General features: G+C 31.3%; 59 protein-coding genes (2 of these 59 cut by a window edge). 27 read left to right on the top strand and 32 right to left on the bottom strand.

Annotated elements, in window-relative coordinates; translation table 11 throughout:
- The 4 genes from ACTT90_RS00520 to ACTT90_RS00535 form a co-directional block, all read right to left on the bottom strand.
- On the bottom strand, positions 1-397 hold the beginning of the coding sequence (locus ACTT90_RS00520; protein WP_440936952.1) for a quaternary amine ABC transporter ATP-binding protein. 626 nt of this gene lie to the left of the window's left edge; the window shows 397 of its 1,023 coding nt (coding positions 1-397); its start codon is at positions 395-397; its stop codon lies off the left edge, out of view.
- A 67-nt stretch (positions 398-464) separates the two neighbouring features.
- Entirely contained in the window at positions 465-998 is a 534-nt protein-coding gene (locus tag ACTT90_RS00525; protein ID WP_440936953.1) for a hypothetical protein, read from the bottom strand.
- 3 nt (positions 999-1,001) lie between these two features.
- On the bottom strand, positions 1,002-1,379 hold the full coding sequence (locus tag ACTT90_RS00530; protein WP_440936954.1) for a hypothetical protein: 378 nt from the start codon (positions 1,377-1,379) through the stop codon (positions 1,002-1,004).
- An 84-nt stretch (positions 1,380-1,463) separates the two neighbouring features.
- Positions 1,464-2,408, bottom strand: coding sequence for an ABC transporter substrate-binding protein (locus tag ACTT90_RS00535; protein WP_440936955.1), 945 nt, complete (start codon positions 2,406-2,408; stop codon positions 1,464-1,466).
- Positions 2,409-2,538: 130 nt separating this feature from the next.
- On the opposite strand from ACTT90_RS00535, the gene ACTT90_RS00540 reads away from it, so the two are divergent.
- From ACTT90_RS00540 to ACTT90_RS00620, 17 genes are all read left to right on the top strand, one after another.
- Positions 2,539-4,875: a DUF1989 domain-containing protein gene (locus tag ACTT90_RS00540; RefSeq protein WP_440936956.1), complete on the top strand. Its 2,337-nt coding sequence runs from the start codon at positions 2,539-2,541 to the stop codon at positions 4,873-4,875.
- A 5-nt stretch (positions 4,876-4,880) separates the two neighbouring features.
- Positions 4,881-5,231: a hypothetical protein gene (locus ACTT90_RS00545; RefSeq protein ID WP_440936957.1), complete on the top strand. Its 351-nt coding sequence runs from the start codon at positions 4,881-4,883 to the stop codon at positions 5,229-5,231.
- A gap of 98 nt (positions 5,232-5,329) precedes the next feature.
- Complete coding sequence (locus ACTT90_RS00550; RefSeq protein ID WP_440936958.1) at positions 5,330-6,655, top strand: NAD(P)/FAD-dependent oxidoreductase; 1,326 nt, start codon at positions 5,330-5,332, stop codon at positions 6,653-6,655.
- A gap of 67 nt (positions 6,656-6,722) precedes the next feature.
- Positions 6,723-8,192: a glutamine synthetase family protein gene (locus ACTT90_RS00555; RefSeq protein ID WP_440929929.1), complete on the top strand. Its 1,470-nt coding sequence runs from the start codon at positions 6,723-6,725 to the stop codon at positions 8,190-8,192.
- A 47-nt stretch (positions 8,193-8,239) separates the two neighbouring features.
- The gene (locus ACTT90_RS00560; RefSeq protein ID WP_440936959.1) at positions 8,240-9,184 is read left to right on the top strand and encodes a glutamine amidotransferase; all 945 of its coding nucleotides are present in this window, start codon (positions 8,240-8,242) and stop codon (positions 9,182-9,184) included.
- Complete coding sequence (locus ACTT90_RS00565) at positions 9,172-10,020, top strand: GXGXG motif-containing protein (protein ID WP_440936960.1); 849 nt, start codon at positions 9,172-9,174, stop codon at positions 10,018-10,020. The genes ACTT90_RS00560 and ACTT90_RS00565 overlap by 13 nt, the downstream gene beginning before the upstream one ends.
- On the top strand, positions 10,020-11,441 hold the full coding sequence (locus ACTT90_RS00570) for an FMN-binding glutamate synthase family protein (RefSeq protein WP_440936961.1): 1,422 nt from the start codon (positions 10,020-10,022) through the stop codon (positions 11,439-11,441). The genes ACTT90_RS00565 and ACTT90_RS00570 overlap by 1 nt, the downstream gene beginning before the upstream one ends.
- Positions 11,442-11,449: 8 nt before the next feature.
- Entirely contained in the window at positions 11,450-11,860 is a 411-nt protein-coding gene (locus ACTT90_RS00575; protein WP_014953532.1) for a hypothetical protein, read from the top strand.
- A gap of 116 nt (positions 11,861-11,976) precedes the next feature.
- Positions 11,977-13,377: an ammonium transporter gene (locus tag ACTT90_RS00580; RefSeq protein ID WP_014953533.1), complete on the top strand. Its 1,401-nt coding sequence runs from the start codon at positions 11,977-11,979 to the stop codon at positions 13,375-13,377.
- Positions 13,378-13,386: 9 nt separating this feature from the next.
- Positions 13,387-13,617, top strand: coding sequence for a hypothetical protein (locus ACTT90_RS00585; RefSeq protein WP_440936962.1), 231 nt, complete (start codon positions 13,387-13,389; stop codon positions 13,615-13,617).
- Positions 13,618-13,681: 64 nt separating this feature from the next.
- On the top strand, positions 13,682-13,831 hold the full coding sequence (locus ACTT90_RS00590; RefSeq protein ID WP_440936963.1) for a hypothetical protein: 150 nt from the start codon (positions 13,682-13,684) through the stop codon (positions 13,829-13,831).
- A 3-nt stretch (positions 13,832-13,834) separates the two neighbouring features.
- Positions 13,835-14,713: a class II glutamine amidotransferase gene (locus tag ACTT90_RS00595; RefSeq protein WP_440936964.1), complete on the top strand. Its 879-nt coding sequence runs from the start codon at positions 13,835-13,837 to the stop codon at positions 14,711-14,713.
- Positions 14,714-14,716: 3 nt separating this feature from the next.
- Positions 14,717-15,397, top strand: a complete 681-nt coding sequence (locus ACTT90_RS00600; protein WP_014953537.1) for a protein glxC — start codon at positions 14,717-14,719, stop codon at positions 15,395-15,397.
- Positions 15,397-16,713, top strand: coding sequence for an FMN-binding glutamate synthase family protein (locus ACTT90_RS00605; protein WP_440929933.1), 1,317 nt, complete (start codon positions 15,397-15,399; stop codon positions 16,711-16,713). Before ACTT90_RS00600 ends, ACTT90_RS00605 begins: the two co-directional genes overlap by 1 nt.
- 32 nt (positions 16,714-16,745) lie before the next feature.
- Positions 16,746-18,071 (top strand): type III glutamate--ammonia ligase, encoded by a 1,326-nt coding sequence (glnT, locus tag ACTT90_RS00610; protein ID WP_440936965.1) that lies wholly within the window; start codon positions 16,746-16,748, stop codon positions 18,069-18,071.
- A gap of 3 nt (positions 18,072-18,074) precedes the next feature.
- Positions 18,075-19,226, top strand: coding sequence for a diaminopropionate ammonia-lyase (locus tag ACTT90_RS00615; protein WP_440936966.1), 1,152 nt, complete (start codon positions 18,075-18,077; stop codon positions 19,224-19,226).
- Positions 19,219-20,643 (top strand): cryptochrome/photolyase family protein, encoded by a 1,425-nt coding sequence (locus tag ACTT90_RS00620; protein WP_440936967.1) that lies wholly within the window; start codon positions 19,219-19,221, stop codon positions 20,641-20,643. Before ACTT90_RS00615 ends, ACTT90_RS00620 begins: the two co-directional genes overlap by 8 nt.
- Here the strand turns inward: ACTT90_RS00620 and ACTT90_RS00625 are convergent.
- The 8 genes from ACTT90_RS00625 to ACTT90_RS00660 are packed head-to-tail and all read right to left on the bottom strand — an operon-like array spanning position 20,640 to position 28,068.
- Positions 20,640-21,056 carry a secondary thiamine-phosphate synthase enzyme YjbQ gene (locus ACTT90_RS00625; RefSeq protein WP_440936968.1) on the bottom strand — a complete coding sequence of 139 codons (417 nt, stop codon included), beginning with the start codon at positions 21,054-21,056 and terminating at the stop codon, positions 20,640-20,642. The two genes, ACTT90_RS00620 and ACTT90_RS00625, sit on opposite strands and share 4 nt — an antisense overlap.
- A 2-nt stretch (positions 21,057-21,058) precedes the next feature.
- Entirely contained in the window at positions 21,059-22,102 is a 1,044-nt protein-coding gene (gene zapE / locus ACTT90_RS00630; protein ID WP_440936969.1) for a cell division protein ZapE, read from the bottom strand.
- Positions 22,095-22,520 (bottom strand): hypothetical protein, encoded by a 426-nt coding sequence (locus ACTT90_RS00635; RefSeq protein WP_440936970.1) that lies wholly within the window; start codon positions 22,518-22,520, stop codon positions 22,095-22,097. The genes zapE and ACTT90_RS00635 overlap by 8 nt, the downstream gene beginning before the upstream one ends.
- On the bottom strand, positions 22,520-23,821 hold the full coding sequence (locus ACTT90_RS00640; RefSeq protein WP_440936971.1) for a PQQ-binding-like beta-propeller repeat protein: 1,302 nt from the start codon (positions 23,819-23,821) through the stop codon (positions 22,520-22,522). The genes ACTT90_RS00635 and ACTT90_RS00640 overlap by 1 nt, the downstream gene beginning before the upstream one ends.
- Complete coding sequence (locus ACTT90_RS00645) at positions 23,811-24,458, bottom strand: hypothetical protein (protein WP_440936972.1); 648 nt, start codon at positions 24,456-24,458, stop codon at positions 23,811-23,813. The genes ACTT90_RS00640 and ACTT90_RS00645 overlap by 11 nt, the downstream gene beginning before the upstream one ends.
- Positions 24,459-24,460: 2 nt before the next feature.
- Positions 24,461-27,130, bottom strand: a complete 2,670-nt coding sequence (acnA, locus tag ACTT90_RS00650; RefSeq protein ID WP_440936973.1) for an aconitate hydratase AcnA — start codon at positions 27,128-27,130, stop codon at positions 24,461-24,463.
- 4 nt (positions 27,131-27,134) lie between these two features.
- The gene (locus tag ACTT90_RS00655; protein WP_440929943.1) at positions 27,135-27,725 is read right to left on the bottom strand and encodes a LysE family translocator; all 591 of its coding nucleotides are present in this window, start codon (positions 27,723-27,725) and stop codon (positions 27,135-27,137) included.
- A 1-nt stretch (position 27,726) separates the two neighbouring features.
- A complete protein-coding gene (locus ACTT90_RS00660) occupies positions 27,727-28,068 on the bottom strand; it encodes a tRNA-binding protein (protein ID WP_440936974.1) in 342 nt (113 codons plus the stop codon).
- A gap of 27 nt (positions 28,069-28,095) precedes the next feature.
- Here ACTT90_RS00660 and argE point away from each other — a divergent pair, with 27 nt between their 5' ends.
- Positions 28,096-29,274 (top strand): acetylornithine deacetylase, encoded by a 1,179-nt coding sequence (argE, locus tag ACTT90_RS00665; protein ID WP_440936975.1) that lies wholly within the window; start codon positions 28,096-28,098, stop codon positions 29,272-29,274.
- Here argE and ACTT90_RS00670 read toward each other — a convergent pair.
- Positions 29,271-30,704: an aldehyde dehydrogenase family protein gene (locus tag ACTT90_RS00670; RefSeq protein WP_440936976.1), complete on the bottom strand. Its 1,434-nt coding sequence runs from the start codon at positions 30,702-30,704 to the stop codon at positions 29,271-29,273. The genes argE and ACTT90_RS00670 overlap by 4 nt on opposite strands.
- Positions 30,705-30,724: 20 nt before the next feature.
- A complete protein-coding gene (gene speB / locus ACTT90_RS00675; protein WP_440936977.1) occupies positions 30,725-31,684 on the bottom strand; it encodes an agmatinase in 960 nt (319 codons plus the stop codon).
- A gap of 53 nt (positions 31,685-31,737) precedes the next feature.
- Between speB and ACTT90_RS00680 the strand changes: the two genes are divergently transcribed.
- Together ACTT90_RS00680 and ACTT90_RS00685 are read left to right on the top strand one after the other, a co-directional pair.
- Positions 31,738-32,460, top strand: a complete 723-nt coding sequence (locus tag ACTT90_RS00680) for a putative zinc-binding metallopeptidase (RefSeq protein WP_440936978.1) — start codon at positions 31,738-31,740, stop codon at positions 32,458-32,460.
- Positions 32,457-33,104, top strand: coding sequence for a peptidylprolyl isomerase (locus ACTT90_RS00685; protein WP_440936979.1), 648 nt, complete (start codon positions 32,457-32,459; stop codon positions 33,102-33,104). The genes ACTT90_RS00680 and ACTT90_RS00685 overlap by 4 nt, the downstream gene beginning before the upstream one ends.
- Here the strand turns inward: ACTT90_RS00685 and ACTT90_RS00690 are convergent.
- From ACTT90_RS00690 to ACTT90_RS00720, 7 genes are all read right to left on the bottom strand, one after another.
- Complete coding sequence (locus ACTT90_RS00690) at positions 33,093-35,315, bottom strand: 3-hydroxyacyl-CoA dehydrogenase NAD-binding domain-containing protein (RefSeq protein ID WP_440936980.1); 2,223 nt, start codon at positions 35,313-35,315, stop codon at positions 33,093-33,095. The two genes, ACTT90_RS00685 and ACTT90_RS00690, sit on opposite strands and share 12 nt — an antisense overlap.
- Positions 35,316-35,330: 15 nt before the next feature.
- Positions 35,331-36,185, bottom strand: coding sequence for an ABC transporter permease (locus ACTT90_RS00695; RefSeq protein WP_440936981.1), 855 nt, complete (start codon positions 36,183-36,185; stop codon positions 35,331-35,333).
- 5 nt (positions 36,186-36,190) lie between these two features.
- Entirely contained in the window at positions 36,191-37,444 is a 1,254-nt protein-coding gene (locus ACTT90_RS00700) for an ABC transporter permease (protein ID WP_440936982.1), read from the bottom strand.
- A gap of 68 nt (positions 37,445-37,512) precedes the next feature.
- Positions 37,513-38,640 carry an extracellular solute-binding protein gene (locus tag ACTT90_RS00705; RefSeq protein ID WP_440936983.1) on the bottom strand — a complete coding sequence of 376 codons (1,128 nt, stop codon included), beginning with the start codon at positions 38,638-38,640 and terminating at the stop codon, positions 37,513-37,515.
- A gap of 98 nt (positions 38,641-38,738) precedes the next feature.
- Positions 38,739-39,824: an ABC transporter ATP-binding protein gene (locus ACTT90_RS00710; protein ID WP_440936984.1), complete on the bottom strand. Its 1,086-nt coding sequence runs from the start codon at positions 39,822-39,824 to the stop codon at positions 38,739-38,741.
- Positions 39,825-39,874: 50 nt separating this feature from the next.
- On the bottom strand, positions 39,875-41,044 hold the full coding sequence (locus ACTT90_RS00715) for a M24 family metallopeptidase (protein ID WP_440936985.1): 1,170 nt from the start codon (positions 41,042-41,044) through the stop codon (positions 39,875-39,877).
- Positions 41,045-41,046: 2 nt separating this feature from the next.
- Positions 41,047-41,790, bottom strand: coding sequence for a maleate cis-trans isomerase family protein (locus tag ACTT90_RS00720; RefSeq protein ID WP_440936986.1), 744 nt, complete (start codon positions 41,788-41,790; stop codon positions 41,047-41,049).
- 53 nt (positions 41,791-41,843) lie between these two features.
- On the opposite strand from ACTT90_RS00720, the gene ACTT90_RS00725 reads away from it, so the two are divergent.
- On the top strand, positions 41,844-42,578 hold the full coding sequence (locus ACTT90_RS00725; RefSeq protein WP_440936987.1) for a haloacid dehalogenase type II: 735 nt from the start codon (positions 41,844-41,846) through the stop codon (positions 42,576-42,578).
- On the opposite strand, the gene ACTT90_RS00730 is transcribed toward ACTT90_RS00725, so the two are convergent.
- On the bottom strand, positions 42,567-43,592 hold the full coding sequence (locus ACTT90_RS00730) for a D-2-hydroxyacid dehydrogenase (RefSeq protein ID WP_440936988.1): 1,026 nt from the start codon (positions 43,590-43,592) through the stop codon (positions 42,567-42,569). The two genes, ACTT90_RS00725 and ACTT90_RS00730, sit on opposite strands and share 12 nt — an antisense overlap.
- 143 nt (positions 43,593-43,735) lie before the next feature.
- On the opposite strand from ACTT90_RS00730, the gene ACTT90_RS00735 reads away from it, so the two are divergent.
- The 6 genes from ACTT90_RS00735 to ACTT90_RS00760 all read left to right on the top strand — a co-directional run bounded on the left by ACTT90_RS00735 (position 43,736) and on the right by ACTT90_RS00760 (position 49,880).
- Positions 43,736-44,902: an LLM class flavin-dependent oxidoreductase gene (locus tag ACTT90_RS00735; RefSeq protein ID WP_440936989.1), complete on the top strand. Its 1,167-nt coding sequence runs from the start codon at positions 43,736-43,738 to the stop codon at positions 44,900-44,902.
- The gene (locus ACTT90_RS00740) at positions 44,902-45,489 is read left to right on the top strand and encodes an amino acid synthesis family protein (protein WP_440929958.1); all 588 of its coding nucleotides are present in this window, start codon (positions 44,902-44,904) and stop codon (positions 45,487-45,489) included. Before ACTT90_RS00735 ends, ACTT90_RS00740 begins: the two co-directional genes overlap by 1 nt.
- A gap of 2 nt (positions 45,490-45,491) precedes the next feature.
- Entirely contained in the window at positions 45,492-46,277 is a 786-nt protein-coding gene (locus ACTT90_RS00745) for an alpha/beta fold hydrolase (protein WP_440936990.1), read from the top strand.
- The gene (locus tag ACTT90_RS00750; RefSeq protein ID WP_440936991.1) at positions 46,278-47,759 is read left to right on the top strand and encodes an aldehyde dehydrogenase; all 1,482 of its coding nucleotides are present in this window, start codon (positions 46,278-46,280) and stop codon (positions 47,757-47,759) included.
- 4 nt (positions 47,760-47,763) lie between these two features.
- Positions 47,764-48,621 carry a DMT family transporter gene (locus ACTT90_RS00755; protein WP_440936992.1) on the top strand — a complete coding sequence of 286 codons (858 nt, stop codon included), beginning with the start codon at positions 47,764-47,766 and terminating at the stop codon, positions 48,619-48,621.
- 77 nt (positions 48,622-48,698) lie between these two features.
- Positions 48,699-49,880, top strand: coding sequence for an ABC transporter substrate-binding protein (locus ACTT90_RS00760; protein ID WP_014953572.1), 1,182 nt, complete (start codon positions 48,699-48,701; stop codon positions 49,878-49,880).
- Positions 49,881-50,004: 124 nt separating this feature from the next.
- On the opposite strand, the gene ACTT90_RS00765 is transcribed toward ACTT90_RS00760, so the two are convergent.
- The 10 genes in view from ACTT90_RS00765 to ACTT90_RS00810 are tightly spaced (at most 38 nt apart) and all read right to left on the bottom strand, a layout consistent with a single transcriptional unit that may run on beyond the window.
- Positions 50,005-51,336, bottom strand: a complete 1,332-nt coding sequence (locus ACTT90_RS00765) for a branched-chain amino acid ABC transporter permease (RefSeq protein ID WP_440929968.1) — start codon at positions 51,334-51,336, stop codon at positions 50,005-50,007.
- Between the two features lie 38 nt (positions 51,337-51,374).
- A complete protein-coding gene (locus ACTT90_RS00770) occupies positions 51,375-52,385 on the bottom strand; it encodes a branched-chain amino acid ABC transporter permease (RefSeq protein ID WP_440936993.1) in 1,011 nt (336 codons plus the stop codon).
- 1 nt (position 52,386) lies between these two features.
- The gene (locus ACTT90_RS00775; protein ID WP_440929963.1) at positions 52,387-53,094 is read right to left on the bottom strand and encodes an ABC transporter ATP-binding protein; all 708 of its coding nucleotides are present in this window, start codon (positions 53,092-53,094) and stop codon (positions 52,387-52,389) included.
- Positions 53,094-53,456: a DUF2306 domain-containing protein gene (locus ACTT90_RS00780; protein WP_440936994.1), complete on the bottom strand. Its 363-nt coding sequence runs from the start codon at positions 53,454-53,456 to the stop codon at positions 53,094-53,096. The genes ACTT90_RS00775 and ACTT90_RS00780 overlap by 1 nt, the downstream gene beginning before the upstream one ends.
- A gap of 1 nt (position 53,457) precedes the next feature.
- On the bottom strand, positions 53,458-54,240 hold the full coding sequence (locus tag ACTT90_RS00785) for an ABC transporter ATP-binding protein (protein ID WP_440929965.1): 783 nt from the start codon (positions 54,238-54,240) through the stop codon (positions 53,458-53,460).
- Between the two features lie 3 nt (positions 54,241-54,243).
- On the bottom strand, positions 54,244-55,011 hold the full coding sequence (locus tag ACTT90_RS00790; protein ID WP_440936995.1) for a pyrroline-5-carboxylate reductase: 768 nt from the start codon (positions 55,009-55,011) through the stop codon (positions 54,244-54,246).
- A gap of 29 nt (positions 55,012-55,040) precedes the next feature.
- Positions 55,041-55,952, bottom strand: a complete 912-nt coding sequence (gene glaH, locus ACTT90_RS00795; RefSeq protein WP_440936996.1) for a glutarate dioxygenase GlaH — start codon at positions 55,950-55,952, stop codon at positions 55,041-55,043.
- An 8-nt stretch (positions 55,953-55,960) separates the two neighbouring features.
- Positions 55,961-56,290, bottom strand: a complete 330-nt coding sequence (locus ACTT90_RS00800) for an AzlD domain-containing protein (RefSeq protein WP_440936997.1) — start codon at positions 56,288-56,290, stop codon at positions 55,961-55,963.
- Positions 56,277-56,984 carry an AzlC family ABC transporter permease gene (locus ACTT90_RS00805; protein WP_440936998.1) on the bottom strand — a complete coding sequence of 236 codons (708 nt, stop codon included), beginning with the start codon at positions 56,982-56,984 and terminating at the stop codon, positions 56,277-56,279. The genes ACTT90_RS00800 and ACTT90_RS00805 overlap by 14 nt, the downstream gene beginning before the upstream one ends.
- Positions 56,984-57,671: the 3' portion of an ABC transporter ATP-binding protein gene (locus ACTT90_RS00810; RefSeq protein WP_440936999.1), read on the bottom strand. It continues 98 nt past the right edge of the window; only the last 688 of its 786 coding nucleotides appear in the window; its start codon lies beyond the right edge, outside the window — the gene reads right to left on this strand; its stop codon occupies positions 56,984-56,986. The genes ACTT90_RS00805 and ACTT90_RS00810 overlap by 1 nt, the downstream gene beginning before the upstream one ends.

A 57,671-nucleotide genomic window follows, 5' to 3' on the forward strand; every position in this document is an offset into this window, starting at 1 on the left:
TTTGAAGTGGAAAAGCTATGTTCTCAATAACTGTTTTGTGGGGCAATAACGCAAAGCTTTGAAAAACCATTCCCATTTTATTTCTTCTAAGATCAATTAATTCTTTTTCTTTTAAAGACAGTAAATCTTGACCTTCTATAAAAATTTTTCCAGAAGTGGCATCTGTTAATCTTGAAATACATCTTAGTAAAGTAGACTTTCCAGATCCTGAAAGACCCATAACAACCAACATCTCTCCTTTTACTACTTCAAAAGAAGCGTTATTAACTCCTACTATACATCCATTTTCTTGAAAGGTTTTTGCATCAACATTACCATTGGCTTGTTCAAGCATTTGTTTGGCATTATTTCCAAAAATTTTGTAAACACCTTCACATTTGATAACTGACTCAGTCATGATTGTTTAAATAGCTTATACAAAAAATGGTATAAAATAAACTGTATAAACTTTCACTACTCCTCTCTTAAAAATTTTTAATATAATAAACTCTTGTATCAATTCCTGTGCTTAAAAAACTTAATGCTTCTCCACTTACCGTAATTGTTTCAATTGTTCCATCATCTAAAGGACCCTCAAGAGTAAAACCTGCAAAACATTTGTTATCTTCCCATTTTACAAATGTTTCTTTGATTAAATTTCCATTGTTCGTATATATCTGAAAAGCTTTATGATTTATTAAATTCGCACCCATTACAGCACGTTGTGGAATAAGCTTTGTTATTTTACAGACTGACTCATAAATTTCATCGGTTAATCTATGTTTATCTGTTCCATCAAATGCAACTAAAACTCCTGATGGAAGTTTTGAGATAACTTCATTTAATTTTCTCTCTTGGGCAATTCTTTCCTCTTCCGCTTTCATTTTTGCAATTAGTTCATCACCGCCACCAAAAATATTATTTAAAATTGTAAAAAATAAAATTACTGCAACTGTTACTGTCACGAGACCAATAAATTGTTTTATTTGGTCAGAGAGAATTTTAAATTTTTCAATCATAATTTATTTTTGTAATTCTCCATTTTTCCAAACTCCAACTGTCTCTGTGCCATCAGGTAAAGTAAATTTACCTTCTCCGTTCATAAATCCATTTTCCCAATTACCTTCATATTTTGATCCATCAGGAAACGTTAAAATACCTAGGCCACTCCAAACGCTATTTTTAAATTCACCTTTATAGATATAACCATTCGGCCATGTCTCTGTTCCTTGGCCATGTTTTTTTGTTGCTACCCACTCACCTTCATAAGTAGTCTTATCTGTATAAATCCATTTACCATAACCATTTTCACAATTTCCTTCTTTACAGCCGGTGCTTCTTGCCAAAACCGACGTTGAAATTAATAAAGTAAAAATTAAAGTTAAAAATAAATTTTTCATTTCATTATCTTACATAAAAATAATTAAAAAAAAATCTCCCCCAACTAAGTTGGGAGAGATTTAAAAGTTTATTTTGATTTACCTTTATTTGGTAAATGGCTTCCAAACACTCTCATTATCAGCTAACCATTTTTTAGCAGCATCTTCATGTGAAAGTTTGTCGATATCAACTAACGATGCCATTGCACCAATGTGACTTGTTGAGAAAGACATTTTCTTAAATGCTGCAGCTGCTGCTGGATGAGTTTTTGGGAAATCTGCGTTAACAGCTTTCTTCAAGTAACCATCAGGAGAACCACATTTTCCATCACCACCATCTTCTGGTCTGCAACCAGCTGTGTATGGAGGGAAGTCGATAAATGTAAAACCAGCACCATCAGTAAAGTTTGGTGTCCAGTTAAAGATTATAGTTCCTCTACCTTCTTTTTCTGCTGCTGCTAATTCTGCCCATAATGCATCTGCACCACCAGCAAATTTAACAGTCCATAAATCACCTAATCCAAGAGCTTCAACTCTTTGAGGGATTAAGTCACCGTGCCAAGATTGTGGACCTTCTAACATTCTGCCTTTACCACCAGAGTCAGGTGTTACAAAGTTTTTTGCACAGTCAGGATTTTTTAAAGCAGTCCAGTCTGGAAGACCTGGGCATAGACCTTTCTCTGCAACCCAGTTTGGATAACCCATATCTTCAAGAGTTCTTGCTTCATGATCACCCCAGTCAAGGATACCACCTTTGTCTAAAGCTGTTGTGAATGATTTACCAAAAGCTGACTCCCATACCTCATGTGAGATTGTTACATCGCCAATTCTAATTGACTCGTAAACAGCTTGAGAATCTGCTGGTACATATTTTACGTTGTTTCCCATAGACTCAAAAATACCACCGATCACATAAGCCATTACTACTTGTGAAGACCAGTTGTGAGTTGGGATAACTATAGGTTTTTTACTATCTGCTGCGTTAGAAACCCCAGTAAAACTTACTAGAGAAATAACTAATGCCGATAGAATAGACATTAACTTTTTCATTTTTTTCCCTTTCCTTATTCCTTAATAAATTAATTTAACTATAAATTTATTAGGGGCTCAACATTAATAATTTTTTATATATATAAAAAATATAGATAAGTTATTATATTTATTAAAATATAAGCTTTTTATGAAAACCACTCTAGATATTAAAGAACCAGGTCTAAATGTCCTGCAACCTGGAGTTGAAAGACATGTTGTAAACGGAGGTGGTTTAACTGCTTTTCAATTATTTCCTGATGACGAAATAGAAATTATTAATGATGAAGGAAATCAAATTTGTGAAATAATTTGTTTTAATAAAGACGGTAAGTCAGAAGTAGGTATTCTTAATCTTAAAGAAAATTCAGATAAAAATTTCATAAGAGATATTTTAAATGGAAAAGATGAAACTATTCTTGCAACAAATTATCAATTAAAAAAAAGAAATCTAAACATCACTCAATCAAAATCATCTATGGTTTTTGATAAAGATACTCCACCAGGTGAAAAAATTAAATTAAAGTCAAAAGATAAATGTTATGCAATTTTCTCTGCTCCAAGTGAACATATGTTGGTTACAAACCAAAATCCTCCAAGTGAATTAACTATTTTTATCAAAAGAGCAAAAATTATAAATGATAAAGAACTGAATATAATTCCAGATCCAATTTTTGAACCTTTGTATGAACAAAATATAGATAAAGAAACTTCAATTGCTTATGAGGTTAAAGAAGGTGATTATATTCAGGTAATTAGTCCAACGGGAAGACAATGTTCTGACTTTGTAGCTTTTGATACAAGAAAATTAAATAAAGGAATTGAAAAAGGTTTAGATTGGCAAACAACAAGAACCTTTATGGGAAACACATTTCCAGGCCCAGGATTATTTTCGAAATTTTATGATACAGATCATGAACCATTAGTAGAGGTTATAAGAGATACTGTTGGAAAACATGATACTTTCAACTTAGCATGTACTTCAAAATATTATGAAGATGCAGGTTACTTTGGACATCCTAATTGTTCAGATAATTTAACAGAGTCCATGTCAAAATATGGTGTTCAAAAACAAAAAGGATGGCATGCAATAAATTTATTTTTTAATACATCGGCTGCTGGATTAAATTCTGTTGTATCAGATGAGTCTTATTCAAGGCCTGGTGATTATGTGATGTTTAGAGCCTTAAAAGATTTAACAATTGGTACTACGGCATGTCCAAGTGATATCGATGCATGTAATTCATGGAATCCTACAGATATTTTTGTTAGAACTTACGATAAAAAAAAAGAATTTAGTAAATCTTTTGCATTTAGAATGAAAACAGACTCTGAAAAAAAACTTACAAAAAATTCTGGCTTCTATGAAAGAACATCAAAACTAACAAGAAACTTTGTTGATGCTAGAGGTTTTTGGTTACCTAATGATTATACAAAACATGGTCTAGTTAACGAATATAATGCTTGTAGAGAAAAAGCTGTGTTAATTGATTTATCATCTTTAAGAAAATTTGAAATCATAGGACCTGATGCCGAAGAATTATGCAACTACACACTAACTAGAAATATTAAAAAATTATCTGTTGGACAAATTGTTTATTCTGCAATGTGCTACGAAAATGGAATGATGTTTGATGATGGAACATTATTAAGATTAAGTGAAACTGGTTTTAGATGGATTTGTGGAGATGAGTATGCAGGTGAATGGTTAAAAGAAGTGGCCAAAAAGAAAAACTACAAAGTTATAATTAAAAATTCTACAGATCAGATTAGTAATGTTTCTGTGCAAGGACCAATGAGTAGAGAAATTTTAAAAAAAATAATTTTTACTCCACCTACTCAACCATCTATAGATGAGCTTGGTTGGTTTAGATTTACAATATGTAGAATTGAAGAATTACAAGGAATTCCTTTAATAGTTTCAAGAACTGGTTACACAGGTGAACTAGGTTATGAAGTATGGTGTCATCCAAAACATGCTCCTGAAGTTTGGGATAAACTGATGGAGGCTGGAAAAGAACATGGAATTATTCCTGCAGGCTTTGCTGCTTTAGATAAACTTAGAATTGAAGCAGGATTAATTTTATTTGGTGCTGAATTTGATGGTCAACAAGATCCATTTGAAGCCGGTATAGGATTTGCTGTTCCATTAAAAACAAAAGAAGATGATTTTATTGGAAAAGAGGAATTAAAGAAAAGAAAAGAAAACCCTCAAAAAAAACTTGTTGGTTTAGAATTAATTGGAAAAGAACCTGCTGGACATGGTGATTGTGTTCACATTGGCAGATCACAAGTGGGAATTGTTACTAGCGGATGTCTATCAACCATTTTAAATAAAAATGTAGCTTTGTGTAGAATCGATGCCCAGTACTCAGAAATTGGAACTGAAGTAGAAATAGGAAAAATTGATGGTCATCAAAAAAGAATTTCAGCTAAAGTGGTTAGGTTTCCTTTTTATGATCCAGACAAAACAAGAGTAAGAGCGTAAAATAAATGCCAAAGACATCAAAAGATCTTCTGGAGTTTTGGGAAGAACAAATGAAACTTTCACATACATCTAGCAATTATTTTTTCAGAAAATCACCTTCTCATTATCATATGATGTTAATTGTAATGCATTCATATAAGAAGAGAGAGAATCTCTCAGTTGAAGAACTTAAAACAAGACTTTTTAAAACTTCTAGGCCTAAATCGGCTCTGATGATTAAAGAAGCTTGTGAGAAGAATTTCTTTAATTTAGAAAAAAAAGGGAAAGATCATCGAAAGAAATATGTGATACCTACCCAAGGATTTATTGAGGAATTCAATAGTTATTTAACAACTCTAAAGAGTCTTAGCTTTTAATAAAAACAACAATTATTAGTTGCAGATCCAAAACTTCTAAAAATTATATATAAAAAATAATATATTCTTTTGTTTTACAAAAAAATAAGGTTTAAATTATGTCTATACCTTCAAAAGCAAAAGTTGTTATCATTGGTGGTGGTATTCATGGTTTGAGTACTGCTTGGAAATTATCAGAAACTTATAAAAACCCTGGCGATATAGTTGTTCTAGAAAAAAAAGATACAGCCGCAGGTGCTAGCGGAATTGCATGTGGAGTTGTTAGAAATAACTATTTCCAACCTGCAATGAGAGAATTAATGGCTCACTCAGTAGAAGTTTGGGAGAGTGACCCTAAAGCATTTAAATACAATGCTGTTGGTTATTTACAAATATCACCAGAAGTAATGCATGCGGATGTTGCAACAATTTATGAACAACAAAAAGCTATTGGATATGAATCTGAATTTATTGAAGGTGAAAAAGATTGCATGAAATATATGAAAGGCATGTTCGATGATTGGCAAGCACAAGGAATTACATCTGTGCTTCATGAGAAAAAAGGTGGATACGCATTTAACAAAGACTCAATTAAAGCTTTAGAAAACAAATCAACTTCTAACGGCGTACAAGTTATTAAAGGTGTTACAGTTAATGGTTTCAAAAGAGGTAGTAATAGTAAAGCTGTTACAGGGGTAGAAACTGATAAAGGAGTTATTGATTGTGAGCAAGTAGTTATTGGTGCTGGCCCATGGGCAAGAGATTTTTGGAATATGCTAGAGCTTCCAAAAACAGCAAACATTAAAGGTAAAGATGGTAAAATGCACACAACAGATATGTGGACATATTGGATGTTACAAGAAGGTGTTATAGGTGTGGAGCCAGATTTTTTAAAGATGAATAATGGTGAACAGCCTCCGGTAATACACGTAGATTCTACTGCACCTTTATATTCAGATAAAACAAAAAAATTAATAACAGATAAAATTTGGGGAATTTATTATAAACCAGATATTGAAGGTCTAGGAGTTCAAGGTGGAACTTCTCCATACATAGTTGATAAACATTTTGATCAAGTGAATGTAGATCCTTATGGAATAGAGTCTCCAGAATACCAAACTACTGAAGCATTTAATGATATGTGGTGCTCTGCATTAGCTCATTGCCAAAAAAGATTTGAAGGTAAGTCTGATCTATACAGAAAAGGACCTTCAGGAGGACTAGGATGTATGACGCCAGACTCTTTTCCAATTTTTGATAGATTTTTAGAAAATGTATATTTAATTGCTGATGCTAACCACGGATATAAAATGTTAGGAGTTGGTGAGCTAGTTGCAAAAGAAATTTTAGGACAAGAAAGTGAATTGTTAAAACCGTTTAGATTCAACCGGTACGAGAAGGGTGAACTTCATCCTACTTCTAACAGTCCGTTCCCTTGGAGCTAATTATCCAAGTAGACAGACTTTTTAATTTCAGCTAACTTTTTGTTCTGAAAATTAAAGAGGGGAAAAAATGACTGATCTAGAAAAACATGTAAATCAACCAGGTAGAGATAAGCTTGTAAAAAAAGTTAGAGAAAAAATTAACGAATTAGGAATAACATATATTTATTTCCAATTTATTTCAGTAACAGGAAGAATTGTAGGTAAAGGTATACCAGCAGACCACTGGGAAAGAACTGCAGAAAAAGGTTTCCAACTTGTTTATGGTGCAACAGCAAACTTATTTTTAGATCGTCACAACAACTACATTGGATATGGTCCAGAAGCCAAAGAGTTAGTTGGTATCCCTGATCCAGAAACTTTTGTTCAATTACCTTGGGATAAAAAAGTAGCGAGAGTTTATTGTACGTGTTTTAGAAATAGAGAAGAAAGAGAAAATCCAGGCGGACATTTAACTTCTGACTGTAGAGGAAATTTAAGAATTATAGCTGAAGAATTCAAAAAGAAGCATGGCTACCAAATGAGAGTTGGAACAGAACCAGAGATGATGTGGTTAACTAAAAATGAAGATGGAACTCCCACTGGAAAAGGTTTTTCGAAGCCTTTTTGTTATCACATAGATCAATTTGAGTCTTTAAGACCTGTATTCATGAAAGTTATTGAGTATGCAAATGCAATGGGTCTAGATATGATTCAGGGAGATCACGAAGATGCTCCTGGTCAGCTAGAACTTAATTGGATGTATGATGATGTACTAAGAAATGCTGACAGACTTTCTACCTACAGACAAATCTGCGCACAAGTAGCAAGAGAACATGGTTTAATTGCATGTTTTATGACTAAACCATTTATGGGTGTATCAGCAAGTGGTTGTCATACAAATATGTCTTTATGGAAAGGTGGAAAAGATAAAGTAAATAAACTTGGTCATAAAAGTTTACCAGGTGTTGATGAAGTATTTACTTATGTTGAGGGTGGAGAAAATACATTTATGCCTGATACAAAAGATATGCAACTTCCAGGAAAAATTGGATTGCAATCTATTGGAGGCGTAATGAAACACTTGCCAGCTCTTACTGCTATTGGCTCATCAACTGTTAACTCTTATAGAAGATTGTGGGACCAAGGTTTTTGGGCACCAGTTTATGCAGATTGGGGCTATCAAAATAGAACTTGTGGTCTAAGAGTTTCTGCTCCAGGTAGATTTGAATACAGATCTGTAGACTCAATGCATAATCCATATTTAATGGGTGCAGCTTTGTTAAAAGCTTTTGATGATGGAATATCAAATAACATAGACCCGGGTAAACCAGAGTCTAGAAATATATATGAAGCCCAAAAAGCAGGTAAGGATGTGAAAAAACTTCCTTTAAGTCTTGGTGAGGCTTTAGATAGATTATCAGAAGACAAAGTAATTCAATCAGCAATGCCAGATGAAATGTATAAGATATTTCATTGGTATAAAAACGATGAGTGGGAAAGATTCCTTGGGGCAACAACTCAGTGGGATCTAGATACTTACTTGGATTGTCTACCATAATAGAATTAAAGGAAAATAAATTAACAATTTAACATAAGGAAAAAGATATGTGTGGAATAGCTGGACTTATTCATAGAAATAAATCTTCTAATGTTGGAAGCGAACTTCAAGGAATGCTTCAGGCTTTAAAACATAGAGGAGAAGATTCTACTGGTTATGCATTATACGGGGATACTGATGGAAAAAATTTCATCATGAGATTTAAAGTTGGTGAAAATGTTGGTGAAGGAAGTTCATCAATAATGGAAGATGTTTCTGTTTATGATGAAAGAGTAAAAATTGTAAATGCAAAATTGAAGGAATTAGGCGCTAACATTATTAAGGAAGAGAGAATACTTCCCTACTCACTAAGATATGAAATCACTTATGACGCAAAAGACTTAAGAGATTTATCTGAAAAAATTGAGAGTGTTCCAGGAGTAGAAATATTATCTCTAGGTAAATCTTTAGAGGTAATTAAAGATCTGGGAAATGCTAAAGAAGTTTGTGACAGATATAACTTAGGTAACTTAGTTGGTACTCACGCAATTGGTCATGCTAGAATGGCAACTGAGTCTGGTGTAGATATTAAATCTGCTCACCCATTTTGGGGATATCCATTTAGTGACGTTTCAGTTGTTCACAATGGTCAACTTACAAACTATTGGAATAATAGAAGAGTTCTTGAAACTAAAGGAATGAGATTTATGTCAGAATGTGACTCTGAACTTATTGCAGTATATCTTGCTGATAAAATGAGAAATGGAGCTTCACTTGAAGAAGGTATGAAAGACTCTCTTCATGAATTAGATGGAGTATTTACTTACTTTGTTGCGACTAAAAATTCATTAGGAATGGCAAAAGATACAATGGCAGCAAAACCGTTAGTACTATATGAATCAGATGATCTTGTGGCAATGGGATCTGAGGAAATAGCAATTAGATCAGTGCTACCTCAAGAGATTGACACTTATGATCCGTTTAATGGAGAGGTTAAAGTATGGCAAATTTAAAGACTGAAAAATCAAAAGCTCGTTCAATGGGTATGCACACTGAGGTGCTTACTGGAAGAACTCAGCAAAAATTCTTTAACCCTGATGAAGCAGAGAATTTCTTTTATTTTGGAACTTACGACGTCGACTTTAATAAAAGAACAGAACTTGATGTAAAAGACATGACTGCAACTGAAGCTAATAAGGAAATAGATAATCTTATGAGCAAAGGTTTCGGAACTATAGTAATCAAAAATCCTCAAGGAAAACACAGTTTGGGAGTTGGAATTTTAAATAAACTTAATTTAATTTTTGAAGGTAGCTTAGGTTACTTTGGTGTTGGATCATGTGATGGACCAGTTGTAAGAGTAAATGGTCGTGTTGGATGGTCTTGTGCAGAAAATTTGATGGCTGGTAAAGTAGTGATTGAAAAAAATGCTGGCTCTTCATTTGGTGCTGCTATTAGGGGTGGCGATTTAATTTGTAAAGGTAGTGTTGGTTCTAGGACTGGTATCGATATGAAAGGCGGAACTATTATAATTGGTGGTGACGCTGGTGCTTTTACAGGTTTCATGATGCAACGAGGAAGAATAATTATTCTAGGCGATGTTGGAATTAACTTAGGAGACTCTATGTATGATGGAATTATTTATATTGGTGGAAAAATTGAGTCTTTTGGAAGTGATGCTGTAACAGCAGATCTTACATCAGATGATGTTTCTTGGCTAAAAAGAAAATTAAAAGTTGCAGAGATTGGTGAAAACTTTGACGTTAGTAAGATGACTAAAGTTGTGGCTGGTAAGAAACTTTGGAACTACGATAATTTAGAACCTACAGAGAAAAAAGGAGCAATTTAATGGTTAAAAAGAAAACAAAAGCAAAAAAGAAAAAATCAAATGGACAAGCTGGAGTTGGTGGAAAAGCTGATGTTCATTTAAATAAAAGTGGAGGAAGAAATAAAAGTTTACTTGGTTTAAATGCTATTTTTACTCCAGATGTAATTGACGATATTCATATCAAAGCTGAATTAGGAAGATACAGAATGCGAGGAATGGCATTGATGAAAAAAATTCCTGATTTTGATGATTTAACTTTCTTACCTGGAACACTTACAAGATTTGTAATTGAAGGTTACAGAGAAAAATGTGAAACAAAAACTGTAATTGGTCCAAGATGTGAAAATCCAGTAGAGCTTGATATTCCTGTTTATATCACTGGAATGAGTTTTGGTGCTTTATCTTATGAAGCCAAAACAGCTTTAGCAAGAGGAGCTACAATGGCTGGAAGTGCTACGTGTTCAGGAGAAGGTGGAATGATACCTGATGAAAGAAGATATTCTGAAAAATGGTACTACCAATGTATCCAATCAAGATATGGTTTTAACCCACATCACGCACAGTTAGCAGATGGTATTGAAGTGTTTATTGGTCAAGGTCAAAAAGTTGGAATGGGTGGTCACCTAATGGGTCAAAAAGTTACTGATCAAGTAGCTGAAATGAGATCTTTACCTGCTGGTATTGATCAAAGATCACCAGCAAGACATCCTGACTGGTTAGGTCCAGATGACTTAGCTTTAAAGGTTCAGGAGTTAAGAGAATTGACTAAAAATAAAGTGCCGATTCAATTAAAACTTGGTGCTGCAAAAGTATATGATGATGTACGTATGGCAGCTAAATGTGATCCTGACTCTATCTATATTGATGGTATGGAAGGTTCAACTGGTGCAGGTCCACACATTGCAGCAGCTAACACTGGTATTCCAGGAATAGCGGCAATCAGAGAAGCAAGAAGAGCAATCGATGATGTAGGTAAAAATGGAAAAGTATCACTAATATATGCGGGTGGTGTAAGAGATGGTGCTGACCTTGCTAAATGTCTTGCATTAGGCGCGGATGCAGTTGCAATTGGAACTGGGGCGATGATAGCTCTTAACTGCAATAAGGAAATCCCGGAGTCTAATTTTGAGAAAGAAATGGGAGTTAAAGCAGGTGAATGTTACCACTGCCATACTGGAAGATGTCCAGTTGGAGTTGCTACTCAAGATCCTAAATTAAGATCAAGATTAAACCCAGATGATGCTGCTTTAAGAGTGTATAACTATTTACACACAATGACTTTAGAGGCTCAATTATTAGCTAGAGCTTGTGGTAAAACAAATATCCATTCTTTAGAGCCAGAAGATTTAGCGGCATTAACATCTGAAGCTTCAGCATTAGCTAAAGTTCCACTTGCTGGAACTAACTACACAGTTGGTGTTGACAACTTCCATAAAATATAAGGATTAATATGCCAAAGAAAAAAGTTAAAAAAGCTAAATCAAAAAAAGTAAGTAAGGCTGTAATTGGAAAATCTAAAGAGACAGCTAGAGAAAAGATGATAGGCCAACATATCGGTTACAGATATGATGTTAATCTTTTACCTGATTACAAAAAACTAACTCCATTTCTTAAGAAATACGTAGAAGCAATGGGATGGGATGATTTAAATTGGTTAGAAGATGTTCACATGGGTTATGAAGAAGGAAGACCAGCTGTTTTTTGTAGAAATGCAAATGGTTGGGTAACAATCCCGAAATCTATTAAATTACCTAACAACCAACAAGACAGGGACATGATAGCAAGAGAGCTATTAGTTAAGTTTCAAATGTCAAAAAAACACCCTCTTGTTGATTTGAAAAAAGCTTATTTAAAGTTTTAAATTCACTTATTAGTTGATTATTTATAAAGACCAGCGGCATAATAGCTGGTCTTTATAATATTGTATCTCTCTTTTAATTTTTATAAAGTTTAAGAAATTAACATGGGGGAGAGAAAATGACTGATCAGTTAAGTGCTCTTACGACCATATTTACAGAGTTTTACTACTGGGTAACAGTAGTCCTAATGTTCTTAATTCACGTTGGGTTCTGTATGTATGAAGTTGGAGCTTCTCGTTATAAACACCATCAACACACATTAATGAAAAATACAATGCTGATACCTTTGGTAACAGTAACTTGGTTTTTCTTTGGTTGGTGGATCTATTGGGCATTTCCAACAGGACCAGGAATTGCTCCATCAATAATGAATGAAAGTACTGCATTGATAACGGATGAAAGTGCTTTTAGTGCAACGTGGTACACAGCAACTTCAGAATTAATGGCTATAAACTTAAATGACCATATAAGTGGAGTATTCTGGGCTGCGTTTTTATTATTTTCATGGACTGCAGCATCAATTGTTTCTGGTGCAGTGATTGAAAGAATAACTACATTTGCTTTTGGTATTTTAGCAATAGCAATTGGTTCAGTGTTCTGGACAATCGATGCAGCATGGGGATGGCATTTTGATGGATGGATGCTCAAAATTTTAGGTTATCATGATGCATATGCATCTGGAGTAATTCACGCAATTGCGGGTGGATTTGCTTTAGGAGTACTTATGGTTCTTGGGCCTAGAATTGGTAAATTTTCATCTAGTGGTGAACCAAGAAATATTGGACCTAGAAATCCTTGGCTAGTAACAGTTGGACTATTTATGATCTATACTGGTTTCTGGGGATTCTATGCAGCGTGCAATATTCCAATATTTGATCTTGGACCAGAGTACGGAATGGAAGGTGTATCGTTCTGGACTGCTACAAACATTTATGTAACACCAACTACACTTAGTGGTATTACTTTTAACTTCTTGATGTCACTATCAGGAGGATTGTTAGCTGGATATTGGATTGCTAAAGGTGATCCGTTCTGGACTTACTCAAGTGGATTAGCTGGTATTATATGTGCTTCAGCAGGAAATGATCTATACCATCCAATTCAATCAATGATTATTGGTATGATTGGTGTAGTTATATCTTACAAACTTCATTATTGGGTTGAACGTAAGTTCAAAATTGATGATGCAGTTGGAGCTGTAGCTGTACACGGTTATGCTGGATTTATTGGTCTTGTAATATGTGGTTTTGTTTTAAATGGTTATCCTTCGTCTGGTTACAGTGTAGGAGCTATGTGGGATGGAACAACATACGCAACAATTAATCCGCTAGGTCAGTTCTTAGGAGCAATAATAATGTTTGTTGTTCTAGGACTAATACCAGGTTATGTCATTGCTAAAGTGCTAAACGGTATGGGTAAACTACGAATCCCACGTGAAGTAGAGTTAGCAGGACTTGACTATGAAATAATGGAAGCTGACAAAGATGCAGAAAAAGCAGTTTCCTCAGCAACAAGGTAAAGGAGAAATATGGCTACAGTAACAAACTGGATAGATCACCTTAACAAACCAGCAGAGGAAGTTGTCGGAGCAGTTTATCCGGGTGCTGGTTCTAGCGAAGGTTTGCTTGTTATTATTGGTATAGTTTTGTGGATAGGTTGGCATGTTTTGACTGCTAAATCAGAGAGCGAAAAGCTTGAGAAACTAGCAAGAAAAAGACGGAGCGCTAACGACTATAAAAACAATATTGCCAATTGGTAATTAAATAATAAAATTAAGGGCGCAGTTAAATTTTTGACTGTGCCCTTTTTTTATTTAAAAATTTATGAATGAAGAAGAAAAAAATTTACCTCCATCTAAAATGAGAGGTGTAGCATTTCCAAAGGCTAAATATGGAGTTATAGCTGCTGTAATTATTATTGTAATAGTAAATCTAATTTATTATAAGGACGCTCTTTTATCTTTAATAAAATAATTTATGTGTGGAATAGTCGGGATATATCTAAAAACAAAAAAATATGAAAAAAATTTAGGTAAGTTTTTATCTGGAATGTTGGATGGGATGGCAACTAGAGGACCTGATAGTGCTGGCTTTGCAATTTACTCAAAAGAAAAAAAAGGTTTTTACAAGTATTCGATTTGTCTAAATAATTTAACTCAAGATCAATTTAAAAAAAAAATTTCAAAATTTATAAAAAAACCTAAGATAAGTATATTTTCTGACCATATTGTTTTGGAAACGAAAGAAAAACCAAAGAAAGTTTTGGGAATATTAAATAATAATTTAAATGAAGTTTCAATTGTTGGATATGGTAAAAGCATAAATATTTTCAAACAAACTGGTAACCCAAAAGATGTAGTAAAAAAATTCAAACTTTCATCTTTTTCTGGAACTCATGGAATTGGTCATACACGTATGGCAACTGAAAGTGCTATAACGACTCAAGGATCTCACCCCTACTCTACAGCTGAAGATGAGTGTTTAGTTCACAATGGCTCACTTTCAAATCATAATAATGTTAGAAGAATTTTAATTAAAGATGGTCAAAAATTTAATTCTGAGAATGATACAGAAGTTGCGGCAGGATATATATCTAATCAAATTTCAAAAGGTAAAGATTTAGAAAAGACATTGAAAAATAGTTTAAGCGATTTAGATGGTTTCTATACTTTTATAGCAGGCACTAAAGATGGTTTTGCTTTATTAAGAGATGAAATCGCTTGCAAGCCAGCAGTTGTTGCAGAAACAAAAGATTATGTAGCTGTAGCTTCTGAGTTTCAAGCTATGGCGCATCTACCTAATGTAAATGATGCTAAAATTTTTGAACCAAAACCTGGAGTAGTTTATCATTGGTAATTTATGAATTTAGATTTAAAAAAGAAAAAATTAAGAGAAGTAAATTCATTTCTCCAAGATGTAGATAGAAAAAACAATCAAAGAAAATTTGAAATTTTAAATCCACAAGGACAACATGCAATTTGTGCTGGTTTAAAAGATGAGATTGAAGTGAACATCAAAGGGCACACTGGTTACTACTGTGCTGGCATGAACCAAAATGCTCATATTAAAATTGATGGAAATGTTGGTACTGGAGTTGCTGAAAATATGATGTCAGGAAAAGTTACTATAAATGGAAATGCATCACAAGCAGCTGGAGCTACTGGGCATGGAGGAACTTTAATTATTGAGGGTGACGCTAGTTCTAGATGTGGGATATCAATGAAAGGAATTAATATTATTGTCAAAGGTTCAGTTGGACACATGTCAGCCTTTATGGCTCAAAAGGGAAATTTAATTGTTTTTGGTGATGCTGACGCTGATCTGGGAGACTCAATTTATGAAGCTAAGATATTTGTCAAAGGAAAAGTTAAAAGCTTAGGTGCGGATTGTATTGAAAAAAAAATGGATGAAAAAAATATTCAAATTTTAAAAAATATATTTAAAGAAAATAATATCAAAGAAGATCCAAAAAATTTTAAAAGATATGGATCTGCTAGAAATTTATATAACTTTAAAATAGATAACGTAGGATCATATTAATGAAAAAAAATCTAAAAGAATTTAAAACATTTCCAACATCAACAATTCAAGAAATTCAAAGAGCAGCAAATGAAGGAATTTATCAAATAAGAGGATTGGGAGCTAAAAGAAAAGTTCCTGATTTTGATGATCTAGTTTTTTTAGGTGCTTCTATGTCAAGATATCCATTAGAAGGCTATAGAGAAACATGTAATACTTCTGTGATTTTAGGTGATAGGTTTGCAAAAAAGCCTCTTCACCTTGATATTCCAATTACGATAGCTGGTATGAGCTTTGGTGCATTAGGAGCAAATGCGAAAGACGCATTAGGCAAAGGTGCTTCTGCGATGGGTACATCTACGACCACAGGAGATGGTGGTATGACTAAAGAAGAAAGAGGTTCTTCTAAATATTTAGTTTATCAATTACTTCCCTCTAGATATGGAATGAACCCTGATGATTTAAGAAAAGCAGATGCTATAGAAGTAGTTGTGGGTCAAGGTGCTAAACCAGGTGGTGGTGGTATGCTTTTAGGACAAAAAATTAATGAACGTGTTGCTGGAATGCGAACTCTTCCTCAAGGAATTGATCAAAGGAGTGCTTGCAGACATCCAGATTGGACTGGGCCTGACGATTTAGAAATTAAAATACAAGAATTAAGAGAAATAACAAACTGGGAAAAACCCATCTATATTAAAGTAGGTGCTGCAAGATCTTATTATGATACTACGCTCGCAGTAAAAGCTGGTGCAGATGTTGTTGTTTTAGACGGTATGCAAGGTGGTACAGCTGCCACACAAGATGTTTTTATTGAACATGTTGGAATTCCAACATTAGGCGCTCTGAGAGAAGCTGTAGATGCTTTGAAAGAGCTGAATATGCACAGAAAAGTTCAATTGATTGTATCAGGTGGAATAAGAACTGGAGCGGATGTTGCTAAAGCATTAGCTATGGGTGCAGATGCAGTATCTATTGGTTCAGCAGCTATGATGGCGCTTAACTGTAATGCTGATTTATATAGAGAGGACTATGAAAAATTAGGTACAGAACCTGGCTTTTGTCATCACTGTCATACTGGAAGATGTCCAGTAGGTGTTGCCACGCAAGATCCAAAATTAGAAGAGAGACTAGATCCAGTTGAAGGAGGCAGAAGATTAAGAAACTATCTGAGCACTCTTACATTAGAATTACAAACACTTGCTAGAGCTAACGGAAAATCTGATGTAAGAAATCTAGAGCCAGAAGATTTAGTTGCACTAACAGTTGAAGCAGCTGCTATGGCAAGAGTGCCTTTGGCTGGTACAGATTGGATACCTGGTTTAAAAGAAAAAGGTTGATTCATTTATCTTAAGTTTATAACCTTTTGATTATGTCAAAAAATTTATCAAAAATTGCTAAACAACAAAAAATAAAATATTTTTTAATCAGTTTTGTGGACTTCTTTGGAGTTTTACGTTCCAAATTAGTGCCTGCCCGTGCAATAGATGAAATGCAAGAGAATGGCGCTGGATTTGCTGGTTTTGCAACATGGTTGGATATGACACCAGCGGACAGCGATATGTTTGCAATTCCAGATCCTGATAGTTTGATACAATTGCCATGGAATAAAGAAATTGGATGGTTAGCTTCAGATTTATATATGGATGGAAAGCCAGTTAAAGCATCTCCAAGAGTAATTTTAAAAGAACAAATTAAAAAACTATCAAAGAAAAAACTTAATATGAAGTCCGGTGTTGAATGTGAATATTTTTTGATAAGTGAAGATGGTTCATCAATTGCAGATACAAGAGATATACAATCAAAACCTTGTTATGATCAATCAGCTTTGATGAGAAGATATGAATTAATAAAAGAAATTTGTGACAGCATGATAGAACTTGGATGGAATCCATACCAAAATGATCATGAAGATGCGAACGGTCAATTTGAAATGAATTGGGATTATTCAGATTGTTTAGTAACAGCTGATCGTCATGTATTTTTTAAATTTATGGTTAAAAGTTTAGCAGAGAAACATGGTCTAAGAGCAACTTTTATGCCAAAACCTTTTTCAAATCTTACTGGTAATGGTTGTCATGCACATGTTTCATGTTGGGATGGTAAGAAGAATAAGTTTTTAGATAAATCAGATAAATTAGGATTAAGCAAAACAGCTTATAACTTTTTAGGTGGGTTGATTAAAAATGCCGACTCTTTATCTGCGTTTTTTAATCCAACAATTAATAGTTATAGAAGAATAAATGCACCACCAACAAAATCTGGAGCTACTTGGTCTCCCAGCAGTATCTCTTACACTGGTAATAATAGAACACACATGGTGAGAATACCTGATCAAGGTAGATTTGAACTTAGATTGATGGATGGATCAGCAAATCCTTATTTGTTACAAGCTGGTGTGATTGCGGCTGGTTTAGACGGTCTTAATAACAAAATTGATCCAGGTGAACCATTACATTGTAATATGTATGAAGATCATGCAAATTATCCAGACCTACCAAAATTACCAAATGATTTAAGTGAGTCTCTTGATAGATTAAAAAGTAATAAAATGATCAATGAAGCTTTCGGAATCGATGTAATCAATAGTTATTTAAAGCTTAGATCAGCAGAATTAAAGGAATTTAACAATAATGAGAGCTTTGATAAAACAAAACCAGTTACTGAATGGGAAAGAAGAAATACACTCGACTGTTAATAAATGAATTCAGTATTAGAGAGTAAAGCTTTTTCTATTTCTAGTTTTATAAAAAACAAAAACTATAATTTTAATAAAGATCAGATTTTAGAATATCTCCCAAATAAATATATAGAAGAAGCAGTCAAAACTATAAGTTCATGGGATACTTATAAACCTACTCCACTCGTAGAGCTAAACAAATTAAGTGATTATTTAAATATAGATAAGATTTATTACAAAGACGAAGGATTTAGATTTCATTTAAAGTCTTTTAAAGCATTAGGTGGGGCCTTCGCAGTTGATAAAATAATCAAAGAAACCAAGACAAATACAGTTGCAACAGCAACCGCAGGTAATCATGGAAGATCAGTTGCATGGGGTGCGCAAAGGTTAGGAGTAAATTGTAAAATTTTTATAAGTGAATTTGTAAGTGAAGAAAGAGCATCAGCAATGAGATCTCTAGGTGCTGAAGTAATTAGAGTTAAAGGAAACTATGATGCTTCTTTAAAAGAATGTCTAAAAAAATCTAAGGAAAATAATTGGGAAATTGTGCAGGATGTTTCTTGGGAAAATTATATGGAAGTTCCAAAATATATTATGGCCGGTTACTCAATAATGATAAAGGAAATTATAGAAGATTTAAAAGATCAAAAAATAAGCCATGTGTTTTTACAGGCTGGTGTGGGTGGTATGGCTGCAGCTGCAATAGCAGGATTTGCTAAATTTTCAAAAGAAATTCCAAGATTTATTATTGTTGAGCCCGAAGATGCTAAGTGTGTTCTAGAAAGTATCAAAAATTCAAAACCAACATCTATAGATATAAAAAAAGAATCTATCTTGGGAGGAATGTCTTGTGGAGATGTCTCAACAGTTGCATGGGATATATTAAAAAATTCAGCTAATCATTGTTTATCTATTTCAGATGAAGGAATTTCTTCAACAGTAGCCTTGTTATCTAATAAAGTATTTTCAGAAAACAAAATTATTGCAGGTGAATGTGGTGTGCCTGGTATAATTTCTTTGATCAGTCTTATGAAAGAAAAAGAAAAAATAAATGAAGTTGGAATTGATGAAAATTCAAAAATTCTTCTCATCGGATGTGAAGGTTTAACTGACCAAAAAATGTATGATCAACTTTTAAATAGTGGATTAGAAAAAATTAAAGATGTCTAGTAAAGCAATTGTATGGATTAGAGAAGATTTTAGGATAAATTTAAATCCAGCACTTTCTCATGCTTGTCAGAACCATAATGAAGTAGTTGCGCTATATATTTTCAATCCAAAAAATTTTATCAATAAGCGTGAAGCTCAATTGTGGTGGATTTCAAAATCTTTAGAAAGTTATTCAAAAGAATTATCTAATTTTAATATCAATTTAGAAATTCAAAAAGGAGATGAGATCGAAGTACTATCTAAGATAAAGAAAAAAGATAGCATAACCCTATATTGGAATAAAATTTATGAACCAGAAATTATTAATCTTGGTAAAAAAATAAGAGATAATGTTTTATTAAAAAATGAAATTAATTTTAAATATTTCAAAGGTAATATTCTAAATGAATTTCAAGATGTTACTAAAAAAGACCAAACACCGTTTAAAGTTTTTACACCATTCTGGAGAGTTGCGGAAGAAATTTATCTAAATTCAGTACCATCAAAAAATTCAAAAATACAAAAAGTGAAAAAAAAATTTAGCTACTTTAAAAATAACATTAATTCCAAAGATTTATTGCCCAAAAAGAATTGGTATAAAAAATTTGATAAATATTGGAAAATTTCTGAAAGTGAGTCGCAAAATTTATTAAATGATTTAATAAAAAATAAAATTAATAATTATGGTACAGATAGAGATATACCAAGTGTAAGTGGAACTTCAAAACTCTCACCATATATAAAACATGGACAAATTCATGTTGAGAATATTTATAAAAAATGTTCAGAAGTTAAACCTAAAAATATTAATATTAAAAAATATACGAATGAGCTTGGCTGGCGTGAGTTCTCTCATAGTTTAATAAATTATTTTCCTGAAATGCTTAAAGGAAATTTAAGAAAAGAATTTGATAGATTTCCTTGGGTTAAAAATGAAAAATTTTTAAAAGCTTGGAAACAAGGAATGACTGGCTACCCTATAGTTGATGCTGGTATGAGAGAATTATATGAAACTGGATGGATGCACAACAGAGTAAGAATGATTGTTGGATCTTTTTTAGTAAAACATTTAAGAATTGACTGGAAAGAAGGTGAAAAACATTTCAGAAATTGTCTTTTAGATTTTAATGAAGCCAATAATGTTGCTCAATGGCAATGGGTAGCTGGATGTGGGGCAGATGCAGCACCCTATTTTAGAATATTTAATCCAATTTTGCAGGGAGAAAAATTTGATAAAGAAGGTCTTTATGTAAAAAAATGGGTGCCTGAACTTAGCAAAGTGCCAGAAAAATTTATTCATAAACCTTGGGAAATGGATATTGAATATCAAACAGCTTTAAACACTATTATTGGAAAAAACTATCCAAAACCAATAGTGATACATGAAGATGCAAGAGCTGCAGCTTTAAAGGCTTTTCAAACTTTGAAAAAAAATTAATCTCCTAAAAAATGATGAATAATTTTCCTATTTTGAGGATGTATTCGATGTTCAAATAAGAATATACCTTGCCAAGTTCCTAACAATAATTTTCTATCTTTTATACTTAAAGATATTTGATTATTTGTAACAGCAGACTTTATGTGAGCAGGCATGTCATCTTTTCCTTCAGTTGAATGAATATAATCTTCATTCATCGGCGCTAATTTATCAAAATAATTTAAAAGATCTGTTTTTACATCTGGATCAGCATTTTCTTGAATAATAAGAGATGCGCTTGTATGTAAGATACTTAAATTCAATACTCCATTAGAGAATTTATTTTTTTTTATCCACCCTAAAGTTTCATGGGTAAATTCATATAAGTTTTGTCCATTTGTGTTGATATTCAATTCAAAAAAGTTTTGTTTCATATTTAATAATCAATTGATGTTAGTTCATATAATCTGCTAATTGTTCTCTTAAAAGGATTTTTTAAACTTGGTGAAGAACTTATTTCATGTAATCTTTTTTCAGATGTAATTAATAAAGGAATTTTTTTTTCATAAAGGATATCAATTAAAGTGATAAATCTTTGTTGTTGATTAGAATTGTTTTCATCAAAATTTGGTAAATTTTCTAAAAATAAGAAAGAACAATTTTTGGCAATTTCGATATAATCTTCAGCTCCAATATTTTTGTCACATAAATCTCTAAAATTTAATTTTATAATTCCATCATAAAAATTTTTAATTTTAAAATTTCTTCCTTTAATATCTAAATTTATCTCTTGAACCTTTTTATTTTTTGAAATTTCTCTAAAATATTTATTTGATATAAAATTATTTGTAGAATTAAGAGGAGATAAAAATCTCTCAGATTTTCCTTTTTCTAATCTGTAATCATTGTCAATTGACAAATTAATTTCAATACAACTTTTTTTTATAATTTCTAAAAATGGAATAAATTGATCTCTCTGCAAACCATCTTTGTATAGATTTTCAATTTTAATATTTGAGGAAAAAAAAACAATTATATTTTGATTAAATATTTCTTTAAATAATCTTCCTAAGATCATTGCATCAGCAATATTTGTCACTTGAAATTCATCAAAATAAATTAAATTTATTTTTTTTTTAATCTCTTTAACAAAAAGTTCAATAACATCATTTTTTTTTGCGTTATTAAATTTAAAATCATGAAATTTAATCATGAATTCATTAAAATGTAATCTTTGTTTTTTTTTATCCAAATTATCAAAAAAAAAGTTAAGGAGCATAGTTTTTCCCACACCTACATCTCCATGCAAATAAATTCCTAATTTTTTTTCTTTTTGTTTTGAAAAAAATTTCAACAAAGAAGTATTAATGTAATTATTTTTAAAGTGACTTAATTTATTAATTACATCAAGTTGAGCTTGATTGACTTCAAAACTTTCAGTTTTGCAATAATCTAAAAAAAGATTATTCAAATTATTCATTATTAAATTTAAAACTATATTTGGCCCTAGGTCCTTTTCTTAAACCAAATGGACCAGGGATAAATATCGTAAGTGGGTTAGTTCCTTTTTCTAAATCAACTCTGTGATAAGCATTAGCAGAACGAAAACCTATGTAACCAGGTTTTCTCCAAAACTTTCCATCTTTTGTTGTCTCCCAATATCCACCACGTAAAATAATAGTAATATATGGACACATATGATTATGAACACCGTCACCATGATCATCATCTAACATTTCATGGATGAGAATATTAAATGGAAACCATTTTGGTCTATTTCTAAACAATAAGTAATATCTATTCATCCAAGGTTTAGCTAAATCATATCTTGGATGTGATGGACCTCTATCTAATACAACTCTTTTTTTACCGATTTTTTCTAAAAATTTTAAAACCATTAATTTATTCTTATTACTGCATTATCTTTCACTAGATACATAAGATTGTCATTTACAGAGGGTCTAGAAATATTATTGCTATCTATTTTTATCAAATTTTCTACTCTCCCTTTTTGCCAATCAAGAGTTAATAGTCTACCTATAGAAGTTCCAATATATGCATAATTTTTGGACATTACAAAGCCTGTTGGGAAAATCTTATTTCTTTTTTTATTTTCAAATTGATAGAACACATCATTTATTCTCAAAATATTTCCTGTTTTTTTTTCAATAATGTATTGAAAGCCAGTATTAGAAAATGTGAATATCAAATTATTTACTACAGTAGGTTTTAAATTAGAGTTAATATCTTGTATCCAATTGATTGCACCTGTTTCTGAGTCCAAAGAATAAAATTCATTCTTATTATTTGAGAAGTATAAAGAGCCCTCATTAATAATAATATCAGAATTTTTTAAACTCATTAGCTCTTCATATATGTTAGATTTAAAAGTGAAAGTTTGCCATAATAATTTTCCAGTTTTAGCTTCTACAGCAGTTATGTCGCCTAGTGAATTATTAAAAAAAATTCTATCTTTATCTATAGCTATGGATAATCTTTTTGAAGAATTAATAAATGATTTTTCAGTTATATGAGACCAGACTTTTGAACCATCATTAATAAAAAAACTATTTAAAGTATTATTTGCATCAAGAATAAAAATTTTATTTTTTAAAGTTTTTATCTCTGAATTAAATGGTGATGTGTGTCTTTTTTCCCATAATAAATCTCCTGTATTGATGTTCAAAGCATAATATCTTGCTAGATTATCTGCTACTATCAAAATATCATTTTTATTATGAAGGGATAATAATGGTCCAAGTTTTTTTTCATCTTTAGTATATAAATTTAATTTCCATACTAAATTAGAATTTTCATCAAAACACATTATTGTGCCTTTATTATCGAAAAATATTATATTTTGATTATTAAAAATTAAGTTATTCTCTATTTTATCAAAATTTTTAATTTTTGAAAAAGAGAATTTAGATGTGTCTTCAAAAATACCATCATATAAAATAAATCCATCATTATTATCAAAATTTGAATTTTCATTTATTTTATTTTTAGTTAATTCAACATTTATTTGATACTCGGTATTAAATTCCGTTTCATTAATTTCTTTTTCTTCAAAAAGAACTTTGTATTGCAAATTATCTTGCTCTAATTTTTTATCTTTAGACCAAAAACCAGTAGCATCATGTACTGAACAACTAGTTAAATATAAAAATAAAAAAATTATATATATTTTATTTATCACCAAAATCTCTTGAAAGTCTTTTTTGAGTTAATGATTTAATTTCACTGTTTGAATTTGGTAGCAAATTTATTTGATCAAAAAATTCCTTTGCTTTTTGTTTTTCATTTTTAGAAAAAAAATACTCGGCAACAAGATATAGTGAATGAGACTTCCAAACACTTTCGGAGTTTATTATTGGCTTTAGTATGTCTAATAATTCATTTTCATTTATTTCATCAGCATTGAATAAAGCTTTTTTATAAATCACAAGATTCTTTATTTCATTTTCCAAAGGTGTTTTGTTTATAATAATATCGAAATATGCGTTAACATTTTGTTTGCTTGAATATAGCTCGTTATCAATAATAAAGTATAAGGCTAAAGGAGAATAAGTTGGACTTTTTTCTTCGATAATTTTACTTAACTCATCGAATGTTTTACTTTTATTGTCTAACTTAAAATTTATGATTGTAGAGTTATATCTATCAGAGATCTCAATTTTATTTCTATTTTTATATTCGCCATAAATGATAAGTAAAATTACTCCTAAAATAATTAAAGATACTAATGATATTATTGTCGTTTTGTTTTTAAGAAAGAATTTTTTTATTGTTTCATTTCTTGTATTTGAGTCTATTAAAGCAGTTTCTTCATCCATAACTAAATCATATTTCTCAGAACATATTGTAATATTCCACCATTCTTATAATACTCAAGTTCATTTTTGGTGTCTATTCTGCACAAAGTTTCTATTGTTTTAATCTCACCAGATAAATATTTAATCTCCACTTTAACTTTGTCTGAAGGATTAATTCCATTTTCTAAATCTTTAACACTAATTAGTTCCGAGCCCTTCAATTCAAGAGTATTTCGATCCATACCATCGGTAAATTGCAATGGTAAAATTCCCATTCCGATAAGGTTTGATCTATGTATTCTTTCAAAGCTTTCAGCAATAACCATTTTTATACCTAAAAGTTTAGTTCCTTTTGCAGCCCAATCTCTAGAAGACCCTGTTCCATATTCTTTACCACCAATAACCACTAGATCTGTTCCTCTTTTTTTGTATTCGACCACAGCATCGTAAACTGGCATAACTTTTTCTTCTGGGTATAATTTTGTAAATCCACCTTCTGTTCCTGGTGCCATTTCATTTCTGATTCTTATATTAGCGAATGTTCCTCTCATCATAACTTCATGATTTCCACGTCTAGAACCATAAGAGTTAAAATCCTTTTGTTGAATTTGGTGTTTCATAAAATACTCACCTGTAGGACTATCTTTTTGTATGTTTCCAGCTGGAGATATATGATCAGTTGTTATCATATCGCCTAAGATTAATAATGGTCTCGCATCTTTTATCGGTTTAAAGCCTTCTGGATCATCTGATAAATTTTCAAAGAAAGGAGGTTTTTTTACATAAGTTGAACCCTCATCCCAATTATAAATGTCGCTTTTTTCAGTATTTATTTGTTGCCACTGCTTTGGACCTTCTGAAACGTTAGAGTATCTTTTAACAAACATTTCAGCATTAAGAGATGATTTTAAAGTGACTTCAATCTCTTTATTTGAAGGCCAGATATCTTTTAGAAAAACATCATTGCCATCTTTATCTTTGCCAAATGAGTCTTTATAAAGATCAAAATCCATATCGCCTGCTAACGCATATGCTACAACGAGTGGTGGTGAGGCAAGATAATTTGCTTTGATATGTGGAGAAATTCTTCCTTCAAAATTTCTATTGCCTGATAAAACTGAAACTGCGTATAAATTTTCTTTTTGAATTGTGCTCACAATATTATCAGCCAAAGGTCCAGAGTTTCCAATGCAAGTTGTACAGCCGTATCCAACTAAGTTGAATCCTAATTCATCTAAATATGAATTTAGACCCGCTTTTTCTAGATAATCTGTTACAACTTGTGAACCAGGTGCTAAAGATGTTTTTACCCAAGGTTTTACACTCAATCCTTTTTCAACAGCTTTTTTAGCCAAAAGACCAGCTCCAATTAATACATTTGGGTTTGATGTATTTGTACAAGAAGTGATAGCTGCAATTAAAATGGAACCATCTTTTATTTCAAAGTCAGTATTCTCAACTTTTGCTATTTTTCTCTTATTATTATTTGTTGTTTCTTCATAAACCTTTTTAAAACTTGTTGAAGCATCTGTTAATAAAACTTTATCTTGTGGTCTCTTTGGACCTGAGATTGTTGGTACGATTGTTGACATATCTAAAGATATTTTGTCAGTAAATTCTAATTCATCACTAGCCCATAAACCTTGTTCTTTAGCATACGTTTCTACAATTTTAACTGTATCTTTGTCTCTTCCTGAGAATTCTAAATACTTTAACGTTTCATCATCTACAGGAAAAAAACCACATGTAGCACCATATTCTGGAGCCATATTTGCAATAGTTGCTCTATCTGCTAATGTTAAATTTTTTAATCCTTCTCCATAAAATTCAACAAATTTACCAACTACGCCTTTATCTCTTAACATCTTAACAACTGTTAAAACTAAATCTGTTGCAGTTGTGCCCTCTGGCATTTTATTAGTAACTTCAAATCCAATTACTTCGGGAATTAACATGGAAATTGGTTGACCTAACATACCTGCTTCAGCTTCAATTCCTCCAACACCCCATCCCAAAACTGATAAACCATTAACCATTGTAGTATGGCTGTCAGTTCCAACTAAAGTATCTGGAAATAGATATTTGTCACCATTGAATTCTTCAGACCAAACTACTTTTGATAAGTATTCTAAATTTACTTGGTGACATATGCCAGTTCCAGGAGGAACAATTCTAAAGTTATTAAATGCACTTTGTCCCCACTTTAAAAAAGAATATCTTTCACCATTTCTTTGAAATTCAATATCAACATTTTTTTCAAAAGAATCTGATTTTGCAGATTGATCAACTTGAACAGAATGATCGATAACTAAATCAACAGCTGATAATGGATTTATTGTACTAGGATCTTTATCTTTTTCTTTCACCGCTTCTCTCATAGCAGCTAAATCTGCTACAGCTGGAATACCTGTATAATCTTGTAAAAGAACTCTTGCAGGTCGATACGCAATTTCAGTTTTAGATTTTTTATCTTTTAACCAATTTTTAATTGCTTCAATTTGATTTTTTGTGACAGATAAATCATCTTCATATCTTAGTAAATTTTCTAAAAGAACTTTGATTGATTTTGGTAGTTTTGAAATTCCTTCAAGACCATTTTCTTCTGCTTTCTTTAATGAATAGTACTTATAATTTTGATTATTAATTTTAATTTCTGAAAGTGAGTTATAAGAGTTTTTTGTTCCTGGTTTCATAGTTTTATATATAAAAAGTTATTATGCTTAGTAAAAGAAGCCCTGACATAACATAATTAAAGTATTTTATAAATTTCTCATTTGTCGCGAATTTCCTTAAAAATTTGCCAATAAATGTCCATAAAGTAATACTGGTAGATGAGAATAAAAAGGCAAGTAGGACAACCTGAGTCGCATAATTAAGATAATTTTCTCCTAATTCTACATAGGTTGATACAACAATTATACCAACCATTACTCCTTTTGGATTTAAGTACTGAAATAAAAATGTTTCAATAAATTTTACTGGATTGTCTTTTTTTATTTCATCTGATGCTGTGGAAGAGGCAATTTTATAAGCTAAATAAATTAAAAATAATGTTCCAAGATATTTAATTATTTCTTGAATAATTGGGAATAATTTAAATATATTAATCAAACCAATTGTCAAAAAAAGAACCAATGATGTAAATCCAAGAGTTACACCTAAAATATGAGGAATTGTTTTAGTTACACCGAAGTTAAACCCAGAATAAGATGCAACAACATTATTTGGACCTGGAGTGTATGCTGCTACAAACCAAAATAAACTTATTGATAAAATTTCTGGATGCATTTTAAGCTATTGGTAAACCGTTCTCTGCTTTTTGAGATGGATGTAAAAGAGTTACTCTACCTTCTTCATCAATTGAACCTAAAAGTAAAAATTGAGATTTAATTCCAGCAATATTCTTTTCTGGAAAATTACATACTCCAATTACTTGTTTTCCAACTAAATTTTCAGAATTATAGTAATGTGTTATTTGTGCTGAAGATGTTTTTACTCCAATGTCTTTTCCAAAATCGACTTCTACAACTAATGAAGGTTTTCTGGCCTTTTCATTTTTTTTTACTGACAAAACTGTCCCAAGTCTAATATCTAACTTTTCATAAACATCGTAGGTTATTTGAGGTTTCATAATAATAATGTATAATTAAATTTTACTATGGCTATAGATAACAATTTATATGAAAAATCAATCAAGATCTTGACTGATCTAATAGGTTTTCAAACTGTTTCTGGAACAGATAATAGTGAATTAATAAATTATTGTGAAAAAATTCTTAATGATCTTGGTATTGAAACTTTCAAAGTTTTTGATGATGAAGAAAAAAGGGTAAATTTATTTGGCACTTTAAAAGCAAAAAAAACTAATGGTAAAAAACCTATAATTTTATCTGGACATACAGATGTTGTTCCTGTTTCAAAAGGATGGTCATCAGATCCATTTACAGCAACAATAAAAAATGAAAAATTATATGGAAGAGGATCTTGTGATATGAAGGGATTTATTGCTTGCACCTTGGCTTTCGCTCCTGTCTTTAAAGAAAGTAATTTAGATCGTGATATACATTTTTGTTATACATTTGATGAAGAAACTGCTTGTATTGGTGCTCCTTTATTAATTAAAGAACTTAAAAAAAGAGATATCAAAAATGGAATTTGTATTATTGGAGAACCAACCAATATGAAAATTATTGATGCTCATAAAGGGATGAATGAGTACACAATTCATTTTGGTGGACTTGCGGGTCACAGTTCAAAACCTCATATGGGTGTTAATGCAATTGAATATGCATCAAGATATATAAATAAACTTTTAGAATTAAGACAAGAATTAATTAAAAGAGCACCCAAAGACTGTATCTTTAATCCACCTCACTCTACTTTATCTATAGGAGGTATATCTGGAGGAATAGCGCATAATGTTATCGCTGATAAATGCAAAGTTGAATGGGAGACAAGACCAGTAAATAAAGCTGATGGAGATTTTGTAACTAAAGAAATAGAAAAATTTGTAAGTGAAAAACTTTTACCAGATATGAAAAAGGTTTTCCCTAACTCATATATAAAGAAAGAAATTATTGGGGAGGTTGTAGGTTTTGAAAAATTAGACAAGTCTGAGGCATGTGAGTTTGTATCATCTATCACAGGTGATAACTCAAGAGAAGTTGTATCATTTGGAACAGAAGCTGGTCTTTTTCAAGAAGTTGGAATTAGCACAGTTGTTTGCGGCCCAGGTTCAATTGAACAAGCACATAAAATAGACGAATTTATCGAATTAAATGAACTTAAAAAATGTCTTAATTTTTTAGATGGAATTAAAAATAAATCTATTAATTAGTTCCAACCACCTACTGCTTTAACTTCTAAAAATTCTTCCAAACCAAGTTCTCCAGCCTCTCGGCCAATCCCAGAATGTTTATAACCACCAAAAGGTGCGTCAACTGCTATTCCTGCACCATTAACATCAACCATTCCTGAACGAAGTTTTCTTGCAACTCTTTTAACTTTTTCTGGATCTTGTGTTTGAATATAATTTGTAAGTCCATAAGGAGTATCATTTGCAATTTTAATTGCTTCCTCTTCATTTTCAAAAGGCATAACAGATAAAACTGGTCCAAAAATTTCAGTTCTTGCTACTTCCATATTGTTATTTACATCAACAAAAACTGTTGGTTTAACAAAATAACCTTTTTCTAAACCATCAGGTTTTCCAACTCCACCTGCAACTAATTTTGCTCCTTCATCAATCCCTTTTTGAATAAGAGTTTGAATTTTGTTGTATTGAGTTTCTGAGATTACAGGTCCTATATGTTCACCTTCTTTTTTAGGATCACCTACTTCAAAATTTTCAGCATACTTCTTAAGTATTTCTACAGCTTCATTATACATTGATTTTTCAACAAGCATTCTTGTTGGAGCATTACATGATTGACCAGAATTTCTAAAACATCTTAAAGCTCCTCTTTCAATTGCTTCTGGATCTGCATCTTTAAAAATAATATTTGCACCTTTGCCACCTAGTTCTAAGCTAACTCTTTTAAAATCTTTTGCTGCATTTTGTGAAATTAAAGCTCCTGCTCTAGTTGATCCAGTAAATGAGATCATATTTACATCAGGGTGTGCAGTTAATGCATTTCCTGTTGTGGCACCATCTCCATTCACTAAATTAAATACCCCTGCTGGAAATTTAACTTCATCTATGAGTTCAGCAAGTATCATTGATGATAATGGTGCTAATTCTGATGGTTTTAAAATCATAGTACAACCAGATGCAAGAGCAGGTATAACTTTTAGACACACTTGATTCATTGGCCAATTCCACGGTGTAATTAGAGTACAAACACCTTTGGGCTCATAAAGAATTCTTTGATTGGGCGCATGTTCACCTAATGGTTTTTCAAACTCAAAATTTTTTAAGTATCTTATAAAGGATTTAATATGAGCAGCACCTGTTCCAGCTTGTAATTTTGTTGAAAAATCTTTTGGTGCTCCCATCTCCATAGTAATTGCTTCAGCAATATCAGCCCATCTTTTTTTATAAAGTTCATATAGTTTTTCCAGTAAACTAATTCTTTCCTCTTTTGAGCTAAAAGCCCAAGTCTCAAAAGCTTTTTTTGCAGCGCCCACTGCAGCATCTACATCTTTTTGATTTCCTAATGAAATTACAGCACAGTTTTCTTCGGTTGCGGGATCTATTACTTTAATTTCTTCAGAACTATTTGGTTTTGTCCACTGTCCATTGATATAAAAATTTTTTTTATCTAACATGATTTAAAACTATCCTTTCATTATGTTTTTGCAAATAAATTTGTTAATTCGTAAACAATTGTTGCAGCAGCAAGAGAGGTAACCTCTGCGTGGTCGTAAGCTGGTGAAACTTCTACAACATCAGCTGAAACTAAATTTAATCCTGATAAACCTCTTAGAACATTTACCATTTCTCTAGTTGTCATTCCTGCTATCTCAGGTGTACCAGTACCTGGTGCAAAAGCTGGATCTAAAACATCAATATCAATTGATAAATAAAGAGGATTATCACCTACTCTCTTTCTTATTCTTTCAGCAATTTTATCTGTACCTTCTGTTTGAAATTCATCACAGTGAATAATTTTAAATCCAAAACTTTCATCATTTTTGATATCATCTCTACTATAAAGAGGCCCTCTTATTCCAACATGCATTGAGGCATCATCTAAAAATAAACCTTCTTCTCTTGCTCTTCTAAACGGAGTTCCATGAGTATAAGGCGCTCCAAAGTAAGTATCCCAAGTATCTAAATGAGCATCAAAATGAACTAAAGACACTGGTCCATTCATTTTCTTATTTATTGCTCTTAACAATGGAACAGCAATCGTATGATCACCACCTAAACTGATAATTCCACCAACTTTATTCAATAAATCTGTAGCACCTATTTCTATTTGTTTTATAGCTTCATCAATACTAAATGGATTGCAGGCAATATCTCCTGCATCGGCTACTTGTTGAATTTTAAATGGTTCAACATCATAACTTGGATGATAATTAGTTCTTAAATGTCTTGATGCCTGACGAATACTTTGTGGTCCAAATCTAGCACCTGGTCTGTAGCTTGTTCCTGCATCAAAAGGAACTCCAACAATTGCAACATCACAACTTTCAACATCTCTTAATTCTGGTAATCTTGCAAATGTTGATGGCCCAGCATATCTTGGAACTTTAGTTCCACTAACTGGTTGAATAGGATTTTTATTTTTTTCTTTTTTCATTAATTAAGCCTACCACATTCTTTTAAATTGGAATATCTTCAATTATCAAAATTATGAGGTTAATTAAATCTTTTTTTGTATTAATACTTTTGTGTTTTTCTGCTCAAGCAAACACAATCTATGAACTCATAAAGATACCAAATCTTGAAATCTATAATTTAAAAAATGAGAATAAATTAAGATACTTGTACGCCAAGCAACCTTTTACTATCGGTGTAGATAACAATATAAATTGTTTTAATTCTTCTAAAGAGGATTTAGATGAAAAATATATACTCATTAAAAAAAATCTAGACAGGTATTCAAAAGAATTTTTAAAAAAAATAAATTTGAAATATATTGTTCTTTGTGAAGATTTATCTATTTCAGGAATAAATACAGCTGGAATTCCAGATAATGTAATGAAAACTTTGATTATCGATATTAAGTTTAATCAAAAATACTTTGAAAGAGTTATTCATCATGAGGTTTTCCATATAATTAACGATAGTTATAAAGACTTATTTAATTATGGTGATTGGTCAAAATTCAACAATAATGACTTTAATTATGCAGAATGTTCTACATGTACTGAAAAACTTGGACTAGATACTTATTCGAAAACAAATGGATTTATTACAGAATATTCTCAATCAACAGCATCTGAAGATATGGCAGAAGTGTTCTCACATATAATGATGGGATTAATTCCAAATAATGATGATAAAATATTGGGAAATAAAATTAAGTTTTTAAAATCTAAACTTCACGAATTAGACGAAAATTTTAAATTATGATTAATAAGATCAAGCCATCTAGATCTGAAAAGATCATTTTCATATTTATTTTGTCCTTAGCAACTTTCACTATAACTTCATTTTTTCTTTTAAAAAATAAATGTTTATTTATTAAAGATTTCGATCCAAAAAATTTAGTATTTGATAAACCAGAAAATATAGCTGTGCTTAATATAGATTGTGGAAATATTATTATAGAACTTTATCCTGATCTCTCACCTAATTCTGTAGAAAGATTCAAAACTTTAATTAAATCTAAAGCTTATGACGATGTTGCTTTCCATAGAGTAATCAAAGATAAATTAGTTCAAGCAGGGGATATTGAATTTGGAAAACGAAATAAAATTGATTATGGAAAAATTGGTACAGGTAAATCTGGTTTAGGAACTTTAAATTCAGAAGTAGATAAAGATTTTAATTATGATGCTGGAAGTGTGGCACTAGCAAGAAGTCAAAAATATAATACTGAGGACAGTCAATTTTTTATAACTTTGCAAGATGAGCCTTTATATGAAGGTGAATACACACCAATAGGAAAAGTTTTATACGGATTAGAAACATTAAGAACAATTAAATACTTAGATAAATCTGTATATGTTCTCAGACCAGATTTTATTAATTCATTAAGAATGTTAATTGACTAAAGGCTTACCAGTAGCAAGAGTGTGTTTTATTCTCTCTTGAGTTTTCTTAGTTTCTATAAGTCTCATGAAAGCATCTAACTCTAATTTAAATAAATCATCTTCTGTTAGAGTTTTTTCAACTGTTGTATCACCACCACTCAATACAAATGCTAATTCTTTTGCAACTTCAACACCATGATCTAATATAACTTTATCATTATAAAGTTTTTCTAAAATCTTATTCATTTCATCTCTAACACTCTCACCTGGTAAGTTAAATTTCAATTCCTCAGTTGGAGTAAAATTCTTATTTTCATTTATAATTTTTTTAGAAACCTCAAGTAAACTGTTTCTATTCATTATAGTTTTATCTTCAGGTCTTAAGTATTTCATAGGAACTGCTTCAACAGGAGAAGTTGCTGTTTTTCCGTATCCAATGATATCAAAGACTTTTAAAGGCGCATAATTTGGATCTTTTTTAGCTTCTTTAGTTTCAGACCACCTTGCCAACATTTCTTTACAACCACCTCCAGCAGGTATTAAACCTACAATAGTTTCAACTAAACCAATTACAATATTAGTATGAGAAGCTACAAAATTACTTTGAACTAAAACTTCAAATCCACCTCCTAAAGTTAATCCTGATGGAGCAGAGATAACTGGATATTTTGAATATTTTAAATGCTTACATGTATCTTGAAAATATTTAATAAATTTTTCTATAGATTTAAAATCTCCTTTGTCAGCAAAATCCATTGTATAAGTTAAATTTACACCTGCAGAAAACTGCATACTTTCATTAATGATTATTAAAGGTTTGTCGGTAGCTTTTTTTAAAGCATCCATTGAGTCATAATCTAATGCATTAGCTTTGGTAGTGAACTCAACTATATTATGATCTTTAAATCTATAAATTTGTGCTGAGCTGTTCCCATCAACACTTTGGGCTTTTCTTTTAACTTTTCCAACAGTTTCAATATTTGTGTATTTTTGTCTCTCTCCGTAAAATTTTTCATCTTTTGTTTTTGACAATTCCTCTAAAAATTTATTTCCCTTAAATTCATCAATTTTGCTAAAAAAGTTTTCAACTCCTATTTCTTCTAACATTTCAAAAGGGCCTTTAGCCCAATTAAATCCTAGCCTCATCGCTTCATCAATATCGTTAAAATTTTTTGTAATTTCTGGAACTAGAGATGAAGCATATTTAATTATTTTTGATAAAACAGACCATGCATACTCCCCATATTTGTCTCCTCTATTTATTAAAGCATTAAGATCAACCTTATCTGATTTAACATCAATTTTTTTACTTGGTGAATATTCTCCAGTTTCTAAATTCAAAGCCTCTAAAACTTTTGATCCACCTTCTTTATTTATTCTATAAAAACCACCCTTACCTTTTCTTCCTGTGTACCCGGTATCAATAAGTTTTTTAACTAATGGAATTTCTTGAGCTACAATATGAAATTTATCTGTTTGTGGAAGTTCCTTAATAAAGCTTTTTAAAACATCGGCCATTAAATCTATACCAATCAAATCATATAAACCGAAAACTCCAGTTTTTGGTATTCCCATTGGTCTTCCAAAAGTTGCATCTGCTTCCTCTACGGATAGCTTCATTTTAAAAGCTTCTGTCATAGCAATTTGCATTGCATAAACGCCTACTCTATTTCCTAAAAACCCTGGGGTATCATTACAAACAATCGCTCCTTTCCCTAATTCAACTTCACAAAATTCTTTTAAACTATTAATTTTATCTAAATCATTATTTTCATTTTTAACTATTTCTAATAAACCCATATACCTAACAGGATTAAAAAAGTGAGTAATACAAAAATCTTTTTTTTCTTTATCAGTGAGATTTTCAGATAAAACTTTAATTGGTATAGAAGATGTATTAGATGAAACTATTGCTCCATCCTTTCTAGCTTTAAATATCTTTTCATAAATTTGATGTTTGATATCAATTCTTTCAACAACAGCTTCCACAATCCAATCAGCATCTTTAACTACATCAAAGTTATCGTTTATATTTCCAACTTTAATATTGTTTATTTTAGATTTATCAATTAACAACGGTGGTCGAGATTTGTGAATTCTTTCTCTAGCATTTGTAGATATTTCTGTAGTTAAATCTAATAAAGTAACAGGAACGTTCGCATTACATAAATGGGCTGCTATCCCACTACCCATTGTACCTGAACCAATGACAACGACATTCTTTATTTTCATAAAATGAAAAAATTATTAATGATTAATTCCTCTGAGTCTTTCAGATCTTCTTCTTAATAACTCAGCTGTAACCAAAATTAAAGTAGATAAAATAATTAAACAAGTTGCAACTGCTAATATAGTTGGGCTCAATTGCTCTCTTAAACCTGTCCACATTTGAATTGGGATAGTTGTGTTTTCTAATCCAGCTAAGAATAATACAACAACAACTTCATCGAATGATGTCACAAATGCGAATAATCCTCCAGAAATTACTCCTGGGAGAATTAATGGTAATGTAATTTTCATAAATGTGTGAACGGGATCACTTCCTAAACTTGCAGCAGCTCTTGTAACACTATGATCAAAACCTGAAAGCGTTGCTGTTACTGTAATTACCACAAATGGTGTCCCTAAAATAATATGAGCTAAAATTATTCCAGTATGTGTTGCTGCTAGTCCCGCTTTTGCCATAAAGAAAAATATCGCAACACCAGAAATAATTAATGGAACAATCATTGGAGAAATTAACACAGCCATTATCAAGCCTTTATAAGGCATATGCCTGCTGCTCAATCCTAATGCTGCAACTGTTCCAAGTATTACTGACCCTATTGTTGCAAAAATTGCAATTATAAAACTATTTTTAGCAGCTAATCCCCAAGGATTTTTAGTTCCATAAATCATATCTTTGTACCATCTTAGTGAAAAAGCATCTGGATCAAGACTTTTCATACCATCTGAAAAACTTAGAAACTCTTCAGCGTTAAATGATAATGGAAATATTACAAATAAAGGGGCAATTAAGAAAAAGAAAACTGCTCCGCAGATTGTAAGATAAACATAATGCCAAATTCGATAATGTGGTTCAGTATATTTTGGTAAAGCCATCTTATTTATCCTAATTTAATATTATCAATTCCAACTATTTTATTATACAGCCAGTAAATAGCTAAAACTCCAGCTAACAACATCAATCCCATTGCAGAGGCAAAACTCCAATCGAGTGTACTCTTCATATGAAAAGCAATTTGATTACTTATTAAAGTACCAGATGCACCACCAACTAAAGCTGGCGTTATGTAATATCCAATCGCTAAAATAAACACCAATAAACATCCTGCTCCAATTCCTGGGATTGTTAAAGGAAAGTACACTTTCCAGAATGCTACAAAAGGTGTTCCACCTAATGATTTTCCAGCTCTCATTAAACTTGGTGAGATAGTTTTCATCACACTATAAAGTGGTAAAACCATAAATGGCAGTAAGATTTGTGTCATTGCAACATAACTTCCTGTTTTATTGTACATCATTTCAGGTCTGTTATCGTCATCCACCAGTCCTATTCCAACAAAGAAGTCATTTACTACTCCTTGTTGTTGTAACAAAATCATCCAACTGGCTGTTCTTACAAGTAGTGATGTCCAAAACGGAAGCAGTACGCAGATCATCAGCAAGTTACTGTACTTCATTGGTAAAGTAGCTAGCAAATGAGCTATAGGGTAAGCCATTAAGAAACAAAATACTGTTACAAAAAAAGCAATTTCTAAAGTTCTTAACCACAAAACTCTATGAATTCTTCTATCTTCTTCAACACTTACAATTTTTCCTTCTTCATTTCTATACATATCCATAGCTTTTAGATATTTTTGATTTGTAACTTCTGGTGCTCTTCTTTTGATTGCTCTCCAGTAATCTACATCAGCCCATCTTTTATGAACTGACATTATTTGTTCTTTATAGTTTCCTTCTTCAAATTTTTTGGAGGCTCTTCTTAATTTTTTAATAATACTTTTAAATCCATTTTTCGTGTAATTAAGTTGTGTAGATAATTTACCTTCACGTTTTTCATCAACTAATTTTATAAAATCTTCATGAAAGGCAGCAAAAACTTCTTCATCAGGTAACTCTTGACCATCCCATGTTTCCATAGCTTTAAAAGTTTTTGGAAGCATTTGTGTTACCATTTTATCATCAACACTTCTCAACAACATGTCACCTATTGGAAAAACATAAGTGATTATTAAAAAGAATAATAAAGGAGCAACAAGTAAAAAAGCTTTTATCTTATTTTTTCTTTCAGCTTTTTTTAAACTTACTTCTAACGGTATACCGTCTGTTGTTAAAATTTTATTTGTTTCTGAGCTCATAAATAAAAAGGGCGGTTATAAAACCGCCCTTTAATTATATTATAAATTTAAGTTCTATAAAACCTAAATTACAGACCAGCTTTCATTGCTTCCCATTTTTCACCAAGCTCTGTGCCGTTGTCAGCCCAGTAAATTGGATCAACTAAGAAGTAATTTTTAGTGTTCTGTGGTGCAGTAGGCATTTGTGGTACCATGTTTGTCTTACCATCTTTGTACCATGGCTCTCCTGCTTCCATAATTGCTATAGATGATTTTCTCCAAGGAGCATATGCAATATATTTTGCACTACCAGCTAACATCTCTGTGCTAGTCATCATAGCTAAAGCTTTCTTAGCCATACCATTTGCATCGTTAGGTCCGCCTTTAACTTGTACGAAATATTCGTAGTCAAGACCTTGAGCATCCCAAACTTGTTTGATTGGTGCACCTTCTCCAACTTCAGCGTTGAAGAATCTACCATTCCAACCAGTTGCCATTACTACTTCACCAGAAACTAGTAATTCAGGTGGTTGAGCACCAGCAGACCAGAATACACATCCACCCTTAGGGTCTGTGCAAAGTTCTTTGATCTTGTTCATTGCTCTTTCAACACCTTTATCTGTGCTTAATTCTTCATAGATGTTAGCGCCACCTTTTCCTGGTTTAACACCATCTGCTGCTAAAGCGATCTCTAAGTTAGTTAAAGCGCTTTTGTAGATAGCTCTTTTTCCAGGGAATTTTTTAGTATTGAAGAAATCTCCGATAGTCTTTGGAGTACCTTTAACATTCTCAGTGTTATAAGCGTAGTTCCAAGAGTATAGGATGTTTCCTACAGCACACTTACTTGGCATTGCAGTAAAGAAATCTTTACTTGCAGGAGTTCCATCTGGAGCTGCTGGGAAGTCTTTGTCAAAATCGAATTCAACAAATAAACCTTCGTCACATCCATTGATAGTATCCATTGCAAATACGTCGATTATATCCCACGTAATTTTGCCAGCTTCTTTTTGTGCTTTGATTTCTGATAATCCACCTGAATAGTCAACCCAAGCAATGTTAATGCCAAGTTTTTTAGCAGTTGGATCACCATAACCTAACTTTTGAGACTCAGTGTAAGCTCCACCCCATGATACAGCTGTTACAGTTGTAGCGAAAGCTGAAGTAGTTACAGAAAGTACAAAAGAAAGTGCTAGTAATATCTTACTAATTGTTTTCATTTTTCCTCCGTTTAAACGTTTAAAAACAAAATTAAAACAATTTCAAAGAGAAGTGTCAACAGCCCTTTTTGGCTAATTGTTAACAATATATAGTATGTTTATTTTGGGTCTAACGCTCTAGCGTCTTCACTATTCCAACCGATCTTAATCTCATTCCCAAGTTTGATATCAAGATTAGATGATGAATTTGGAACCTTAAGAATAAATTCTGGATTACCTAAAAGATTAATTCTTACTCTAGTATGGTCTCCATGGTAAATAACTTCCTCAATTTTACCATTATGAACATTATCCATCTTATCAGAAGGATTAATCAAAGCTCTTTCTGGTCTTAATGAAACAGTAGTTCTGTCACCTTTTGATTTCACTGAAATTGGATTAGCTAGGATTTCTGCATTATTTAGTTTAACTTTACATTTATCTTCAGAAATATCTGAGACTTCACCTGCAAAAGTATTGTTCTCTCCAATAAATTCTGCAACAAAAGAGTTCACAGGTTTTTCATATAACTCATCAGGACTTGATAACTGTTGAACTTTACCATCATTAAAAACTGCAATCCTGTTTGACATTGTTAATGCTTCGCTTTGATCATGTGTCACGTAAACAACTGTTACTCCAATGCTCTCGTGAATATGCTTAATTTCATATTGCATGCTCTCTCTTAAATTTTTATCTAATGCACCAAGAGGTTCGTCCATAAGTACAAGCTGAGGATCAAAAACTAATGATCTTGCAACAGCTACCCTTTGTTGTTGACCACCCGATAATTGTCCTGGCATTCTGGATGCAAAGCCTTGTAGAGAAACCATTGATAAAGCTTTATCAATTTTTTTATCTGCTTCATCCTTTGGAATTTTTCTTACTCTTAAAGGGAATGCTAAGTTTTCATAAACAGTCATGTGAGGAAACAATGCATAATTTTGAAACACCATTCCAATTCCTCTTTTGTGTGGAGGTATACTTGAGATACCTTTTCCATCTAAATAAATTTCTCCATTAGTTGGAGTTTCAAATCCAGCCAACATCATCAAGCAAGTTGTTTTACCAGAACCAGATGGCCCAAGCATTGTTATAAACTCACCTTCAGCGATATCTAAATTAAGACCTTTTACTACTAAGACTTTACCGTCATAGCTTTTGTCTACATTTTCAAATTTGACGAATTCTTTGTTACTACCCATAAAACAGAACACTTTAAAACATGCGTGAGAATAAATTTCAACCCCTAACTTTAACTCTTTATTCTAAGTTCTTTGGGAAAATCATAAAATAATTCTGCACCTTTGTCAGTGACTCTAATCGATTCAGAGGCTTCCACTCCCCAATCCCCAAATTGCATTACTGCTATCATATGAAAAGTTACATTAGGTTTTAGCTCAGTCATATCTCCTTTAGAAATATTTAAAGTATGTTCTCCCCAATCTGGTGGATAACCAATACCGATTGAATATCCTGTCCTCGATGTTTTTTCGATACCATACTTATCTAATATTTTCCAAAAAGCTTGCGCAACATCATCTGCTGTATTTCCTGCTTTAGTTGCATCAATGCCTGCTTGTAATGCTTCAATTGTTTTATTCATCGTATCAATTTTTAATTGATCTGGCTTACCTAACAAAACAGTTCTAGCCATTGGACAATGGTATTTTTTGTGTGTCCCAGCTATTTCAATGATAGTAGCTTCTCCCTTTACAAATTTATCTTCTGTCCATGTTAAATGAGAAGCTGATGTTCCTTTGCCCGTTGGTAGCATTGGAACAATTGATGCATAATCACCGCCAAACTCTGGTGTACCCTTAATTAATGTTGAATATATTTGAGAAACAGCATCACATTGTCTAACACCCGGATTGATTGCTTCTATTGCTTTTTCCATTCCTAGTTTTGTAATTTCAGCTGCAGACTTCATTAATTTTATTTCAGCATCAGATTTAACTACTCTCACCCAATTAACTAATCTTTCACAGTCTTTAATCTTAGCATTTGGTAAACCATTTTTTATTTTCTCATAACAATAAGCTGTAAAATAATGACTATCCATCTCTAGACCAATTAAAAGCTTATCCCATTTCTTTTCTTTAATTAGATCAACTAATGCATCGTATGGATGTAATGGCCAAGTATGAATATATTTTTCATTATATTTAATTATATTTTCATCTTTCAAATATGTTTTTATATAAGCGCCTCCAGCATCTTGATCCCTTACAAAACAAATAGGTTCATCACAATTAACATGAACAATTACACATTGTGCATAATAGAAAGACCATGCATCATAACCCGTTAGATAATTCATATTGGATGGGTCTTGAGAAATTAAAAGTTCAATGCCTTTATCCTGCATTAATGATTGGACTTTTTTTAATCTATTTTTGTATTCTTCTTTTGTAAAATTCATGTTTAATTTTTAAATAATCTTCCAAATCCTTCAATATTATAATTTGAATTAATAAGTTCTAAACAATCCCAAATCAAAGCTTGGTTACTAGATATAACAGGTTTGTTTAATTCTTTTTCTAAGTCATTAATTAATGAGAGCACTGGTAAAGCAGTGCATGATACAAATAGCGCATCACTTTTTGACAAATCAATTTTTTTTAAAACACTAAATAGATGATTGGAATCTACTTTTCCAATATCTAGATCTGAAGCTATATCAAAATAATTCATATCATTTATTTTAAAATTTTCTTTATTAAAAAATTCAACAACAGAGTCATTTATTTCAGATGTATAAGGAGTGAAGATTGACAAATTTTTTATACCTAGTTTTTTCATTCCTTTTATTGCTGCGGTAATTGGTGTTGATACTTTTGTATTTGGTTTTGCCTTATTTACTTTTTCAAAAATTGAATCATAACCTGCAGCTATCGAACCAGATGTGCACCCATAAGCTACACAATCTAATTTCTGATCAGGTAAAATTTCTTTTGTAACATCTGTAATATCATCAGCCATTTTTTTTAAGGTTTCATTTGTAAGTGGATTATAGCATTTAATTCGATTACAAAATAAATCTATATTTTTTCCATAAATTACATTATTGAAATCTTTTTCAATTCGAAAATCGCTCGCTAATGTTATTAACCCAATTCTTGGATAGGGTTTTGAATTAAATTTTGGATCTATTTTATTAAGTTCCATAGATGAATACTATTATTATTGATTTTAATTTCCAATAAAATAAATAAGAGATCATGAATTATGAAGATTTCAAATTTTTAAGTTTTGATTGTTACGGAACTTTAATTGATTGGGAATCTGGAATTTGGAATGCATTTCAACCAGTTATACTCTTTAATAGTAGAAATGATTTGACTAGAGAAAAAGTTTTAAGAAATTTTGCATTATTAGAATCGGATCAACAAAAACAAACTCCATCAATGTTGTATTCTGAAATCTTATTAAATGTTCATAAAAAATTTACTAAAGAAAATGAATTAAAAACAACAGAGGAGCTTGATAAAAACTTTGGTAACTCAGTTCCTTTTTGGCCAGCATTTGCTGATAGTGCGGATGCATTGAGATTACTTAAATCAAAATTTAAATTAGTAATCCTTTCAAATGTAAATGTGAGTGGCTTTACTGCTTCTAATAGATGGTTAGGAGTTGAATTTGATGAAATTTATACTGCAGAACATGTTGGATCTTACAAACCAAATCCAAGTAACTTTGAATATATGTTTGATAATTTAAAAAAAGCACATGGTGCTGAAAAAAAAGATATTCTTCATGTTGCTCAAAGTCTTTTTCATGATCATGTACCAGCAAAAGAATTTAACATGAGCACTGTATGGATTGATCGACAAAATCTAAGTAAAGGTGGTAATTGGGGTGCTACTAAAGTTGTTGAAAACCAACCTAATCCAGATGTTATTTTTGAAGATTTAATTTCTTTTGCTAATAAAGCTATAAGCTATTCAATAACCTAGTTTTTTATCAATTAAATTATTTAACTCTTTATTTTCCAAAAATAACTTCAGATTTTCAAAAAAAATATCTAAAACCATTTCTACATAATTTCCCTCACTATCAGAAGAAACATGAGGGGTAATTATCAAATTAGGTGTATCCCAAAGCTCAGACTCTTTGGGTATAGGTTCTTGAGAAAACACATCCAGTATCGCACCAGCTATTTCATTATTTTTTAATTTCTCACACAAAGTTTTATAATCTAAAACTGTTTCTCTTCCTATATTCACTATTCCACAAGAAGGTTTTAACATATCTAATCTTTTTTTATCTATCAGACCTATCGTTTCATTTGTTTGTGGAACAGCTAAATAAAGAAAATCAGCTACAGGTAAAACTTCATCTATTTTGTCGAAAGTAATCACTTTAGAACATCCATCTACAGATCTACCTTTTCTATTAACTCCTATTACATCAACATCTAATTTTGCAATATGTTTGATCATTGATCCACCAAGAGAACCTGTTCCAACTACAATAACTTTTTTTCCCGCTATTGGTTTACTGAGCAAAGATATGAATTCCTTATTTTTTTGATTTGTAACAATTTTTGTTATGTGGCTTTGAAGCATCAAGATACTCATCAAACCAAATTCTCCTGCTTTTTTTGCATGCACTCCACTGCTGTTTGTTAAAACACATTTTTCACTCATCCAGTCAAAAGGATATAAATGATTTACGCCGGCTGAAATAACATGAATCCATTTCAAATTTGGAGCAATATTTTTTATCTCTTTTGTTGGAAAGTTCCATCCTAATAAAATATTGGAATTACTTAATGATGATTCAAAATTATCATCATCCCAATCAATTAAATATTCTATTTTATCTTTAACCTCAGGAAATACCTTTAATTTTTTTTCAAAAATTTCTTTTGTAATTGTATTATTTATTTCACCTTCTAAATCACATGGTAACGAACCAGCTTTCCAGTGATTATTTCTTATGTGAATCTTAATTTTTTTGTCTGTCAAATAGTTCTCACTTTTTTATTTCATATATTCTTAAATTATTATAAAGTCTAATTAAAGAAGACACATAACTCGTCGTGTAATTTTTGTTTCATTTACGAAAGTGGGATCGGTTTTCTTAAATTTAATTATTTAAGGAGGTTAGGATGAAATTTGGATACTTTTGTAATACCACTAATTGGACAAAAAAACCTTACGAACAATTGCTAAAAGAAGCTCAAGAGATCACAACATATTGTGATGAAAATAATTGGGATTCTATTTGGTATACAGAACATCATTTTAATCATGAAGGAATGGAGTCTTGCACAAATCCTATAATGATGGGTGTTGATGCAGCTGCAAGAACAAAACAAATTAGAATTGGTCAAGCATGTAATGTGATTACTTTTCATAATCCAATAAGACTAGCTGAAGATATAGCTTTACTAGATCAACTTTCAAATGGAAGAGTTGAAGTTGGTATTGGAAGAGGTGTTTATGGAAGAGAAGCAGTAAATATGAATAAAGAGGCTGATTTAAAAGATCAGGCTAAGAATTTTAGATTGTTTGAAGAAACTCTTACAATTATGAAAAAAGCTTGGACAGAAGAATTTTTTAATCATCAAGGAGAGTTTTACACATACCCATCACCAAACTTTGTTTGGCAACATGATATGAGTCCACCAAATGAAAAATTTCTAGATACTAAAACTAATGAGATTAAAAAGATTAGTGTAGTTCCTAAACCAAAACAAAATCCTCACCCACCTATTTGGCAAGTTGTGGATGGTGCAAGATCAATTGAATGGGCCGCACAAAATGGTTTAAATACAATAATGTGGATACCAACAGTAAAAGCTTTAAAGAAAAGATTTGAAATTTATCGAGACGCAAAATCAAAAGCTGAAAATAGAGAAGTGCCTTTAGGTGAAGGAATATCTTTGGTAAGAGACATGTTTGTAGCTGAAACAATGGAAGAGGCTGAAAAAATGGCTGGTGAACATATAATTAATTATATGAAATGGGTTTGTCATTGGAGAGGTCTTGGTAATCACATGGATCCTGGAGAAGAATTACCTGAGACTAAACATAAATTAGATTTACTTAATTATGATTTTTTACATAAAAGAAATCTATTATTTGGTACTCCAGAGTATGTTGTAAATAAAATTAATGAACTTCAATCTGAATTAAATCTTCAAAATTTACAAGTATGGTCAAACTTTCCAGGCATTGATCATAAAGCTTGTATGAGAAGTATAAAATTATTTAATGATGAAGTTATTCCAAAAATTAATTTAGACACCTCAAATCTTGAAAGAGCAAGTTAATGAAACTTGAATTAAGAAAATTTACAAAATTTGTTGATAAAACTTTTATTGAAGGTGGTAAAGAAGCAAAAGAACCTGTCCTTTTAGTTTCAGTTGCAGCTGTATTTAAAAATCCATGGGATGGACAAGGCTTCGTAGAAGATCTAAAGCCTGTTATCTTAGATCTAGCACCAAAGCTAGGTGATCTATTGGTACCAGAATTAATTAAAGAAATTGGATCTCCAGAAAAAATTTTAGCATATGGTAAAGCAGGTATTGTTGGTTTGAATGGTGAAATTGAGCACGCATCAGCATTTATTCACACATTAAGATTTGGAAATAAATTTAGAGATGCAGTTGGTGGCACTTCTTATTTAAGTTTTACTAATACGAGAGGTCCTGCAGGATCAAAAATTTCAATTCCAATGATGCACAAAACAGACTCAGGTCTTAGACCATATTATTTAACTCATGAGTTCACAATACATGATGCTCCATTTGATAACGAAATAGTAATTGCTATAGGAGGTGCATCAACTGGCAGAGCTCATGCTAGAACAGGTGATCGTTATCAAGATATGAAAGAAATGGGATTAGATCCTAAATAAAAATGTCAAAATCTAATTTTGATAATAATCAAAATTATTTCAATTTTATCGATAATAAAACTATTCCTTTAGTTTTTGTTCATGGTGTTGGATTGGATCACAAAATGTGGAATTCTCAAATTAAATCATTCTTAAATTTTTCTACACTTACTTATGATCTATTAGGTCATGGCAAAACAAATTTTGAAAAAGAGAATGTAACCTTGGATGATTTTTCCAATCAATTGTTATCGATTTTAAATTTTTTAAAAATTGAAAAAATAAATTTAGTAGGATTTTCTCTAGGCTCATTAATTGCCTTAGATTTTGCATCAAAATTTGATAAAAAAATTAACTCTCTCACACTAATTGGGACGACCTACAAGAGAACTGATGAACAAAGAAAAATGGTTATTGATAGATATAACCAAGCAAAACTCAACAAACCAATTTCAAAGCAAGCATTAAAAAGGTGGTTTAGTGATAAATATTTAAATGAACATCCTGAAACTTATGATGAATTTATGCAAATTTTAAACAAGAATCCTAATGATCATAAGAATTTTTTAAAATCATATAATTTATTTGCAAATCATGTTGATGACATTGAAAAAATTAAAAAAATTAATTGTAGAACTTTAGTCATGACAGGCTCAAATGATCCTGGATCAACTCCATTAATGTCTAAGGAATTATCTAATGATCTTGCTAATGCAAGATTTATTGAAATTCCTGATGGAAAACATCTTTGTAGTATAGAATGTGCAGATATAGTAAATAAGAATATAAATAAATTTATAGAAAATTAAATGTCAGAAATTCCGCATTTTAAAATGTTCATCAATGGAGAATGGGTAAACTCTTCATCAAATAAAAAAATAGAAACCCTAAATCCAGAAAATAATGAAGTTTGGGCTACAGTACCAGAAGCAAATGAGCAAGATGTTGATCACGCAGTTAAATCTGCTCAAAAAGCATTTGATAATTCTTGGAGCACTTTGCATCCAAGAGAAAGAGCTAAGTATTTAAAATTGATCGCTGATCAATTAAGAAATAACGCTGAACACCTTGGAAAAATTGAGACTGTAGATACTGGCAAGCTTTATAGAGAAACAAAAACTCAAGCTAATTATATAGCTGAATATTATGATTATTTTGCAGGTCTTGCAGATAAAGTTGAAGGGACAGTAGTTCCAATTGATAAACCAGATATGCAAGTAACAACAACTCGTATTCCTATAGGTGTTGTAGCTGCTATTATTCCATGGAATTCTCAAATGCTTTTGACTGCAGTAAAACTAGCACCAGCATTAGCAATGGGAAACACTGTAGTTATAAAAGCCTCTGAACTAGCACCTGTAACTTTGCTAGAGTTTGCAAAACTTGTAGAGAAAACAGGAATACCAAAAGGAGTTATTAATGTAATTACAGGACTCGGTGAACCATGCGGTAAAGCTCTTACGACTCATGATCTGGTAGAAAGAATTGCGTTTACAGGTGGACCTGAAACAGCAAAACATATTGTGAAAAACTCCTCTGAAAATTTATCTCAAGTAAGCTTAGAGTTGGGTGGAAAAAGTCCAGTAGCTGTATTTGATGATGCTGATCAAGAAAATGCTCTTAATGGAATTACCGCAGGTATATTTGGAGCTAGTGGACAAAGTTGTATTGCTGGATCAAGATTGTATCTTCATGAAAAAATTTATGATGAGTTTTTAAATAAATTAATTAATAAAGCAAAAAAAATTAAATTGGGTGGACCTATGGAACCTGATACACAAATGGGTCCTCTTAACAGCTATAAACAATTAGAAACTATTGAAAAAAATATCAAAGCTACAATAGATCAAGGTGGAAAAATAAAATGTGGTGGAGAAAGATCATCAATTTCAAATAAAGGATATTATTTCCCTGCAACGATTATTGAATGTGAAAATCATAATCTCCCTACTGCTGAAAATGAGTTATTTGGACCAATTTTATCTGTTATGAAATTCAAAACTGAAAATGAAGTAATAAAACTTATGAATGATAATAAATATGGATTGTCTTCTGGAGTTTATACTTCAAATTTAGCAAGAAGTATGAGAGTTTCAAAATCAATAAGAGCAGGTATAGTTTTTGTAAATACTTATAGACTTATCTCTCCAATGGCTCCATTTGGTGGAATAAAAGATAGTGGTTACGGAAAAGAAGCAGGAATTGAATCAATTAAAGACTATACAAGAATAAAAACTACTTGGTACAATTCATCTGATAAGCCAATGGCTGATCCATTTACAATGGGATAAAATTTTGCCAATTAAACATCTTTTAATCTTATTGTTTATAATGATTGCGCATGGAAGTGCTTTTCCTGTTGCAAAACTGGCCTTAAATAATTCTGTACCTCCAATATTAATGGCCTCTCTTAGAATGGGATTAGTATTAATTATTTTAATTCCATTTTGGAAATTTAAATTACCTCCAAAGAAATATTTAAACTCTTTACTGATATTTTCTATTTCAATGGGTGTTATGGTTTATGTTTTTATGAATCTTTCGTTATATAATTCCTCAATTATTTCACCTATAATTTTAGGATCTCAGCTAGCAATACCATTTGGAATAATTACAAGTGCAATAATATTAAATGAGAACATTAGTATGAAAAAATGGGTTTTAATTTTTTCTTCATTTATAGGAATATTGATTATTTTTTTTGATCCTGCATTAGTAGATAACTTTTTAGGATTATTTTTTGCAAGTTTAATGGCTCTTTTTTTTGGATTAGCTCAAGTTTATTCGCGACAATTAAAAGAGTTAGATACTAGTATGATTAACGCTTTTACAGGTTTGTTTGGATTTTTTTTATTAATGCTAGTTTCTTTCTTTATTGAAGGAGACACCATGAATAATTTAAAATCAATTAATTTAGATTCATGGTTATTGATATCTTATCAGGCAATTATTGTTTCATTATGTGCGCATTTACTAATGTTTTATCTGTATAAGTTTTACACTGTTGGAAAAATATTTCCGTTCTATTCATTATTTCCCATATTTGGGATTTTGCTCAGTTATCTTATTTTCGGAGAAATTCCTTCTTTTCTATTTGCAATAGGAGGCATTATAGTGATTGCTTCAGTGATTTTACTTCAAAAAGTAAGATAATTTGCTTATTGAATATTTCTAGAAATTAGCTTTAATTTCCTGTTTTTATAAATTGTTAACAATAAAAGAGGACGATAATGAAAAAACTATTAATCGCTGCCTTTATATTTGTATCTACTTTCTCAACAAATGTATTTGCAGAAATCAAAATGGGAATTATTCTTGGATTTACAGGTCCAATTGAATCTCTAACTCCAGCAATGGCAAACTCAGCTGAACTAGCATTTAAAGAAGCTTCAGACTCAGGATCATTGTTAGGTGGTGAAACTATTTCAGTAGTAAGAGCAGACTCAACTTGTGTTGACTCAGCAGCAGCAACAGCAGCAGCTGAAGGTGTTATTTCACAAGGTGTAGCAGCAATTATGGGAGCTGACTGTTCAGGTGTAACAGGTGCTATTGCATCAAACGTTGCAGTACCAAATGGTGTTGTAATGATTTCACCTTCAGCAACTTCTCCAGGATTAACAACTCTTGATGATAAAGGATATTTCTTTAGAACAGCTCCTTCAGATGCAAGAGGTGGTCAAATTCTAGCTGATGTCACTAAAGACAGAAAAATTAAAAGTGTAGCTATTACATATACAAACAATGACTATGGTAAAGGATTAGCAGATGTTTACAAAGCAGCTGTTGAGGCTCATGGCATTAAAGTAACAACTACTACTGCTCACGAAGATGGTAAAGCAGATTACTCATCAGAAGTAGCAACATTAGCTTCTGCTGGTGGAGATGCTGTAGCAGTAATTGGTTACCTAGACCAAGGTGGTAAAGGAATTATCCAAGCATCATTAGACTCTGGTGCATTTGATACATTCATTTTATCAGATGGTATGATTGGGCAATCACTTGTTGATGCTTTTGGAAAAGGATTAAATAAGTCTTTTGGTTCATTACCAGGATCAACTGGAAAAGGTGCAGGAGTATTTGCTAAAGTTGCAAGTGCAGCAGGCATTGACTCTTCAGGACCTTATACTGGTGAATCTTATGATGCAGCAGCTTTAATTGTTTTAGCAATGCAAGCAGGTGGATCAGCTGATAGAGCTTCTATTGCAAAAAATGTAATGGATGTTGCTAACGGTCCAGGAACTAAAATTTATCCAGGCCAACTTAAAAAAGGTTTAGACCTTTTAGCTAAAGGAAAGAAAATTGATTACGAAGGTGCAACTGGTGTTTCATTTACTGATGTAGGTGAAGCAGAAGGTTCTTTCTTAGAGCAAGAAGTAAAAGGTGGAAAATTTAAAACCAAGAAACAAAGATAGTTTTAAAATTTAAATTATTAAAACCCCCTAATTTAATTAGGGGGTTTTTTTTTAAAAGATATATTTATCAGCTATATACAAAAACCAAGCTGCTGCTGCTCCCATTAGAATATATTTCATACAATTATTTTATTTCAATTTTTTCAGGAAGTATACCTCTTGGTCTATACCTCATAATCAATAACAAACCTATTCCCATTAATAAAAACCTAAAGTAAGGAACACTTTCAATTAAATGAGCTTTAATAACATTTGTTTCTGACAAACCAGCTGTAAAGAAATTAATTAAATATAAAGACATAGGTGCTGCCTCAATCCATAAAAACCAGACAACAAAACCACCTAAAATCGCTCCAAAATTATTTCCGCTTCCACCAACAATAACCATGACCCATATTAAAAATGTATATCTCATAGGTCTATAACTTCCTGGAGTAAATAAACCATCTTGTGTTACTAACATTGCACCTGCGATACCAACAATTGCCGAGCCTAAAATAAAAATTAGTAAATGTTCTTTAACAACATTTTTTCCCATCGCATTTGCTGCTTCCTCATTATCCCTGATAGCTCTCATCATTCTTCCCCAAGGTGAGTAAAGAGCTTTTTGAGTTAGTATTAATAAAATTATTACAACTGTTAAAAATAATCCTGAGTAACAAAGTTTTACAAACACTGATGAGCCTTCAATAACCATTTGATTTAAAGCAGCCTGTCTTTCAGCTATATCTGAAATTAAATTTAATTTTCCAGAATTAAATTTTTCAACTAAATTAATAAACCAATCAGTAGACTGTAAATTTACCTCATATGGAACTGGTCTCTTAAGACCTATTACATTTTTTACACCTCGCGTTAACCAATCCTCATGTTTTATTATCGCAATAACAATTTCAGAGATAAGTAAAGTTGCTATAGCTAAATAATCTGCTCTTAAACCTAAAGCAATTTTTCCAACTATGAAAGCTAATCCACCAGCAAATAAAGCTCCAATTACCCATGAAAACATTATTGGTAATCCAAAACCACCAAGAAATCCTGTTATGGCTGGGTCAACAGATTCAATTTTTTCAATTCCTGGCTCCGCAGTAATTCTAATTATTATTACACCTGTTATGATTAATGCGGCAATTCCATAATTTCTTAATTTTGAAGATTCGTAATTTTTTAAAGCAAACCTAATCACCATTATAATTACAATGATTAACCATAAGCACATTAAGATATCAAAACCACCTGCTCTCCATGCTTCTTGCACAGGATCAACAGAAACAATTACAGCAGCCAAACCACCTAAAGCTGCATAACCCATAATTCCAAAGTTAATTAGACCTGCATATCCCCACTGTATGTTTGCACCCATACTCATAACTGCAGAAATTAAACATAAATTAAAAATAGATAGAGCTATGTTCCAAGATTGAAATATTCCAACTAAAATGATTAATCCCATCATTATTGAATAAGCTGCAATAATATTTAGGTGTTTTTTAATCACAATAACCTTCCTTTAAATATTCCTTGAGGTCTATAAAGAAGAACGATGACTAAAATAGAAAAAGATACTGCAAATTTATAATCTGTAGATAATAGTTGAACCAAACCCTCTGGTTCTAAACTTTCAGGCAATATATAAACAAGAAACTTTTTATAAGCATATGTTAAAAATATTTCTGAGAAAGCAATTACATAGCCTCCTAGGAATGCACCAAATGGATTTCCTATACCCCCAACTATAGCTGCAGCAAAAATAGGAAGCATATTATTAAAGTAAGTAAATGGTTTAAAACTTTTATCTAGACCATACAACACTCCACCAATTGTCGCTAATATTCCAGCAATTATCCATGTGACCATTACTATTTTTTTAGGATCAATTCCTGACAATAAAGCAAGATCTTCATTGTCTGAATATGCTCTCATACTTTTTCCAGTTTTTGTTTTATTTAAAAACCAAAATAATGCAGAAACTAAAATAATTGTAACAAAAATAGTAATTACTTGGGTTGATTTGATAGCAAGTCCCTCGTTTAATCCTGTCATTTCTTTAAATTCTCCAGCTTTAATCAAAAATTTTTGTCCATCAAAAAATCTTCTGTCATCTGGCCCTATAATTATTCTTACAAGTGCTTGAGTTAAAAACATTACTCCAATACTGACCATTGCAAATTGAACTGGTGGGCTTTTGTTGGTTCTGTAATATTTGAAAACAAATTTATCTATGAACAACATATAAATAATCATACAAAGAATAGCGAAAGGAATTGCCAATAATGCTGTTGGTAAAAATCCTAAAGAAACACCAAGAGATTGAAAATACCAAGTAAACAAAACTGCGAACATTGTACCAAAAGACATCATGTCTCCAGTAGCAAAATTAGCAAATCTCAATACTCCATAAATCAACGTAACAAATATTGCACCTAAAGCTAATTGTGACCCATACGTCAAAGCTGGCACAAAAATATAATTTAGAAGTAAAACAATTGCGTTTATAAAATCCATATTAACCGCCTAAAAAAGATCTCCTAACTTCAGGATCATTTAATAACTCTTTGCCTGTCCCGTCATGTTTATTTTCACCTGTCACTAAAACGTAACCCCTATCTGAAATATTAAGAGCTTGTTTTGCATTTTGTTCTACCATTAATATTGCAACATTAGTTCTTTTTACTTTTACAATATGATCAAACAATTCATCCATCACAATTGGTGAAACTCCAGCTGTTGGTTCATCTAACATTAAGACACTTGGCCTAATCATTAATGCTCTTCCAAGAGCAACTTGTTGTCTTTGACCCCCAGATAATTCACCAACTAATTGATTTCTTTTTTCTTTTAAAATTGGAAATAAATCATAGATCTCATCAATAATTTGTTGATAATTTTGATCCATTAAAAATGCACCCATTTCTAAATTTTCCTCTACTGTCATCCCTGCAAAAACATTCTTAGTTTGAGGCACAAATGAAATACCTTGTTTAACTCTATCTTGAGGAGATAATTTAGTAATATCTTTACCATCAATTGTAATAGAACCAGACTTTAGATTTAATAAACCTAGCATTGCTTTCATTGCTGTAGATTTTCCTGCACCATTTGGTCCAAGTATAGAAACAATTTCTCCACGATTCACATTTACTGAACAAGAATTGATAATATCTGGCCCATTACCATAGCCACCTGTCATATTATTTCCTTCAAAGTATGCCATTAATATAATCCTAACATTTCAGGTATGTATCTTCCTGGTAACATAGTAAAAATACCAGCTACAGTTAAACCAATAAAATTTCCTACCATAAAAATTTTATGGAGAAGCACTTGTTTTTTTCTAATAAAATAAATTGATAAAGTTAAAGAAATTATTACCCAAATACTTAGTAGGTGTATCCAGCTGTATAAACCATCATTTAATTCTTTAATCCAAAAAGATGAAAATGATACATACATCATCAAAGATATCCAAATCCAACCAATTATTTTGTGAGTTGATCCACCTTTTTTTGACAGAAGATTTTTAATACCAAATCCTACTGCTAAAATTGCTAATATTAAATGTGATGTTATTGTCATTTTAATTATTTTTTAATTTTGATCCTCTTCCTAAATAACTCTCAATTACTTTTTCATCTTTTTTTGCATCTTCTACTGAACCCTCAAATAAAACAGAGCCTTCTGCCATAACTATAACTGGATCACATAATCTACTTATAAAATCCATATCATGTTCAATCATGCAAAAAGTATATCCTTTTTCTTTATTAAGTTTTTCAATAGCTGTGCCTAGATCTTTTAAAAGCGTTCGATTAACACCAGCGCCCACTTCATCTAATAAAACTAATTTTGCATCTACCATCATTGTTCTTCCAAGTTCCAACAATTTCTTTTGTCCTCCAGATAAATTTCCTGCTAACTCATTAGAAAGATGACCTAGATTTAAAAATTCTACAACTTCTTTAGCTTTATTTTTAATTTGCTCTTCTTCATTTTTAACTAATTGAGGTCTTAACATCACGTTGACTAATTTTTCACCTGATTGATTACCAGGCACCATCATCAAATTTTCTAAGACAGAAAGGTTTGTAAACTCATGAGCAATTTGAAATGTTCTTAACAATCCTTTTGAAAAAAGTTCGTAAGATGGAACGTCTGTAATATTTTCATCATTAAACATTACAGTTCCTCCAGATGTCTTTAAATTACCAGCTATTAAATTAAATAAAGTAGTTTTTCCAGAACCATTGGGCCCGATAATGCCAGTGATTGATCCTTTTTTAACTTTTAAACTACAATCTGAAACTGCTGTCAGACCCCCAAAAGTTTTGGTTAAACCATTTATTTCTAAAATGTTTTCCATAAATTATTTGCTTAATCTTTTATGAATACTATTTAAGGTACTTTCTAAAGATTTATACATACCTTTTTTTGTAAGCTCTTTCAAACCTTGTTCATTGAGTCCTTTAGGAGTTTGAGATTCCTTTACAAGATTTCTTAAATCAACTTTAGAATTAACAACTGCATCTTCAGATAAAGCTAAAAACAATGAAGTGATATATTTTTGAGCATCTAATTTATTAATACCTCTTTTTGTTAACCATTCACTCATAGATCTTTGCATATCATAATATGATGCCATCATTCCCGAGATAGCCCAAAAATTAATTGATAATTTTTCATTTTTAATTTCGATAGTTGTTCCAATTTTATCAAAGAAAGATTTAACACTTTTATTTGGAGGACAGATTGGAACTGGACCTTTTTTTAAAGATATAAATGGTAGTGGTATTGCTCTTATAATTGAACATTTTACTTTTATCATTTTTTTCAATTGTGAAAGTGTAATTGTAGAAATGAAACTGATAATTTTTTGAGAAGATTTAAATTTTAAATCTTTAATTATTTGCTCTCCAACTGTTGGAGTAACTGATAAAAAAACCCAATTCACTTTATCAATTATTTCCTGATTATCTTTAGCAATTATTATTTTTTTAAATTTTCTTTTTAATTTTTGAGCTAAACTTTTATTTCTTGGAGAAATATAAATTTTTTTACACTTTATTTTAGACGTGCAAATACCTTGAATTACTGAATAAGCTATTTTACCTGTCCCAATAAATCCTAAATTCATAAAGAGATTAATATAGTGAATTAATTTAATTAATTAATAAAAAAAGAACCTCTAATTCTTAATAGTTCTCTGCTTAATGCTTTGTTTTCTTTGAAAGGTTTTCTTCCATGAAGCCAAAAGTAATTATTCGCAACAATAATAGACCCCACAGGTAATTTTGTAATAATTTTATATCTACTTCCTTCTAAACAATCAGATAATTTTTGTAAAAAAATCCCTTGTTCCATATTTTTAGGTTCTGGAAATTGATCTATATAAGAAATTTGAGGTCGACCTTCACTATCTTCAGAAAAAACTGGGTGCTCAACTTTATAATCAACATTTTTACTTTTTGGAGAGCCCCAAACAAAATCTTGTTTACCTACTGGATCTTTTGAAAGTTCTTCACAAAATTCCCAATCATCTAGATGCAGCATAGCTGTTTCACCGCCTTCAACATTTTCTTCTTCAATTTTAGTCATCAATAACCAATCAGTTACCTCTTTTACATAAGTACCATCAGTGTGTAGATCCATGTTTCTGTATGCTTTTCTTAAATAAGAGTCACTGTTGTCTTCGTGTTTAACATGAAACCTTGCATAATATTTTCCAGCCATTGAGTCAAAATTTGGGTTTCCTATTAAATAAGCAATAGCAGTTGATAATTTAACAAAAAATTTATCATCCAGTTTTGAACCCATATTTTTAGGTGAAATAATAAAACACCCAGTGTTTCTATCTTTTAAAATAAAGTTCATTAATTCACTAAGTTTAGATTGTGTTAAATCATCTAAACTTTTTGCAATTGTAAATCTTGAAAAAGGTTTCAGTTCTAAAGCTGTTAAATCAAATTTATTAAAAGAAAATTGTAGTTTATCTAAGATTTCATCTTCAATTCTAATATTGTAAATTCTATTTGATTTTTCGTGCTGAGATATATCTAGATCTTTAACTTTTTGCATATAATTTATTATATTAAATTATTTAAAACCGACAACATAACAGCTGAAAAAATTGTAGGGATAACTAAGTTTTTTTTAGTTAAAATAAAAATTAAAATACAGCTAATTAATACAAATAATCTTATCAAGAGATCAGAGCCTGATAAAACTCCAGCTGGAAAAATTATCATTCTTCCAAGTAATGCTGCTAGTGTAGAATATGCAACACAATTAAACCACTGAAAAGCTTTTGATTGAACACTTACTTTTTCTGAGGTTATAGCTCCTAAAAATCTTGAGATAAAAGTAGCTAATGAAGTTACAATTATTGCAAATAAAATTAGATCATGATTTTCCATTTTTTTCTCCAAATAAAAATGCAATTGAACCAGCAATTATTCCTGCATATAAAATAGCCCACTCTGTTGAGTATAAATAAATTACAGGTCCCAAAATTGTTCCTCCAATTACTGATATTGATATACTTATATTTTTCATTGCCCCTATCATCATGCAAAAAAAATAAACTGGATTAACTATTGCTAACCCAATCATGATATTTTTATTCAAGTAATCAGCTAAGAGATAACCAATGACAGTAGATATAATTGCTGTTGACCAGGTGCCAACACCTACTCCAATCCAAAAATCAATTCGATATTTTTGCTCAACTTTTTCATAACTTTCTTTTGCTACTAACCAAGATGATACTGCTAAAAAGTGACAAGACAAAAGATATTTCCATCTTGGTTGTGATTTATGAGCCAATAATGGAAACAAAGAAACTGTCATTGGATATAATCTGAAGTTTACAAGCCATACCGCAATAAAAATATTTATAAGAGAAGTTCCTATTAATAATGACTCTGCCATTACCAATTGTCCAGGTAATGCATACGTAAAAATGCTTGAAGCAGCGCTTTGTTGTAGATTAAATCCTGCATCTTTTAGTAATGCTCCTAGAGCAACAAAACAAGCTGCTAAAGAAATTGTTGGGCTTCTTACACCTAGATTTGATTTAAGACCTTTAAAAAAGATTTCGTGGTTAATCATTAACCACCTAGGAATAATCTACCTACGTCTAGATTACTTAATAGTTCATCCCCTTTACCTGCAATAGCAGTTTGACCTGAAACTAAAACATATCCAATGTCAGCAAACTCTAAACCTTTTTTAGCATTTTGTTCTACTAGGATAATTGTTTTCTTTTCATTTTGTTGCAGGTCTCTTAAAATTTCAAATACCATATCAATATACCTTGGCTCCAAACCAATTGATGGTTCATCAACTAATAAAACACTAGGCTTCATAACTAGAGCTCTTGATATCTCCAGCAATCTTCTTTCACCACCTGATAAAACTTTTGCAGGTTGATTTCTTCTATTTCTAAGTCTTTCGTATTTTTCAAATATTTTCTCGGCTTCTTCATAAGACTCTTCTGTTTTGTCTTTGATATAACCACCCATTAAAAGATTTTCTTCAACAGTCATATCTGGAAATACTGAATTATCTTGAAGTATGTATGCAATTCCTACAGACTTTAGTTTTTCTGCAGGTGTTAAATTAGTTATTTCTTTTCCTTCAATTTCAATTTTTCCAGAAAAAATATTTGTAAATCCATAAATTGAGTGAAGTATTGTAGATTTTCCTGCTCCATTAGGACCAATTAAACATAATGATTGAGCCTTACTTACAAAAAGATCTAGATTATGAAGAATTTCCATTTTTCCATAACCTGCA

Source organism: Candidatus Pelagibacter sp., assembly GCF_052049935.1.
Taxonomy (GTDB): Bacteria; Pseudomonadota; Alphaproteobacteria; order Pelagibacterales; family Pelagibacteraceae; genus Pelagibacter.

Coding starts and splice junctions, on each gene's coding strand:
- ACTT90_RS00525 (WP_440936953.1), bottom strand. CDS start 998: ATGATTGAAAAATTTAAAATTCTCTCTGACCAAATAAAACAATTTATT.
- ACTT90_RS00530 (WP_440936954.1), bottom strand. CDS start 1,379: ATGAAAAATTTATTTTTAACTTTAATTTTTACTTTATTAATTTCAACG.
- ACTT90_RS00535 (WP_440936955.1), bottom strand. CDS start 2,408: ATGAAAAAGTTAATGTCTATTCTATCGGCATTAGTTATTTCTCTAGTA.
- ACTT90_RS00540 (WP_440936956.1), top strand. CDS start 2,539: ATGAAAACCACTCTAGATATTAAAGAACCAGGTCTAAATGTCCTGCAA.
- ACTT90_RS00545 (WP_440936957.1), top strand. CDS start 4,881: ATGCCAAAGACATCAAAAGATCTTCTGGAGTTTTGGGAAGAACAAATG.
- ACTT90_RS00550 (WP_440936958.1), top strand. CDS start 5,330: ATGTCTATACCTTCAAAAGCAAAAGTTGTTATCATTGGTGGTGGTATT.
- ACTT90_RS00555 (WP_440929929.1), top strand. CDS start 6,723: ATGACTGATCTAGAAAAACATGTAAATCAACCAGGTAGAGATAAGCTT.
- ACTT90_RS00560 (WP_440936959.1), top strand. CDS start 8,240: ATGTGTGGAATAGCTGGACTTATTCATAGAAATAAATCTTCTAATGTT.
- ACTT90_RS00565 (WP_440936960.1), top strand. CDS start 9,172: ATGGCAAATTTAAAGACTGAAAAATCAAAAGCTCGTTCAATGGGTATG.
- ACTT90_RS00570 (WP_440936961.1), top strand. CDS start 10,020: ATGGTTAAAAAGAAAACAAAAGCAAAAAAGAAAAAATCAAATGGACAA.
- ACTT90_RS00575 (WP_014953532.1), top strand. CDS start 11,450: ATGCCAAAGAAAAAAGTTAAAAAAGCTAAATCAAAAAAAGTAAGTAAG.
- ACTT90_RS00580 (WP_014953533.1), top strand. CDS start 11,977: ATGACTGATCAGTTAAGTGCTCTTACGACCATATTTACAGAGTTTTAC.
- ACTT90_RS00585 (WP_440936962.1), top strand. CDS start 13,387: ATGGCTACAGTAACAAACTGGATAGATCACCTTAACAAACCAGCAGAG.
- ACTT90_RS00590 (WP_440936963.1), top strand. CDS start 13,682: ATGAATGAAGAAGAAAAAAATTTACCTCCATCTAAAATGAGAGGTGTA.
- ACTT90_RS00595 (WP_440936964.1), top strand. CDS start 13,835: ATGTGTGGAATAGTCGGGATATATCTAAAAACAAAAAAATATGAAAAA.
- ACTT90_RS00600 (WP_014953537.1), top strand. CDS start 14,717: ATGAATTTAGATTTAAAAAAGAAAAAATTAAGAGAAGTAAATTCATTT.
- ACTT90_RS00605 (WP_440929933.1), top strand. CDS start 15,397: ATGAAAAAAAATCTAAAAGAATTTAAAACATTTCCAACATCAACAATT.
- glnT (WP_440936965.1), top strand. CDS start 16,746: ATGTCAAAAAATTTATCAAAAATTGCTAAACAACAAAAAATAAAATAT.
- ACTT90_RS00615 (WP_440936966.1), top strand. CDS start 18,075: ATGAATTCAGTATTAGAGAGTAAAGCTTTTTCTATTTCTAGTTTTATA.
- ACTT90_RS00620 (WP_440936967.1), top strand. CDS start 19,219: ATGTCTAGTAAAGCAATTGTATGGATTAGAGAAGATTTTAGGATAAAT.
- ACTT90_RS00625 (WP_440936968.1), bottom strand. CDS start 21,056: ATGAAACAAAACTTTTTTGAATTGAATATCAACACAAATGGACAAAAC.
- zapE (WP_440936969.1), bottom strand. CDS start 22,102: ATGAATAATTTGAATAATCTTTTTTTAGATTATTGCAAAACTGAAAGT.
- ACTT90_RS00635 (WP_440936970.1), bottom strand. CDS start 22,520: ATGGTTTTAAAATTTTTAGAAAAAATCGGTAAAAAAAGAGTTGTATTA.
- ACTT90_RS00645 (WP_440936972.1), bottom strand. CDS start 24,458: ATGGATGAAGAAACTGCTTTAATAGACTCAAATACAAGAAATGAAACA.
- acnA (WP_440936973.1), bottom strand. CDS start 27,130: ATGAAACCAGGAACAAAAAACTCTTATAACTCACTTTCAGAAATTAAA.
- ACTT90_RS00655 (WP_440929943.1), bottom strand. CDS start 27,725: ATGCATCCAGAAATTTTATCAATAAGTTTATTTTGGTTTGTAGCAGCA.
- ACTT90_RS00660 (WP_440936974.1), bottom strand. CDS start 28,068: ATGAAACCTCAAATAACCTACGATGTTTATGAAAAGTTAGATATTAGA.
- argE (WP_440936975.1), top strand. CDS start 28,096: ATGGCTATAGATAACAATTTATATGAAAAATCAATCAAGATCTTGACT.
- ACTT90_RS00670 (WP_440936976.1), bottom strand. CDS start 30,704: ATGTTAGATAAAAAAAATTTTTATATCAATGGACAGTGGACAAAACCA.
- speB (WP_440936977.1), bottom strand. CDS start 31,684: ATGAAAAAAGAAAAAAATAAAAATCCTATTCAACCAGTTAGTGGAACT.
- ACTT90_RS00680 (WP_440936978.1), top strand. CDS start 31,738: ATGAGGTTAATTAAATCTTTTTTTGTATTAATACTTTTGTGTTTTTCT.
- ACTT90_RS00685 (WP_440936979.1), top strand. CDS start 32,457: ATGATTAATAAGATCAAGCCATCTAGATCTGAAAAGATCATTTTCATA.
- ACTT90_RS00690 (WP_440936980.1), bottom strand. CDS start 35,315: ATGAAAATAAAGAATGTCGTTGTCATTGGTTCAGGTACAATGGGTAGT.
- ACTT90_RS00695 (WP_440936981.1), bottom strand. CDS start 36,185: ATGGCTTTACCAAAATATACTGAACCACATTATCGAATTTGGCATTAT.
- ACTT90_RS00700 (WP_440936982.1), bottom strand. CDS start 37,444: ATGAGCTCAGAAACAAATAAAATTTTAACAACAGACGGTATACCGTTA.
- ACTT90_RS00705 (WP_440936983.1), bottom strand. CDS start 38,640: ATGAAAACAATTAGTAAGATATTACTAGCACTTTCTTTTGTACTTTCT.
- ACTT90_RS00710 (WP_440936984.1), bottom strand. CDS start 39,824: ATGGGTAGTAACAAAGAATTCGTCAAATTTGAAAATGTAGACAAAAGC.
- ACTT90_RS00715 (WP_440936985.1), bottom strand. CDS start 41,044: ATGAATTTTACAAAAGAAGAATACAAAAATAGATTAAAAAAAGTCCAA.
- ACTT90_RS00720 (WP_440936986.1), bottom strand. CDS start 41,790: ATGGAACTTAATAAAATAGATCCAAAATTTAATTCAAAACCCTATCCA.
- ACTT90_RS00725 (WP_440936987.1), top strand. CDS start 41,844: ATGAATTATGAAGATTTCAAATTTTTAAGTTTTGATTGTTACGGAACT.
- ACTT90_RS00735 (WP_440936989.1), top strand. CDS start 43,736: ATGAAATTTGGATACTTTTGTAATACCACTAATTGGACAAAAAAACCT.
- ACTT90_RS00740 (WP_440929958.1), top strand. CDS start 44,902: ATGAAACTTGAATTAAGAAAATTTACAAAATTTGTTGATAAAACTTTT.
- ACTT90_RS00745 (WP_440936990.1), top strand. CDS start 45,492: ATGTCAAAATCTAATTTTGATAATAATCAAAATTATTTCAATTTTATC.
- ACTT90_RS00750 (WP_440936991.1), top strand. CDS start 46,278: ATGTCAGAAATTCCGCATTTTAAAATGTTCATCAATGGAGAATGGGTA.
- ACTT90_RS00760 (WP_014953572.1), top strand. CDS start 48,699: ATGAAAAAACTATTAATCGCTGCCTTTATATTTGTATCTACTTTCTCA.
- ACTT90_RS00765 (WP_440929968.1), bottom strand. CDS start 51,336: ATGATGGGATTAATCATTTTAGTTGGAATATTTCAATCTTGGAACATA.
- ACTT90_RS00770 (WP_440936993.1), bottom strand. CDS start 52,385: ATGGATTTTATAAACGCAATTGTTTTACTTCTAAATTATATTTTTGTG.
- ACTT90_RS00775 (WP_440929963.1), bottom strand. CDS start 53,094: ATGGCATACTTTGAAGGAAATAATATGACAGGTGGCTATGGTAATGGG.
- ACTT90_RS00780 (WP_440936994.1), bottom strand. CDS start 53,456: ATGACAATAACATCACATTTAATATTAGCAATTTTAGCAGTAGGATTT.
- ACTT90_RS00785 (WP_440929965.1), bottom strand. CDS start 54,240: ATGGAAAACATTTTAGAAATAAATGGTTTAACCAAAACTTTTGGGGGT.
- ACTT90_RS00790 (WP_440936995.1), bottom strand. CDS start 55,011: ATGAATTTAGGATTTATTGGGACAGGTAAAATAGCTTATTCAGTAATT.
- glaH (WP_440936996.1), bottom strand. CDS start 55,952: ATGCAAAAAGTTAAAGATCTAGATATATCTCAGCACGAAAAATCAAAT.
- ACTT90_RS00800 (WP_440936997.1), bottom strand. CDS start 56,290: ATGGAAAATCATGATCTAATTTTATTTGCAATAATTGTAACTTCATTA.
- ACTT90_RS00805 (WP_440936998.1), bottom strand. CDS start 56,984: ATGATTAACCACGAAATCTTTTTTAAAGGTCTTAAATCAAATCTAGGT.